Raw genomic sequence first — 56,444 nt, forward strand, 5'->3', positions numbered from 1 at the left:
CACCCCCCAGGTCATCCGTTCGACAGGGGGACACAGTCATGCCGGGCCCGGAGGCCAGCGGCCCTCTTGCAGGACCGCGAAAAACATAACGGGGGAGCGGCCGGTGCCGTGATCTTCATGGAGGTTCGGATCGGCACCGTGTGCCAGCAGTTCGCGCGCCGCCGCGATGTGTCCCCAGCACGCGGCCGCGCACAAGGGCGTGCCTTCCGAACCGGGTCCGCCGCTCTCGGTGTCCGGGGAGGCCCCGGACACCAGGAGCAGACGAACGATCTCGGCTTCTCCGTTCACGGATGCCAGATACAGAGGGGTGACGCCCCCGCTGTCCGCTCGCTCCGGGTCGGCCCCGGCCCGCAGCAGCGCCTGCACACGGGTGGTGTCGCCCATGAGGACTGCTGCGCCGAGGTACCAGGAGAGCTTCTTGCGCCGCCGCTGGTTCATGGGCGCCGGGATCGACGACCGAATGCGGGGCGGGACAGCCCCGCCCATTCGTCAACCCGGTCACGCGACCGGGAGGCCGAGCCCGGCGGCAATGGCGCTGACCCGCGTGAAGACGGAGAACGGGTACTGGTCGTCGCAGTACTTGTTGCCCGTGGAGACCACACCGATCGCCTTCCCGCCGGCGACCAGTGGGCCACCGGAGTCGCCGCGGCAGACGCTGTCGTGGGCCCCGGCGGCCGGGATCCCGCACACCTTGAGTGCGGCGGACTCTCCCGGGTCGGTGAAGGGCGCACAACCCTTGAGCGGTGCCAGGGTCAGTGTGGCCGATTTCAGCCGCTTTCCGAGGGTGTCGGTGGCGGTCTTGCCCCAGCCCACGGTCTTCGCGGTCTTTCCGGGGGCGTAGAGAGCCGAGTCCTTGGGGCCCGCCAACTTGAGCGGTGCGTAGGGCATCGGCTTGGAGAGGGTGATCACCGCCGCGTCGTAGGTGAGCGTGGTCTCGGCGAACCTCGGGTGGATCTTGACCGATGCGACGTGCCGGACCGTCCCCTTGGTGCTGCTCAGGTCGGTGCGCCCGCCGATGACCAGCAGGTCGCGGGGCGCGGCTGCGTCCTTGATGCAGTGTGCGGCGGTGAGCACCTTGGTGGGAGCCACCAGGGTGCCGCCGCAGAACTGCTCGCCGTCCGGAGTCTCGATGAGCATGGCGTACGGATGGTCCACCACGGTGGTGTTCCGACCGCCGTGGATGGCGGCGGCCGGTGTCGCGGTGGCCGCGAGCCCGGCCGCGGTGAGTACGGAGGCGGCCAGCGCGGCAGCGGCGGTACGCCTGTTGAACGTGAACATGTGATCCCCCCGGGGCACACTGCACGGCCGGTGACCGCGCGTCGTGTGGAGGAGGATGGGGACATCAGGCAGTGGGTTCCATGATCGGCTGATCCGGTCGGAGTGGTTTCTGCGCCCGGAAGCCGATGAGGCCTGCCGGGGCAGTTCCCGTGCCGTAGCGAGCACCCCTCGGCAAGTGCGATGCCGCGGCCTTGCGTTGAGCACGGGTCCGGTCGCGGGGCTCACCCGACGCGCAGGGCTGCCGCGCAGTTGCGTGAACTGCGCGGCAGCCCTGTGGTCGGGGCGGCGGGGCCTATTCGGCTGCGGCCGTCGTGGTCCCGGCCTCGGCCGCTGCCCCGGCGGAGGTCTCCGGGCGGCCGATCGAGCAGACCAGAGCGTTGTCCTCGACGTCGGCGACGATGGTGTCGCCCGGTTCCGCTTCGCCGCTCAGCAGCAGCGAGGCGATGCGGTTGTCGAGTTCGGTCTGGATCGTGCGGCGCAGCGGGCGGGCCCCGAACTCCGGCTGGTGGCCGTGCGCGACAAGGAGCTTCTTCGCCGCCTCGGTGACTTCCAGCTCCATGCCCTGGGCCCGTACGCGGCGTTTGCTGCCGTCCAGCATGAGGTCGACGATGCGGCCGAGGTCGTCCTTGTCGAGGCCGTGAAAGATGATCGTCTCGTCGACACGGTTGAGGAACTCGGGCGGGAAGTGGCCCCGCAGATCGCCCATGAGGTCGTCGCGGATCTCGGAGACATCGCCCTTGTGGGCGAGGATGCGCTGGGCGCCGATGTTGGACGTCATGATGACGACGGTGTGGCGGAAGTCCACCGTTCGCCCCTGTGCGTCGGTCAGGCGTCCGTCGTCGAGGACTTGCAGCAGCGTGTTGAAGACGTCGGGGTGGGCCTTTTCCACCTCGTCGAACAGGAGCACGCTGTACGGCTGGCGGCGTACCTTCTCCGTCAGCTGGCCGGCCTCCTCGTGGCCGACGTATCCGGGCGGTGCGCCGACGAGCCGCGAGACGGTGTGCTTCTCCTGGAACTCGCTCATGTCGAAGCGGGTCATGCGTTTCTCGTCGCCGAACAGCAACTCAGCCAGCACCTTGGCGAGTTCGGTCTTCCCGACACCGGTTGGTCCGAGGAAGAGGAAGGAGCCGACGGGGCGGTCGGGGTCACCCATTCCGGCCCGGTTGCGGCGCACCGCCTGCGCGATCGCGGTGACCGCCTCGTCCTGGCCGACCACGCGGGAGTGCAGTGCGTCCTCCAGCTTGAGGAGCTTCTCCTTCTCGCTGGCGGTGAGCTGCGTGACCGGGATGCCGGTGCGGCGGGAGACGACATCGGCGATGTCGGCGGTGGTGACGTCCATGACGCCCTCACGGCGTTCCTCGATGCCTGCGAGTTCGGCCTCGGTCTCCGCGATCTGCCCTTTCAGCCCGGAGGCCTTCTCGAAGTTCTCGGACGCGACCGCTTCGTCCTTCTCCCGCTTCAGCTTGGCGAGCTTGTCCTCGCGGGAGACGACTTCGGTGGACCTGCCGAGCGAGCGCAGCCGTACCCTGGCCCCTGCCTGGTCCATGAGGTCGATGGCCTTGTCCGGCAGGAAGCGGTCGCTGATGTAGCGGTCGGACAGCTCGGCGGCCGCCACCAGGGCGTCGTCGGCGAAGCGGACCTGGTGGTGGGCCTCGTAGGAGTCGCGCAGGCCCTCCAGGATCTGGATGGTCTCCTCGACCGTCGGTTCGGGCACCATGACGGGCTGGAAGCGGCGTTCCAGGGCGGCGTCCTTCTCGATGTGCTTGCGGTACTCGTCGATGGTCGTCGCTCCGACGACATGCAGCTCACCGCGCGCCAGTGCGGGTTTGAGCATATTGCCCGCGTCCATCGCGCCCTCGCCCGATGCCCCGGCGCCGACCACGGTGTGCAGCTCGTCGATGAACAGGATCGTCGAGTCCGCGGCGGCACTGACCTCGTCGATGACGTTCTTGAGCCGTTCCTCGAACTGGCCGCGGTACTGGGAACCCGCCACCAGACCGGAGAGGTCCAGCGCGATCACCCGTTTGTCCTTGAGAGTGCGGGGGACGTCTCCGGCCACGATGCGCTGGGCGATTCCCTCCACGATCGCGGTCTTGCCGACACCGGGCTCACCGATCAGTACGGGATTGTTCTTGGAACGCCGTGAGAGGACCTCCACGGTCTGCTCGATCTCCTCGGCCCGGCCGACCACGGGATCGAGTTTCCCGGCCTTCGCCTCTTCGGTCAGATCGCGTCCGTACTGATCGAGGGTGGGGGTGTCGCTCGTGCCGGCCGTCGGGGTGCCGTCGGCCCGTGCCGCGCTCTCCGCCTCACGGCGCAGCTTGCCGGTGTCCGTGCCGTATGCGGCGAGCAGTTTGGCCGCACCGGAATCCTGGGTGTCCAGCAGCGCACCGAGGATGTGCTCCGGCCCGATGTAGGAGACTCCGGCTGCCTGGGAACGCTCGTAGGCCTGGAGCAGTACGCGTTTGGCGGCGGGCGTCAGGCTCGGCTCCGCGGACGGAGTGACGCTCTCCCCCGGCAGGATTTCGGCGATCCGTTTGCCCAGCTCGTCGGGGTCCGCCCCGGCCTGTTGGAGCAGGGTGCGGGCCGGGTCCACCTGGGTGGCGGCCCACAACAGGTGCTCGGTGTCCAGGTCCCGGCTGCCGTCATCGGTCGCACGCGTGGTCGCCCGGCCTATCAGCTCGCGGGCCGATTCGGTCAGCAGCCGCCCGATGGGGACCCGCTGCACCTGTGGCGGTGAGGACGCCGGGGACATCCCGAAGAACCGGTTGAGCATTTCCGAGAACGGGTCCGGGCCGCCGAGGGAGCCGAAGGAGGACATGGTCATGGTCACCGTCCAGTGAGTGCGGGTGGGGAGCGCGCGAGGGATGGCCGGCCGGGATCGCCCTGCGCCGGACCCGGACGTGGGGGCCCGGGGCTCACGGCTCGTCGAGCTCGCCCGGTGGCCCCCATGGGCAGGCGATTTCACTAGACCAACGCATACCCCGTCACGCAACGGCGCGGACGCTCGCCCATCGCCCGCGGCCAGCGCGCACCACGGCGTCACGGACTTCCCGGCCCGGTGACGAACCGGCCGGGAATACGCCGATCGGGTGACACCCGGACCGACCGCCCGGTCGGCCTGGACACTGGGTGGCGGAGGCGAGGCGAGTGAGGCGCTCGTCGCCATGGAGCCGTCCAACTGGCCCGACGTCCTGATCGGCATGCTCCTCAACAACGCGCTGCTCGCCTCGGTGCTCGCCGTCGTGGTCACGCGCACTTCGTACGCGTACTTCGCCGCCAAGGGCGGCGCCCGGGTCCACGCGGACACCCCCACATCTCACATGCTGGTGCAGGCCGCCGTCGTCCCGGTCACCTTCGCGCTGGTGGTCGGCGCCTTCCACGGGTTGTGGTGGGGGGCGCGGTGGCCCTCGTCTCGTACGCACTGCGTCTCGGCGTGATCGTCGAGTACCGCACCGGGCACCGCGAGCACGGTAGCGGCAGGCGCACCCGCACCTCGCCCTCCGGCCGCTCGACTGCTCCAGCGACTGTTGTGCGGCGGTGGTCTTCGGCCTGCGTGTCGGGTCTGCCGCGGCCTCAGTGGGTCACGGCTGCCAGCAGTTCGGGCAGTTCACGCATGTCGTCGAACACGGTGGTGCCTGGTCCTTCGAGCCGCGAGGCCGGTGTGAGACCGCCGCAGTAGCCGAAGGCCCGCATCCCGGCGGCGCGAGCTGCCTGAACTCCGTACGCACTGTCCTCGATCACCGCGCAGCGCCCGGGGTCCACGCCCATGGAACGGGCAGCATGAAGGAAGAGATCGGGAGCGGGCTTGCCGGTTGCGACGTCGTGGGCGCTGAAGATGTTCCCCGCGAAGTGATCGCTCAGGGCGACGATCTCCAGGTTTCGTCTGATGCCGTCGTGGTCGCCGTTCGATGCGACGCAGGCAGGTGTGGTGAGCGCGTTCAGAACCTCTGCGATGCCGTCGACAGCGGTCAGTTCGGCTTCGAAGGCCGTCCGGTACAGATGCTCGTACTTCCGCTGCCAGTCCTTCTCCAGCCGTCGTCCGAGCCGTTCCTCCACGGCTGCCGTGTAGACCTCGTCGGACGAGCCCACGAACCGCTCGATGATCTCGGCTTCGGTGAACGGGCATCCCAGGTCAGCCGTGATCACCGCGTCCACTTTGACGCATATCCGCTCGCTGTCCACGAGGACACCGTCGCAGTCGAAGATCACCAGTTCGACAGGGCTCTGAGTCATGGGCGGTAGCCTAAGGGCTGTCCCCGCGATGGTTCGACCCATGACTCTCGGACGGCGGCGAACACAGCACTCAGCTCGCGGAGTCGGCCAGGAAGGCGAGGCCCGCCAGGACCCCGGCGTAGGCCAGTACCAGCAGCAGGCTGCAGAGGATCAGCAGCCACCCGGTGACGATGCCGAGCAGTGCCAGGCCCCGGTCCCGGCCTCCCAGACGCTTGCCGCGCCGACGTCCGAGGTGACCGGCCGGGATGGCGACGACGGCGGAGACGAACATGAAGAACGTGTAGTAACCGCCGTACATGAGCCAGAACATGGGCGTCGCGAAGACGGCCACGATCAGGCACACGCCCAGAGCGGCCGCCCACATGCTGATCCGGGCAGGCGTGTTGCATATCTCGGCTGCCTGCTGCGTACTGCTGGTCACGATGGATCTCCCCCATCTGGTTCGGCGACCCACTCCACGAGGGGGCGAAACGCCCGGTGAGCGGCTTCGGTCGGGTTCAGTTTCGGACATGCGGAGGATGGCTTCGTGCCTTTCCGAGAGCGGCGTGTTCTCGGATCCGCGCCTGTCGATCGCTTCGCATCCGTGGTGTGTACGCCGTCCTGGCGATCTTTCTCCCTGACGCACCGTCACAAATGGGCCGGCTGCAGCCGTCAGCTCGGGCACGTTCTATTTCCGGATTTCTACCTGCTTGTCAGTGCCATACGCCACGCTGGACACATACCGCCCAACACCGGCTTGGAGGCCAGTAGTGGACGCCCAGGACCTCGCGCAGCTCGACGACAAAGAGTTCGAGCAGTTGCTCACCTCGAACATTCACCCGCCCACCCGTGACGCCAGAACGTGGGCGGCGATCATCCACCCCGACAATCTGCCGCGAGCCCGGAAGATCCTCACGCATGTCCACGAACGGACCGCGAGTGTCCTGCGCCGCCGTAAGACCGAGCGCGAGGAGTTCCGCATCGAGTGCTTTGCCCGGGGCGAGGCCGGCAAGCGCGAATGGTTCGCCACACGGGCCGATTTCGAGTCACTGCGCCGCCGTACCGCGAATTTCCACCAGCGTGTCCAGCGGGCCATCACCGAACTGGGCCAGGAGCAGCGGAATGTGAACCGCGCACAGAGCCACAGCGCCGGACAGCAGAGCCGGGAGACGCTCCGCGAACTCGCTGTTGCCGTCCAACGCCATCAAGCGGTCCATGCCCGCAACGGCGGCGGCGCCGAGCAGGTGGACCACGAGCTGTGGCAGCATCTCGACCGGCTGACCGTGCCCACCGGCCCCGGCCAGCATCCGACGACACTCCGCACGATGCTCAGCATCTATTGGACCGACACGCAGCCGCTCGATGACGATCCGGGGCTACGGACCCGCACCGGGCACGTCACCAGCGGCGCTCCCGCGACCCCTTCCGCGACCCTCTCCGGTGTTCCGCAGGCCCGGCACGTCCATGACCGGGAAGGCCGCACGGCGTAGACGCACCCGGCTGCGTCGCACCGGGGCGTTCGCAACGGCATGGAGCGGGACGGCATGGAGCAGGACGGCACCGGGCGGGACGGCAGTCGTCCGCTCCGCCCGATGCCGAGGAAGGTCAAGAAGCCTTGTACAGCCCCAGCTTCGCCACGTGCGGGTTGGCGCGGGCGCCGAGGACGCGCAGACGGACCTTGGACGCGGTGGCGGGCGCGCTCAGGTACTCGATGCGCTTGTACCCGATGGTGCCCGCCTGCACAACGGTCTTCCACGTGGTGCCGTCCCAGATGTCCACGGCGAAGGACTCGACACGTTGCCCGCGGGTGATGTCCTCCTGGAGCACGACCCGGTCGAACGTGACCGGTTGCGGGGACTCCAGGACCGTCTCCCCCGAGTGCGCGTCGCCGGCCGGGCTCCACGCGGAGGTCAGCTGTTCGTCCGTCAGCGGGAAGCCACCGGGCGGAACCAGCAGGTTGGTGCCGTAGGTGGCACGTACGGTCTGCCCGAAGGACGCCAGCGCGGCGGTGTCCGGATCGCTGATCCGGCCGGCCCTGTTGGGCGGCACGTTCAGCAGCAGTACGGAGTTGCGGCCGACCGATGTGCGGTAGAGGTCGAGCAGCTTGGCGGGCGTCTTCACCTGGCTGTCCTGGGAGGCGTGCCAGAACCAGCCGGGCCGGATGGAGACGTCCGACTCCGCCGGGTACCGGGCGAGGTAGTCCGGGTGGTGGGCGGTGAGGACGTCCCGGGAGGCGAGGGCGCCGCCCTCGTAGGTGTACGTGGTGGCCGGGGTGCGGTCGTCGCCGCTGACGAAGGTAGGGATGGTGACCGTCTTCTTGGCGCTGTTGTTGCCGAAGCGGCCCTTGCCCCGGTGTCCCGCGGCCGGGATCTCCGCACCGTCGGCGGGCGAGAGATAGACGCCTACGCCGAGCCCGGCGGAACGGGCGGCCTTGACGAAGGGTCGCTGCGGATCCAGCCGCTGAGTTCGTACACGGTGGCGGGTTCGAGTCCGGTGACGGTCTGCTCGGCGGTGGCGAAGTTCCCCGCGGGGGCGTTCAGCCGGAGCGCGCCGGATCCGGTGCGGGCGTCGGTGGACGCCGTCGCGTTGCGGGTGGACCAGTCGGCGAGCCCCTTCTCGAAGCCTCCGTCGACCAGGCCCGCCGGGGCGGCCTCGACCGGATCGGGGACGGCGCCGGCCACGCCGGGGCCCTGGTACGCGCCGGTGTTCGGCGGGTCGGCGACCGGATTGCCGTACAGGTCCTTGCCCACGTCGCCGGCCACGGCCGTGCCGGCGCCGAGTGCAGGTGATCCGGTGTGCAGCCGCAGACCGTCGGGCAGCGCGCCGGTGCGGTCGGTGAACCGGGGGTCGGCGGTGGATCCGCCCGGGTTGGCGGGGGCGCTGCGGACGTTGACGAGGGTGTTGTGCGACAGGGTGACGCCGTCGCTCCTCAGGTCGAAGGAGGCCGTTCCCGCGCCCTCCTTGACGACGATGTTGTCGGTCAGGGTCAGGTCGTGCTTCTTGGTCGTGTTCTCGTTGACCACGGTCTGGCTGACTCCGTCGCCCACGTAGACCGTGTTGTTGTGCGCGCGTACGCCGTCGAAGGAACCCGAGCAGGTCTCGATGCCGCGGTAGTGGTCGTTGCGGCTGATGTTGTAGCGGATGACCGCGTCGCCGAGCTTGCCGGTGGCGGTGCAGACGAGGAAGAAACCGCCCGCGTTGTCATGGCTCACGTTGTACTGGAAGACGGTGCCGAAGGTGCCCTCGTCGACGTCGTACGCCATGCCGTCGCGGGTGGTCTCGCCGCCGGACACCTCGTTGTACTGGAAGACGGTGTTGTCCGCGTTCCACGGCCACATTCCCGCGTTGTAGCCGGCCGAGCGGCGCTGGAAGCCGTCGAGCCGGTTGTGCTCGACGAGGGCTCCGTCGGTGGCGGTCATGACGATGCCGTCACCGCCGAGGTCCTTGAGGGTGTTGCCGCGGACCACGACCCGGGTGGACGGCAGGTACGCGGGGCCTTCGGGGTCGTAATCGCCGTGCACGGGACGGTTGTTCCAGGTGGATCCGAAGTAGATGCCCTCGCGGTCCACGCTGGTGACGGTGTTCCCGGCGACCTCTACGTCGTCGAACCTGGTCGGCTTCCCGGAGCCCGTGACGGAGAAGAGAATACCCGCCGAGCCCGTGGTGCCCTTGGTGTCGTCGCCGCGGATGTCATGGATGTCGAGGCCGGTCAGACGGTAGTGGGTGCCGGTGCCGAAGTCGTCCAACTGGACACGTACACCCCGCTTGTTCCGTCCCGGAGCACCCGAGTTGGTGATTTCCAGGTCGCTCGCCTCGACCCACTGGGTGTTCTTCAGCAGAAGCGTCTCGGCGTTGCCGCCGCCGTCGATCACGGGCTTGGCGCCGGTCCCGTACGCTCCGATCACCATGGGCTTGCCCTGCCGGCCCGATCCGTTCGGGGCGAGGGTGCCGGTGCAGCGGGTGCCGCGCTTGAGCAGGATCCGTGAACCGGTCTTGAGGGCGAGGCGGTTGACCTGGTCCAGGCTCTGCCAGGGGAAGGCTGACGATCCGGTCCGGGTGGACGCGTCCGCCGAGCAGTCGACGTACTGGGTCTCGCGGTTGCTCGTCCGGGCACCGTCGGCGGCGGCTGCCGACGGTGCGGCGGTCGCGAGCAGGGACAGGACGGTGGCGGCGACGGCCACGGGGATCGGACGGTTACGTATGCGCCATCGATGCATTCGCTTCGGCTCCCTCTGTGCACGCTCTGTGCAGTGCTGAGAGCACTATGGTGCGAAGAGAGGCCATCGCGAAAGACTTTGATCGGATGTCTTGCCCTTCTTGCAACACCGAGCAGACGGAAGCAGGAAGATTGGGCGGTGGAAGCACCGCAGTTGGTCACGGATCATCAGAAGGTCGGCATCAAGGGTCGGATGATTGCCTGGAGGGTGCGGATTCACCACCCCCTCGTCACGCGCGACAGATCACGGCTGCGATACGCCGGTGGCGGTGCGCCGAAGCCCGCACGAGCGGGTGAGGGCCCCGACGCACCGCCGGCCGGGCTCGCCGGTCAGCCGACGTTCACATCGATGCAGGCGTAGAAGGCGTTGGCGGTGTCCGCGATGTTCCACACCGCGAGGACCTTCTGCCGGCCCGTCAGGCCACCGAAGTCGACCTGGTGGGTGACTGTGGCGCCGGGCTGCGCACCATTGTCGTCGAACTCGGCGATCTTCCGCCCGCCCGCGAAGTACTGCCAGGTGCTCGTGGCGTGCCGGGCGGTCAGGACCCACTGGAAGGACGTGCTGCGGCCGACCGGGGTGACCGTCCATCCCTTGGAGTCGTCGTCGAGTTCGGCGAACCGGCTGTTGCCGCCGCTGCAACTGGTCAGCCCCTTGGGACCTTCCACGCTCTGCGGCTCGTACTTGATTTCTCCGCAGCTCACGGTCCCGGCGGCGCACTGGGCCTGGCGGCTCGGTGGCGACGAGATGTACCCGTGAGCACTGGCGGAACCGACCGGAAGGGTCAGGACCAGTACGGGTGCGAGTAAGGCACCGATGACTGCAGCGGTCTTCCTTTTCGCGTGCATGCTTCTCCTTCACATGAGGCGTCGCCGCACACGAGCGGGGCTATGGGGGCCCGGCAGTGGCAGACCGGCCTCTCCAGTGTGGGGGCCAAGAAGTGCGAAGGGCACGGCAGGAACCACTGCCGCGTACGCCCGGGACTTTCGGACGTCCGGCAGGGCACTGCACTTGGACTAGACCATACCCATCGACGCGTCCACGTCAAGATGTCGGCGTCGTACGGTGCCGCCGTTCACCGGGCGTACGGCGCCCCAGGCACGCTCGGCGGCAAGTGGTCGGCCCGCGCCGCAGCGGAGTGGTGGGGTGCCCCTCGCGGATGGCGCCGAGGAAGCCGTGCACCGCGGGGGCGAAGGCACGCAGACGCATCAGGCATGCCTGACGTCGCCGCCCTGCTCGCCTTGTCGCCCCCGTGCCGACGCACGGCATACGCTCTGACCGCGCGGTGCCGGATTCACGGTGCAGGCCGGCACGACCCGGCCGGACTCCGTGGTGCGGCGCCGACCGTGCCCGCCCCCGACGAGCAGGAATGCCATGGCCTCCCGCCCCGCTCCTCCACCCGGCCCGTCCGGCTCCGCGGGCCGCGACGCCTTCCACCCCGATCTTCCCGGCCACGACGACGGGGACGGCGACACCGACGGCCGAGGACTCCCGCTGCACGCCCGGCTCCACCACATCCGTGCCGACGCGCTCGACGGCGACACCGCGCAGACGGGCGGCATGCGGCGGTTCGCCGCGATCAGCGGCAGCAGGGTCGGCTCGCGGCGTATCTGGATGGGCCAGACCCATGTGGCGGCACGGACGGCTTCGTCCAACCATCACCACGGCGACTCCGAGACGGCGATCCATGTGATCAAGGGGCACCCGGAGTTCGTGTTCCTCGACGATTCGAGCGGTGCGGCCGAGGAGGTCCGGATCCGTACCTCCCCCGGCGACTACATCTTCGTTCCGCCGTTCGTGCCGCATCGCGAGGAGAATCCCAGCGCCGACGAAGAGGCTGTCGTGGTGATCGCCCGCAGCACGCAGGAGGCGATCGTCGTCAATCTGCCCGAGCTGTACGTGCTGGGGGACGGGACCGACGCCGGATGACGAACCGCCGGGCCCGACTCGGCCGGGTCCGTCCTTCCGGCGCACTCGGCCGCGCCGAGCCCGGCTCAGCGGCGCGTCACCACCCCGTCTCACCGTCGACGCCCTCGCGCACCAGGTCGGCGTGGCCGGTGTGGCGCGCGTACTCCCCGATCATGTGCAAGTGGATCAGCCGCAGCGAGTACTCCTCGCCGCCATGGACGAAGGTGGCGTCCAGCGAGGCCTCGGCGACGATCTCGTCCGCGAGTCGGCATTCCTCGACGAGGCGGGCATAGTCCTCGGCCGCGCGGGCCGGGTCCAGGTCCTCGAAGTCCGCGTCCTTGCCCTTCTCCGGGTCGTACATGGGATCGAACGCCTGGCCGGCGAATCGTTCCCGGAACCAGACGCGTTCGACCTTCGCCATGTGGCGGATCAGTCCCAGAAGGGTGAGGTTCGACGGCGAAACGGTCTGTTCGGCGAGTTGCTCCCCGGTCAGGCCCGCGCACTTGTGCAGCAGGCAGCTGCGGAACCATGCGAGATAGCCCGTGAGCATCTCCCGCTCGCCGGCCACGAGTGAACCGGGTTTGCGCGTCACCTCGGGTGCAGTCCATGTCATGGCATGATCATGCCTCGTCCACGGTGGAACCGGACAGGGTTTTTCACATGCCGTCGGTGGGCTCGTTCGACCAGGTGGTCGTGGTGGATGTGGTGATGGAAGTGGCCACCCCGAGCACCAGGAACAGGATGAGCAGTCCCTTCCCCGCGCCGCTCATGACGAGGGGCCGCGTGGCGGAGCGTGCCTGCTGCTGCGGTACGGAGAGGTCGTCGTCGCCGAAGAAGCCCTTGGGGTAGGCCGGGGTGAGCATCAGGGCGTAGGCGCTGAAGCGCATTTCGTAGCGGAGCACGGCGGCCGTGGCCTCGAAGAGCGGGCGGGGCATGCGTCCCAGGATCAGGGTGATCAGCCACCAGACGATCGCCACCGCCCACCAGCCGGACAGGGCGAGACTCTGCACGACGGCCGCCGGAATCATCAGGATCAGGCGGAAGAAGACTGCCAGGCGGTTGAGGCCGGTCGGCCGGACTTCGATCCGGACCGGGTAGTCCGGCGGTGGGTCGAGGGCGAACGGCGGATAGCGGTCCACGAGCAGCATGCTGCTCGCGCCGACCCGCACCTGGTAGCCGAGGTATCCGGCGAGGAATCGGAAGACCGGTCCGGGCAACCGGCCCAGGAACAGCGCGGCGAACCAGCCCACGATGACGGTCACCACGGCCGCGATGTGCAGCAAGAACAGCACGATGAAGTGCGGGATCAGCAGGAGCAGCCGCACCAGCACGGTGAGACGGCGCTGTCGTGGCGGCTCGACGATGTCCAGCACGGGAAGCCACTCGCCGGCGATCCAGGCCCTCGGGCCCGGGCTCCACTGGGCGTCAGCCATGTCGCTCCTCGTCGGCGGTGATCCGTACGCCATCGGCGCGTACGACGTCACCCCACGCTGGGCCGGAAGGGAACGACCCGCAATCGGCCGCGGGCCGATCGGGTGCCCCGGCCCGCGGCGGGGGCACCCGGACTCACCCGGTGGGTTCGAGGAGGTTGCCGCGCAGGGCCTCCACCAATTCCTCCTCGGCACCGAGGAATTCGGTGGCGTAGGCGTGGACGGAGCCGTGTGCCGCGGCGAGGTCGGCCAGGAAGAACCGCATGACGTCGGCGGGCGCCCGGCCGTATCCGGGCCAGACCGGTTCCTGGCCGGGGCGGTCCGCCCGCCAGTCGGCCAGGAGCCGTTCGGTGGCGAGCCCGGTGAGCGCGAAGTCGGCGACGATGTCGTCCTCGGCCACGCCGAGCAGGGACAGGACCAGTGCGGCGAGCAGCCCGGTCCGGTCCTTGCCCGAGGCGCAGTGGAAGACGACGGGTCCGCTGTCCTCGGCGGCGATCACTTCCAGGGCGCGGCGGAGTTCGACGGCTCCGTCGTGGGCGACCTCGGCGTACCGGTCGGCCAGGAAGCGCCCGGTCTCCACCTCCGGTCCCAGTGCGGCCTGGTCGAAGGGCCGGTGCTCGATGCTGAGGTGGTGGTAACGCAGTCCCGGCGCCTCGGGCACTCGCCCCTTGGCGGCGATCTCCCAGTCGTACCGCAGGTCGATGACCGTGCCGATCCCCAGGGCCAAAAACCGGTCCCAGTCCTCGCCGCGCAGTTTGCCCAGCGAATCGGACCGGTAGAGCCGTCCCCGGCGAACCGGTCGGCCGCCCTCCCCCGAATAACCCCCGACGTCACGGAAGTTGTGCAGTCGCTCGAACGCCATATGCCTGTTCACGACGGAGGACTCTAGAGGGATGCGGCGGGGCGTGTCAGCGCCCTGCCGGTGCGGGACCGCCCCGGCCCGGCGCGCCGCGCGGGCCGCGAGTCGTGATCCCGGCGGCGCCCGAGCCGAGAATGCAGGCGTGTCCACTCCCATGCGCCCCTCCGCTCCCGCCGTCAGCGCCGGGCTCGATCCACGGGGCGAATGGTCCCTGCTGCTTCTGTCGGCCGCCTCCGGGGCGGCCGACGCGTTCGCCTTCATCTGCGTCGGCCAGGTCTTCGCCGGGGTGATGACCGGAAATCTGGTGCTGCTCGGCATCTCTGCCGCCGGTGCCGGAGAACACGGGGTGGCACTGCGGGTGATCACCGCGCTGGTCGCCTACGGCATCGGTGTCACCTGCGGCGCGTGGATGAACGAGCGATTGCGGTGGCCGCTGCCGGTGATGCTGCTGATCGAGGTGGTCCTGCTGACGGCGGGGGCCGTGCTGTGGGCGCTGGGCCCGGTCGCTTCCGACGGGGACCGGCTGGGGCTGCTGGTGCTCGTCGCAGTGGCCATGGGCATCCAGGGCCGTATCCGCGCGACGCCCACCAATTACTTCACCGGCACGCTCACGGCCCTCGTCGGCCGGGCGGCTCTGCAGTCGTGGGAGCACCGGGACCGCTGGGTGGCCGGCAGGCTGATCGCGGTCGTGGTGGGCGCGGCCATGACCGCGCTGGCCGTACGCCTGTGGCCGGGCGCGGCAGCAGTGCCGGCCGCGCTGTCGGCGGCGGGCGCGCTGCTCGTCGAGATGTTGCGCCGAAGGCCGTCCGGGGGCTGATCACGACGGAGCTCGGGCGCAGAGGAAAGCCCCGGCCGGATCGGGGGAATCCAGCCGGGGCGGCTTGCGAGTGGGCGCGGTGCGCGACATCCACATATAGATGAACAATAAACCATCGCTTCCCGTTCCCGGAAATGCGGACCCCGCACTGTGATCCACAGCACGGAATGAGGCCTTCCGGCAGATCCGCGGTCAGCGCTCCTCGCGGAAGAGCACATGCTGCCCCACCACGGGATCGAACTTGCGCAGCACCAGACGGTCGGGGTTGTTCCGACGGCTCTTGCGCGTCACATAACTCTGCCCGGTTCCGACTGTCGACCGGAGCGTCACGACGGGGCGGGACTCACTGCGGGCCATGGGCACCTCCAGACTCTTGCACCAACCCCACTCCCTCTGGCGGGAATGGGTTTCGTTTTCGTTCTGGTGCTGTAACGCGGCCGACCCGAACCGCATTCCCGCGCGGCACCTGCGACGCCGCGCATATGCCCCCGATCGGGCCGGGCGCGTGACACGAGAACGACGCGCGCGGGCGCACAACCGTCCGCACACGCCGGATGACTTGCGTCAACGTCCGCCGGAAGCAAGGCTGTTCGACGGATCGGCACCCCGTGCAGCCTGCGGCATATGCCAGAAGCAAGAACGCATCGAGTGTTGCCAAATCCCTTACGGGCCCCCGCAGGCTGTGCCACAGTCGTCTTCGGTCCACCTTTCAGACTTGGTCGTGCCGCGCCAGTATCGGAGTACGAGATGCCGCCCCATCTGTCCGCGGACCGCCCCGCCCCACAGCCACCCGAGCGCGACGCCGTCGATGCGCTGATCAACCGGACCCTTCGGCTCCGTGGTGACGTGGATGCCGTGCGGCGGGACACGGTGCTGATCGACGAGGAAGACCCGCAGCTGCGCTGGCAACGGGCGCTCTGCGATCTCGCGGTCCATCATCTCGACGATCTCGGCACGCACCTGGGACAGCTCCGGGAGGGCCTGCCGTCCCCGACCTCCGGGCACCTCGCGGAGGCCTCGGCGCAGGAGGCGGCGCAGGACTCGGCGGAAGAAGGCGCACCGGAGCGTTACGACGATCCGCAACCGGGATCGCTGATCGGCCGCGTGGGCAGCGCGGAGTGGAATCTGCTCACCGACGAAGTCAGTTGGTCCGAGGAGCTGTTCCAGATCTTCGGCAGGTCCCCCGAAGCCGGGCCGCTTTCGCTGGACGAGCTCCCGTCCATGCTCCTTCCCGAGGACCAGCCCCTGCTCACCTCCCTGGTGACGGACTGCCTGGTGGACGGAAAGCCGATAGACGGTGAGTTCCGCATCCTGCGGACGGACGGCCGGATGCGCACACTCCACATGATGGGTGAGCCAGTCCTCGACTCGGACGGGTGCACCGCCTCCATGTGGGCCGTCCTGCGCGACGTCAGTGAGCTGCGGCGCAGCCAGCAGGCGCTACACCGGACCCATGACTCGCTGCGCCGCCGGGAGCACAGGGAACGGACCGAGCACCGTCTGGCGGTCGAGCTCCAGGAGGCCGTACTTCCCCCGTGGCGGGGATCGCTGCGGCTTCCCTCGCAGGGGCCCGGCGCGCTGGACATCGCGGCCCACTACCTTCCGTCGGAGTCGAGTTCACTCATCGGCGGCGACTGGTACGACGCACTTGAAATGCCGGACGGCAGGACCGTCCTCACGGTCGGTGATCTGACCGGCCACGGCATCCAGGCCACCTCGGCCATGGCGATGCTGCTGGGCGCGCTGCGCGGAATGGCCGTGGCCGGCATCGAGCCGGGTGCTCTGATGGGGCACCTCAATCAGTTACTGGAATCCTCCGTCCAATCCGCTCTCGGCAGCGCGGTGTGCTGCCGTGTCGATCCGGCCACCGGCACCCTTGCCTGGGCGCAGGCCGGGCACCCCGCACCGTTGCTGTTCCGCGACGGAGTGGGGCGGCCGCTGCCAGCGCCGGACGGGGTCCTGCTCGGCGCGGCCTCCGGGGTCGCGTACGAGCAGGACGAGGTGCGCCTGCTGCCCGGCGACGTGCTGGTACTGCACACCGACGGGCTCAACCGTCACAGCGACCGGGGTGCGGGCCCGGACGCGCTGCTTGCTCTGGCACCTCGGTTCGCGCAGGCCCGTTCGGCACAGGAGTGCCTGCGGACCGTCGTCGCGGAGTTCGGCGACACCGAGCGCCTGGACGACGCCTGCGTACTGATCGCCCGCATCGGGGAGTAGCAGGCGGCACGCGCACAGAATCACTCGGACACACGGAACACCGGACACGCCTCAATGACGCAGGAGGGCTGACCCGCCTACGGGTGCAGTGCTCGGACGGTCTGTGTTCGGCGCCCCTTCATCGTGACGCCCGCGTCTCAGATCTGCGAGGACCGCCTGGGCTGCTTGATGATGGAGCTCTGCGGCAGGGAGAGCTCGATCTCCTCACGCAGATCCTGGATCTTCGCGTAGCCCGCGAACTGGCCCGTGAGCCGGTACATTTCGCGCAGCCGGTCCCAGGTGCGGTGCGAGGAGGTCTCCCCCATCGTCACCAGGGCGAGTCGCGCGTACCGGTCGGCCTGCTCGGGATCGTCGGCGATGAAGCATGCCGAGGCGAGCGAGATGTAGTCGAAGATCTTGGACCGCTGGCGTCCGTTGGCCCGCAGCTCCAGCGCCTGTTTGGCATGGCGCTGAGCCACGATCGCCGCCGATGGATCGTGTTCGGCGAGCGTACGGAACGCCAGGGCCTGCATGCCGTGCAGATCCGCCTCGTCGAACATCTGCATCCAACTGGGCGGCGGCACATCGCTCTTGTCCGAGGTGAAGAGTTCCTCGGCCTTGCCGAGCGTGCGCCGCATCGCCTGGCCGCGGCCCATGGACGCCTGCGCCCACGCCTCGATGGTGTGCAGCATCGCCTGGGTGCGCGGCAGCACCATGTCCCCGGAGCCGGACTTGGCGAGCTTCATCAGGTCCAGGGCGTCGTCGGGACGGCCGAGGTGGATCATCTGACGGGCCGCCCTGGAGAGCGCCTCGCCCGCCCGGGGGCGGTCGCCGCCCTCGCGCGCCGCGTGCGCCGCGATGACGAAGTACTTCTGGGCGGTCGGTTCGAGGCCGATGTCGTGGGACATCCATCCCGCGAGTACCGCGAGGTTGGCCGCGACACCCCACAGTCGGCGCTGGAGATGGTCGGGGTGGCGGTAGGCGAGCATGCCGCCCACCTCGTTGAGCTGGCCCACCACGGCCTTGCGCTGGAGTCCGCCGCCCCGCGAGGCGTCCCAGGCGCGGAACACCTCGACGGAGCGTTCGAGCGCCTCGATCTCGTCCGACCCGATGGGTGCGGCCTCGTACCGGTCGAAACCGGCCGGGTCCGCGTACAACGGGTCGTCGATCCGTGGCGCGTCGGCCGCCAGTACGGGGTCGGAGTGCAGCCAGTCGTGCATGGGGCCGGTGATGGTCGATCCTGCGGCGAGCGCGGCGCCCGCGCTCACCAAGCCGCGTCGGTTGAGCATGAGGTCCATTCCCGTGAATTCGGTGAGGACCGCTGCCGTCCGCTCGGGCGCCCACGGCAGTCCGTCGGGATTGTCCTGCGTCCCGGCCTCTTGCCGCTTCCCCACACGCCCGCGTCGGCCGAACCCGAGGTCCTCGATGGTCACGACACGACCGAGTCGCTCGGTGAACAGGGCAGCCAGCACCTTGGGCACGGGATCGCGGGGGGACTCCCCCATGTCGATCCAACGCCTCACCCGCGAGGTGTCGGTGGCCAGTTGCGGGTGGCCCGTGGCCGCCGCCTGCCTGTTCACCATTCTCGCGAGTTCGCCCTTGGACCAGCCGGCAAGGCCGAACAGGTCGGACAGGCGGGTGTTGGGTTCTCCGGTCACGTCAAGCCCCCAGGTTCTCGGCTGTGTTGACAGTAACCCCCTGTCAGATGCCTTGCGACTATTCGCCAGGGTTCGCCAGGGTGCGCCACATGGTCTGCCACCCGTCGGCCGGTGTCAGGTAGGAAAGCGCCACCCCGCCCGGCAGCCCTAGGTACTCCCCAGGGTGCCGAACGGCCGCCGGCCGGGGCGGCGCACGCAACTTGTCGGCGCGCGAAGGGATCTGTCTCGCCCATGTACACAGCATCGTCCTCCGTGACCGCCCCGCCCCGGCCGCTTCGTCCCCTGGGGGCCGGCGGCGGACCGTACCTCGCTCCGCATGCCGCTCCATCGGCGCCCGGCGCGGTCCGGCCGCGGCGGCCGGCGGGTCTGGTGGGCCCCCCGCTCAGCGGCCGGCTGGACCTGTCCGGCGCGCAGGGCGCGCAGCTGAGAATGGCGATCGCCTCGGTGCACCGGATCTGCCCCGAGTTCAACCCGGTCCAGGTGCTGCGCCGCAGTGGCCGTTCGGTGCTGCTCGTCGGCTCCACCGGCCGTGCGACCGCGGTCGCCAAGTGTTTACTGGACCACTCCCCCGCGTGGTCGGAACGGTTCCGTCACGAAATAGCTGCATATCGTGCGTTCGTCCGGCACCGTCCGCCGGTGCGCGTGCCGCGGCTCATCGCGGCCGATCCGGAGAACTGCACCCTGGTGATCGAACGGATGCCCGGCCGGGTGGCCGCGTTGACCAGACATCCGTCGGAGGCTCCGCCCCGGGCCGATATTCGGGCGGCGCTGGGCGCGATCAGCCGGGTCAACGCCTGGCGGCCGGCGCCGGGGCTCTTCGACGCCCCGCTCGACTACGCCTCGCGGATCGCCCGCTATCACGAGCTGGGGCTGTTCACCGACCGGGATCTGGGCGATCTCCAGAAGCTGCTGCACGGCCTGGCGCACGCGGGCGGCCGCCAGGGCATGGGGCAGTTCTGTCACGGTGACGCGCTGCTCTCCAACATCCTGCTGTCGCCCACGGGCCCGGTACTGGTGGACTGGGAGCACGCGGGCTGGTATCTGCCCGGCTACGACCTGGCGACGCTCTGGACGGTGCTCGGTGACGCACCGGTGGCGCGGCGTCAGATCAGCCAGCTGGCGCAGGCCGCCGGGCCCGCGGCAAGGGATGCGTTCCTGGTGAACCTGATGCTGGTGCTGACCCGCGAGATCCGTACGTACGAGACGGCCGTGCAGCGGGCCATGCGCGACTCGGCGACCTCGGGCGCCGGGCAGGACCGCCCGGGTGCGCTGTCGTCGAGCGAGGAGCAGCGGCTGTTGCTGCGCCGGCTGCACGACGACTGCGCGATGGCCCGCAGGGCCGTGCGTGCCGCGGTCGGCACTCGCTGACTCTGCCAGGGGGACGCGCGCTGCGGGACCGGTGCCGACAACACCGGGCCCGCAGCGCGCCGATGTGCTGTCAGGGACTCCTGAAGTCGACCGCGTCCACGTCGAAGGAATTGTCCTGCGGGGACGTGAAGACGAGGTACAGCTTGTGGGTTCCCTTCAGTTCCTGGACGGGCACGGGCGAAGTCGCCCGGTAGTTGTCCCAGCCGTCAGTATTGGGCACCGGGGTGGTGGCGAGCAGCGGGCCGTCGGCGGCGTCCGCGCGCAGTTCGATCGCGCCGACCCCGTTGGGTGAGGACAGCCGGTAGCTGACCGTGCCGATGCCTTCGACGCTCATCGGGTCGAAGGCGACCCAGTCGCCGTCGGAGACGTCTCCGATCCGCTTGCCGTTCTCGGCTCCTTCCTGGGCGACGATCCGGGTGCCGGACTGCGCGTCGTAGTACTCCGCCTGCTTGTGCTTCGGCTGGAGCACGGCGCGACCGTAACCGGTCAGGGCGGAGACGCCGTCGCCGCCCTTGTCGGTGTACTTGGCGTTGAGTACGTAGGTGAGGTCCGCGCCTTCGGGGTGGCCTCCCAGGTCACCGGTGTCCACGGTCCCTTCGCAGCCGGGGATGTCGGTGGTGGGGTGCTCGTGGTCGTCGTGGCCCAGGGCCGGATTGACGGTGACCTTGGAGCAGTCGACGGGGCCGTCCTCGGGATCGGTGACCGTGACCTTGTACGGGATCTTGTCGCCGAACTCGATGAGTTTGCCGCTGACCGGGAAGTCGATCGTCACCTTCGGGGCCGTATTACCCGCCGTGACGGGGATGTTGGCGTAGCCGGACCTACCGGTGGAGTCGGTCACCTTCAGCTGGGCGGCGAAGTCGCCCTTGGCCGTGTAGGTGTGGCTGGGGTCCGCCTCGGTGGAGTCGTAGGTGCCGTCGCCGTCGAAGTCCCAGGCGTAGCTGAGCGTGTCGCCGTCCGGTTCCTCGCTGCCCCGGCTGGAGAAGTCGACCTTCAGCGGGACGGGGCCGTCGGTGGCGGAGGCGGCGGCCTTGGCGACCGGTGCGCGCTGCCCCTGCGCGTAGTCGATGCGGTAGAGCCCGGAGTCGTTGTTGCCGCCGCCGAAGGAGCTGCCCCATTCGAGGACGTAGAGCGAACCGTCGGGTCCGAACGTCATGTCCATGGGCTTGTTGAACTTCTGGGTGGAGAGGAAGTCATTGATCTTCAGGACCTTCTGGTCCTTGTCGAAGCGGACTTCCTTGACGAAGTCGCGCGACCACTCGTAGAAGAAGCTCGCACCCTCGAAGTAGGCGGGGAACTTCGTGGTGGACGGGTTCTTCCGGTCGTAGTGGTAGACGGGACCGCTCATCGGGGCCGAGCCGCCGCTGCCGACCTCGGGAAACTCCTTCGACTCCCCGTAGCCGTACCAGATCTCCGGCTGCTGGATCGGCGGGAGTTCGGTCAGGCCGGTGTTGTTGGGCGAGGGGTTGACCGGGTTGGCGCAGTCGAACTTCGGGCCGATTTCCTTGGTGTCCGGGTTGTAGGGGGCGTATGCCTGGTTGTTGCCATGGCAGAACGGCCAGCCGAAGTTGCCTGCCTTCTTGATGACGTTGTACTCGACGAGGCCCTCGGGTCCCCGGTCGGTGGTGGGCAGTCCGCGGTCGGGGCCGTAGTCGGAGGCGTGGACATAGCCGGTCTTCGGGTCGACGGTGAAGCGGAAGGGGTTGCGGAAGCCCATGGCGTAGATCTCGGGGCGGGTCTTCGCCGTGCCGGGGGCGAAGAGGTTGCCCTTGGGAATGGTGTAACCGCCGGAGTTCTTGGGCTTGATGCGAAGGATCTTGCCGCGCAGGTCGTCGGTGTTGCCCGCGGTGCGGGCGGCGTCCAGCATCTGCTTGCCCTCACGCCAGTCGAGCGGGGCGTACCCCTGCCAGTTCGGGTCGAGGTTGGGCGGGGTGTCGTCGCCGACGCCGAGGTAGAGCGTGCGGTCGGGACCGAACTCGACGGCCCCTCCGGTGTGTCCGGGCTCGGGGAAGGTGCGGTCGCGGTAGGCGGGGACGTCGAGGAGCTTCTTCTCGCTCGCGCGGTCGAGGGTGTTGCTCTCGACCGTGAAGCGGGAGAGCCGGTTGACGTCCTCTGGGGCGCCCGCGGGGGCGTAGTAGAGGTAGATCCAGTGGTTCTTCATGAAGTCCGGGTCGAGTTCCATGCCGACCAGGCCGTCCTCGCCGCCGGTGTAGACGTCGAGCTTCCCGGCGGTGGTGATGGCGTGGGTCGCCGGGTCGTAGATGTTGACCTCGCCGCTGCGCTGGACGTAGAAGACCCGTCCGTCCTTGGCCACGTCGAGTTCCATCGGGTCGGCGGTGTTGTCGTCGAGTGCGACCTTCTCGTAGCCGCTCCAGACGGTGCCGCCGCAGTCGCCGGGCTTGTTGCCCGCGGCCCACCTGACGCCGCCCATGACATGGGTACGGAAGGCGGCTTCGCTGTACGAGGCGGTGTCGTGACCCATGGCGGTCGCCCAGACCCTGCCGCCCTCGGTGTTGCGGCACCAGGAGATCGGGTGGTCGGCGCCCATGGCGGAGCCGCCGGGGTTGTACGTGGTTTCGTCGGCGGTGACCAGGACGTGGACGTCACCGCGGGGGTTCCGGTCGAAGTTGTACCACTCCTCGGGGCGCTCCCAGCGTTCGGGGAGTCCCGCGGTGGAGGGGTGGACGCGGTCGGCGACCTTGGCCGTGCCCTGGAGGACGCCGGGTGAGTGGGCGGGCATGTGGACGCCGCCGTTGATGGCCTCGTCCCACCAGGGGAAGGTCTCCTCGATGCCCATGTCGAGGGTGTTGTGGATGGCCACGACGCCGCCACCGCCGCGTACATAGGCCTGCATCGCTTCGCGCTGGGCGTCGGTGTCCCAGACCATGCCGGAGTTCTGCAGCATGACGACGACATCGAAGTCCTTGAGCTTCGTGGTGTCGAAGACCGCGGGGTCGGCGGTCTCGACGACCTCGAATCCGTCGGCGGCCGCTTCCTCCTTGAACATCTGGATGCCGGCCGGGATGGAGGCGTGCACGTAGCCGACTGCGCGGGTGAAGAGCAGGGCTCTGAAGGCGGGGGCCTTGCCGGTGGTGGCTGCGGTGGCGGGCAGTGCGGTGAGCGCGAGGAGCAGTGCGCCCACCAGCGCGATGAACGTACGCTGCATGTCACGTACATGACAGCGCAATCGGTGACGGCTCACGAGCGGGTCCTCTCTGCGGGTTGCGGACGAGCGGGGTCAGGGGGTGGTGCCGAGGGCTGTCCCGTAATCCCTGATGGATCAGCGTGCGGCGTCTGATGCGGTCCATCGCAAGGCGGAGGGATGCCCGAATACTGGATGTATTCGGGCGTTCCGACAACGCGGCGAGGTGCCATAGCTGTCGTCGCACGCCCGCCAGGGATTACGGGACAGCCCTCAGGGCCCGGCGCAGAAAGGCCAGGCCGTCGGTCGCGATGCTGTCCTGGGTACCGGCGAGCGGCCGCCAGACCGAGGCGGCGACCGCGATGGCGTCGTTGTGCGCGGTGAACGACTCGATGCAGAGCGGGCCCCAGTAGCCGCTCGTGGTGAGCGCGGTGAGGAAGCCGGGCCAGTCGAGACAGTCGGCGCCGGGCGTGCCCCGGTCGTTGGCGCACACCTGGACATGGACGATGCGGCCGGCCGCGCGGCGCACGGCGTCGGGCAGCGAGCGTTCCTCGATGTTCTGGTGGTAGACGTCGAGCGCGAGGCCGATGGTGGCCCCGGGGAGTCCGGTCAGCGCTTCGAGGGTCTGGTCGACGGTGTTGAGCAGGCTCGTCTCGTACCGGTTGAGGGGCTCCACGGCGAGGCGCACCCCAGCCGCGCGGGCGTGTTCGACGACCGGGGCGAGGTTCTCCCGCAACTCCTCGTACGCCGCGGCGCGTTCGTTGCGGTCCATCCGCCAGGTCCGGCCCACCGCCGCATACATGGGTCCGGCGACGGTGGGGGCGTCGAGGGCGCGGGCGGCGTCGACGCAGCGGTGCAGGTAGTCCTGGGTGACCCGGACGGTCTGCGGATCGGTGCGGACCAGGTCGCGGCCGGGCGGCATGACGGCGATCACCGCGGCGGGGGCGAGGCCGGAGGCGTCGAGGAGCTTGGCGACGGATGCGGGCGCCCAGTCCCGTTCGTTCTCCAGTGGGATCTCGACGCAGTCGAAGCCCCACCCGGACAGCCGCGGCAGGACGTCACCGAGCGTTTCGTACGTCACCGGCGAGTGCCAGATCCACGGATTGGCACCGAGCGGGAAGGCGACGGTCACTTCTTTCCTCCCCACTTCTCCGGGAATCCGGGCAGGTTCTCGCAGCCGCACATCGCGTAGTGCAGGGGCGGCATGCCGGGCTTGTAGTACTGGTCGAGGGTGTCCTGGGTGACGGTGGGCTGCGGAAGCTTCCACTCCTTCGGGACCTGCTCCCCCTTGAGGATTTTCAGCGCGGCGATGACCGGGGTGCGCCACTGGAAGGTGGGGTACGAGGGGGCGATGGCGGTGAGTTTCTTCTCCTTCCAGACCTGGAGGAAGTCCTGCTGGTCCTCGCCGGTGATGGGCGGTACGTCCTTTCCGGCGTCCTCGAATGCCTCGACGGCGGCGACGGAGGTCGCCCCGGAGTCCATCCAGACGCCGTCGATGTCGCCGTTGCGGGTGAGGGCGTCGGTGACGATCGCCTTGGTCTTCGCCGGGTCGCCGTCGGTGAACTTCACGTCCACGACGTGGAGTCCGCTCTTGTCGAACGCGAGCTTCGCCGCCGACCAGCGGGTCTCCAGCACATCGACTCCCGGGGAGATCCGCAGGGCGAGGATCTTCCCCTTGGGCTTCACCTTCCCGACGAGGAAGTCGGCGGCGACCGCCCCATATCCGTAACCACCGATCGGGTTGATGAAGGTGACGGCGCAGTCGGTCTCGACACCCCGGTCGAAGACGATCACGGGCACCTTTCCGCAGGCCTGCTCGACGGCGGGGGTGAGGGTGGCCGTGGTGTTCGGGGAGACGATCAGGGCGTCGCAGTCCTGGCCTGCGAGTTCCTGGATGTCGGAGATCTGCTTGTCGTCCTTGCCCTGTGCGTCGAGCACGGTGAAGCCGGTGATCTCCTTGTGGAGTGCGGCCTCGGCCCGCATGTTCTTCAGGCCGACCTGGCGCCAGGGGTTGAAGACTCCGGCGTTGGAGAAGCAGAGACGGATTCCCCCGGACCCCTTCTTCCGGTACTGGGTGGTGTCGACGAGCTTCGGGCCGAGCATCTGCTCCCACGGTTTTCCGGCGGGCCCCTGCGGGGTCACCTCGGCGAGGCCGAGCTGGCGCTCGTACTCGGCCCGGTCGAAGAACTTCGACTGCTCACCGGTACCCGGGTCGCCCGTGCTGCCGCTCGCTCGGGCGCCGGGCGCGTCGGGCGGTGCGTCGCTCGTGCAGCCGGCCAGCAGGGCCGCGCCCAGCATGGCGGCGACCGGCGCGAGGACATGTCCGATCTTTCGCGTGCTCATGAGGTTTTCGCTCCCGGGGGTTCGGTGCCGCGGCGGCGCAGCCGGGACCAGTCGGCTGCGCCGAGGGCGACGGCGGCGATGACGATGACGCCTTGCACGGTCGATTCCAGGGCTCCGGAGACGCCCTGGAGGTTGAGCAGGGTGAACAGTGCCTGGAGCGAGAACGCCCCGGCCATCGCCGCGACGACGGAGCCCCGGCCACCGCCGAGCACCACGCCGCCCAGGACGACGGCCGTGATCGCCTCGAACTCGTAGCCCCGGCCGGCCTGCGCCGAGACTCCCGAGAAGCCGCCGACGAGTACGGCCGCGAGCGCCGCCGCGACGCCGGAGAGCACGAAGGCGATGGTCCGGGCACGCGCGACCCGGACTCCGGCCAGCGCCGCGGCTCGTTCGCTGTCGCCGGTGGCGAGGAGCGTACGGCCGAAGTCGGAACGCATCAGGCGTACCGCCAGGAGTCCCGCGACGACGCAGGCGAGCACGGCCCACGGCAGCCAGCCGAACGCGGTGCCTCGCCCCAGCCTGCGGAATTCCCCGGGCAGCGCGCCGTGCGGGGAGCCTCCGGTCCAGAAGAAGACGGCACCTTCGAGGATCAGCATCATGCCGAGCGTGGTGATGAACGACGGCACGCGCAGCAGAGTGGTGATCAGTCCGCTGACGAGACCGGCGAGGGCTCCGGCGAGCAGCAGCACCGCGGTGACGAGCGGCCAGGGCGCGGCCGGGAACGAACCGTACAGCTCGGCGGCGACGACCACCCCCGCGGTGACGATCGCTCCGACGGAGAGGTCGAACTCGCCGCAGACGATGACCAGGTACTGGCCGGCGGCGAGGATCACCAGGGGTGCGGCGCGCTTGACGAAGGAGAGGAAGCGGTCGGGTTCGTAGAAGCCCGGGTCGGTGAGGGCGAGCGCGGCGAGGAGCACCGCGAGCAGGAGGTAGACGGGTGTGCCGGTGGTGAGAGCGCGCAGGACACGGCGGCCGGCGGGCGCCTGGGCGGCGGTGGTCATGCGGTCCTCTCCTGCGGGGTGCGGCGGCCCCGCGCGTAGAGGGCGACGGCCGCGATGATGACGACGCCGCGGACGACGTTCTTGAAGAACGGGTCCACGGACAGCTGGTTGAAGACGCTGTCGAGCACGGCGAGGACGAGAACTCCGCCGAGGGTGCCCGCCACTCCCCCGCGCCCTCCGGCGAGCGCGGTGCCGCCGAGGACGACGGCGGCGATGGACTCCAGGTCGTAGCGGGCCTCCGTGCCCGCCCAGGGAGCCCCGGCGCCGAGCCGGGCGGCGAGGAAGAGGGCCGCCGCGCCGACGCAGAGCGAGCACAGGAGGTGTGCGGCGATGACGGTGCGCCGGGTGCGGACGCCGGAGAGCCGGGCGGCGTGCTCGTCACCGCCGGTCGCGTACATGTGGTGGCCGAGCCGGGTGCGGTGGGTGATCAGCCAGAGGGCGGCGGCGACCGCGAGGAGGAGGAAGAGGGAGACGGGAACCGGCCCGATCCGGTCGTAGCCGAGGTGCTGGAAGGAGGCGGGGACCTTGCCCGCGGGGCCGGTGTAGTTGTCCTCGATCCAGCCGCGCAGGATGAAGGCCGTGCCGAGGGTGGCGATGAACGCGTTGACCTTGAGGCCGGTGACGATCAGCCCGTTGGCCAGGCCGACGGCTGCGCAGAGCGCGAGGACGGCGATGACGGCGACGAGCACGTTGCCGCTCTTCATCGTCTCCGCGGCGACGAGGGTGCCCAGGCTGATGAGGTAGGCGACGGACAGGTCGAGCGATCCGGTGAGGATGACGACGGACTGGCCGACGGCCACGAGCCCGAGGGCGACACAGTTCTGGAGGATCGTGACGACATTGGTCACGGTCAGGAAGTCCCCGCCGCGGGCCGCGACGGCGATCCAGCCGAGCACGGTGACGGCGAGGGCGGCGAGCCAGACCCCGGCCACGGGGCCGCTGAGGCGCGGCCGGGCCGTCCGTGGCGGGTTGGCACGGGGCCGGGTGCTCAAGTCGGGCCGTAGCGCGGTCATGCTGCTCCCTCCCATGCGCGGTCGCCGCCGGTGGCGACGCGCATGACGGCCTCTTCCGGGGCACCGGCGGGCAGTTCACCGGCGAGGCGGCCTTCGGCCATGACGAGGATGCGGTCGCTCATGCCGATCAGTTCGGGCAGTTCGGAGGAGATGATCAGTACCGCGAGGCCCTCGCGTGCCAGTTCCCTCACGAGGGTGTGGATGGCCGCCTTGGCGCCGACGTCGACGCCGCGGGTCGGCTCGTCGAAGAGGAGCACCCGGGGGCGGGCGGCGAGCCATTTGGCGATGACGACCTTCTGCTGGTTGCCGCCGGACAGGTACTGGACCTGCTGGTCGTCGCCGTGGGCGTGGAGGCGTACGCGTTCCAGCAGCGCGGTCACCTCGCGGCGCGCGGCCGGTCCGCCGCGCGCGGGGACGGCGCGGGTCACGAGCAGCGCGTTGTCGGCCACCGACTGGTGCAGCGCGAGGCCCTCCCCCTTGCGGTCCTCGGTGACCAGGGCGATTCCGGCCCGGACGGCTTCCCGGGGGCGTGCCGGGCGCAGCGGCTCCCCGCCGACGGTCATGGTGCCCGTGGTGAAGGGGTCGACGCCGAAGAGGGCGCGGGCGAGGGAGGTGCGGCCGGAGCCCTGGAGACCGGCGACGCCGACGACCTCGCCGGCCCGCAGGGTCAGATCGATGCCGGAGATCCGGGCGTTGCCGCCGCCGCTCACCGTGAGCCGCGCCTCGCCGGGCTCTCCCGGGCGGGCCCGGGGCGGGTAGTAGGCGCCGAGTTCCCGTCCGACCATGGCGCGCACCACCGTGTCGGCGTCGGTGTCGCAGGTGTCGAGGGTGGTGACGCGGCGGCCGTCCTTGAGAACGGTGATGCGCCGCGAGAGGTCGAAGACCTCGCGGAGCCGGTGCGAGACGTAGAGGATGCCGAGTCCGCGGGCGGTCAGGCGGCGGACCAGGGCGCAGAGCCGCTCGACCTCGTGGTCGGCGAGTGCGGCGGTGGGTTCGTCCATCACCAGGATGCGGACGTCGGATGCGAGGGCCTTGACGATCTCCACGGTCTGCCGGCGTGCGACGGACAGCTCGTGGACGGGGGTCCGGGGGGTGATGCCGGTCTCGTCGAGCTCGGCGAGGAGTTCGGCGGTGCGCCGCTCCATGGTGCGTCGGTCGACGAGTCCGTACCGGGTCGGTTCGCGGCCGAGGAAGACGTTCTCGGCGACCGTGCGGTGCTCCAGGAGCGCGAACTCCTGGTGGATGATGCCGATCCCGGCGGCCTGGGCCTGGGCCGGGTGACTGAAGGAGTGAGCGGTGCCGTCGATGGTGAGGGTTCCCGCGTCGGGTAAGTGCTCGCCCGCGAGGATCTTCATCAGTGTCGACTTTCCCGCACCGTTCTCCCCCACCAGGGCATGCACTTCTCCGGCTTCGAGGTCGAGCCCCACCCCTTCGAGCACACGCACCCCGAGAAAGCTCTTGGACACACCCTGCATCGTCAGCATCGAACTGCTCCTCGCTCAGTGGTCTGCAGAGCAGAGTCGTGACAGCCATTGGGAGTGTCAAGGTCTCAAGCACCTTTGTTTTACGGCGACTTGGCCCTCACTTATGCCGATGCCCGAACATTGGATGCCTTGTGAGCAGCGAAAGTCGTCCCTAGGGTGACTGCCATGTCTTCGCCGTCGGATCGCAATTCCGCTGCCGCATCGCACTCGCCGGGCGAGGTGCTCGCACTGATCGGTTCCGGGGCGGTGGCGACCCGTGCCGATATTGCCCGGGTCACCGGAATGGCCCGTTCGACGGTCTCCCAGCGAGTGGACGCGTTGATCGCGCACGGTCTCGTGGACGAGGACGCCGACGGCGGTTCCACCGGCGGCCGGCCGCCCCGGCGGCTGGCGCTGCGCACCCGTGAGCACGCGGTGGCCGGGGTGGATCTGGGGGCCTCGCACTGCCGGGTGGCGCTGATGGACATCGGTGGGACCACGCTCGCCACGCACGAGGAGCCGCTGTCGATCGGGGACGGCCCGGATTCCGTGCTGCGGCACGTGGAACGCACCGTGCGCGCCCTGCTGGAGGAGACGCACCGGGAGCCGAGGACGCTGCGGTCCATCGGCGTCGGGGTGCCGGGCCCGGTGGAGTTCTCCACCGGCCGTCCCGTCGATCCGCCGATCATGCCGGGCTGGCACCAATACCCGATCCCGGAGTTCTTCGCTTCCCGGTTCGGGGTGCGGGCGCTCGTCGACAACGATGTGAACGTGATGGCGCTGGGCGAGCAGCGGCGCGCTTTCCCGGACTGCCGCTATCTGCTGTACATCAAGGTCGGTACGGGGATCGGCTGCGGAATCGTCGCCGACGGCAGGCTGCACCGGGGGGCGCAGGGGTGCGCGGGCGACATCGGCCATATCCGGGTCGGGGATCTCGACGATCCGTGCCGGTGCGGCAATTCGGGCTGCCTGGAGGCGGTCGCGGGCGGTGCGTCACTGGCGGCGAAGCTGGTCGGACTGGGGCAGGACGCGGCATCGGGCAGCGATGTCGTGCGGCTGGTGCAGTCCGGTAACCGGGACGCCGTACGCATGGTGCGGGAGGCCGGGCGGGCGGTCGGCGAGGTCCTCGCCGGCCTGGTGAACTTCTTCAACCCGGACACTGTGGTGATGGGCGGCGCGCTGGCCGCCGTTCACGACCAGTTGCTCGCCGGGGTGCGGGAGGCGGTGTACCGGCGCTCGCATCCGCTGGCCACCCAGTTGCTGCGGATCGAGCCGAGCCGCACGGGTGAGAACGCGGCAGCGGTGGGGGCGGGGATCCTCGCCATCGAGCACGCCCTGTCTCCCGCGCAGGTGAACCGGCTGGTCGCGGGCTGAGCCCGAGTGCCCCTCCGCGCACGGATGATACGCGGAGGGGCACCGGTCACGCCGACACTTCGTCGTGCGGTTACGCGGGAGTCATCAGGTCCCACCGGGCCTCGAACAGCACGCACCGGTACTGCGCCCAGCTCCCGTCGGTGACGCCCGCGTCCCCGGCCGCGACGCACTCCTGCTGGGTGTCGAAGGAGCCGGAGACGTCCCAGCCCTGCGCCCCGGTCTCGGACGCGGCGGCGGCCGAGACCGTCGCGACGGTGACGACGGCTCCTGCGCCGGTGAGTGCGAGCGCCAGGGCGACGCCCGTGGCCGCGGTGGCGGCGGTCCGGATCGGCTTGTGCATGAAGGCCTCCTTCTGGTCGTACGGGTTGCCCGGCATTCCGTCGCAGCTGCGACGGCTTCGGCGCGGTCTCAGCGCGTGCGCACGATGTCCACGTCGGACGCCTTCACGAAGGCGATCCGGTGGCCGATCTGCACCGTCACGTACTTCTCCTTGCCACCGAAGTACGCGTGGTCGAGCGGGTACGAGGAGTCGATCGTCGGCGCGTAGAAGAAGCCCGTCGGCGCCTCGCCCCCACCGGGGTAGGACTGGCCGGCCTTGATCGTGTACTGGAGCGGCGAGCCCACCCGCTTGTCCGCGAAGTCCGCGGGGTACTCGGACGCCTCCGGGTACGCGACCCCGTACACCGGTACGTCCGTGCGGCCCGCCTTGGGCCTGACGACATAGCCGGAGGTCGGCGTGGTGTTCCGGCTGCGGGCCGGGGTCTCGAACCAGGCCTTCTGGCCGTACCACCAGATCGCCGTCCAGCCGGGGGCGTGGTCCGCGACGACGGCCTGCTGGGTGGCGCTGATCTTGCTGCCCCAGTCGGCCGCGCAGTTCGTGCCGGGCGAGCCGTCGGTGTGCAGGCCGGGGTCGGAGAAGAGGGGCGCGTCCGTGGACGGTGCGGTGTGCAGCGGGACGGCGCTGGAACCCTGGACCGGCAGGTCGACGCCCTTCTCGCAGTCGCGGAACGCCTGCTGGTTCTTCTTGAAGTCCGGGCTGACGGTGATCAGTTCGCTTCTCTTGGGGGCGCTCGGCACGGTGGGCTTGCCGAGCAGCGCCATGAAGCGGTTCCAGTCCCAGTACGTGCCCGGGTCCCAGTGCATGTTCTTGGTGCCGGACGCGCTGGTGGGCGGCACTCCGTCGTGACCGATGATGTGCTGGCGGTCGAGCGGTATGTCGTACTTGGCCGCGAGGTAGCGCACCAGCTTGGCGGTCGAGCGGTACATCTCGGGGGTGTACCACTTGGCGCCCTCGACGGCGACGCCCTCCTGCTCGATGCCGATGGAGTGGCTGTTGACGTACCAGTTGCCCGCCTGCCAGGCGACGTCCTTGCCCTTGACCATCTGGGTGACATGGCCGTCGGCCGAGCGCACCACGTAGTGGGCGGAGGTCTGCTTCAGCGGGTTCTGGAAGATCTTCAGGGTGGTGTCGAAGTCTTCCTCGGTGTCGTGCAGAACGATGAATCTGACCTTGCTGGTGTGCGGTCGGTCCGCGGTGTCGTAATTCCCGTACGTCTCCTTGTCGGCCGGGTCACCCGTCTGCTGGTAGGCCGCCGGTACCCAGTCGCATCCGAGGCTGCGGGGGCATTCCGGCCGCACTCCGGCCGCACCGGCCTGCACCGTGGGGCTGAGCAGCGCCATGCTCAGTGCGCCGACACCTGTCAACGCGAGTGCGAGTCCGGTCCTCTGCTTGGACGTCATGACAACCCTTCTTGGAGCCGTGCGTGATGGAGCCGTGCCTGATCCGATCCCACTGTTCCGCTGTGCGCGCACACTCTCCGACCTGAGATGACAGCACGTCAAGGGATCCATGGAGGTCGCGGGTCGAGCCAGTGGACCAGACCACTGGCAGGGCTACTGACCTGCGACGGAAAAATTCAACTGGTCTTCGGCGACGGCGCGTTGCCCGGGTCCCACGGAGGGGCGGGTCGGCCGCCGATCCGTGTCCGGCCGCCATCCACGAGCACGCCTTTTGTGTGACTAATGCCGGATGTGCGTGCCCCGAACGGCCGAAGGGTAGTGCTCGCGCCGACACGATCACGTCCGTGCGGCGTTCGCACGGCGATCCAGGAAAGGCCGGACGCACATGGCTCAGCCGTTCACCCTGCCGGATTTCTACGTTCCGTATCCGGCGCGGCTCAACGCCCACGTCGAGGAGGCCCGAGTACACACCAAGCAGTGGGCGCGCAGCATAGGGATGGTGGAGGGTTCGGGCATCTGGGAGGAGAAGGACATCGACTCCCACGACTACGCGCTGCTGTGCGCGTACACCCACCCCGACTGCTCGGCCGAGGCGCTTTCGCTGGTCACCGACTGGTACGTGTGGGTCTTCTTCTTCGACGACCACTTCCTGAAGCTCTTCAAGCGCAACCCCGACCGTGAGGGCGCCAAGCAGTATCTGGACCGGTTGCCGGCGTTCATGCCGATGGACCGCGGGGCCCCGATGCCGGAGCCGACGAATCCGGTCGAGGCGGGACTGGCCGATCTCTGGACGCGTACGGTGCCGAGCATGTCCGACGCCTGGCGGGCCAGGTTCGCCGTGGCGACGGAGAACCTGCTCAACGAGTCGCTGTGGGAGCTCGCCAACATCGACGAGGGGCGCATCGCGAACCCCGTCGAGTACATCGAGATGCGCCGCAAGGTGGGCGGCGCCCCCTGGTCGGCGGGTCTCGTGGAGTACGCGGCGGACGCCGAGGTCCCCGAGGCGGTGGCCGACGGGCGTGCGCTGCGGGTGCTGCGGGACGCCTTCTCCGACGGCGTGCACCTGCGCAACGACCTCTTCTCGTACCAGCGGGAGGTCGAGGACGAGGGCGAGAACAGCAACGGTGTGCTGGTCCTGGAGCACTTCCTCGGCTGTACCACGCAGGAGGCCGCCGACGCGGTGAACGATCTGCTGACGTCCCGGCTGCAGCAGTTCGAGAACACCGCGCTCACCGAACTCGGGCCGCTCTGCGCGGAGAAGGGGCTCGATCCCCCCGAGGCCGCGGCCGTTCTCGCGTACGTCAAGGGCTTGCAGGACTGGCAGTCCGGCGGTCATGAGTGGCACATGCGCTCCAGCCGCTACATGAACGACGGCGCGGTCGAAGCGGCCACGACCGGCTTCGGCATGGCCGCGGCGTCGATCCGGTTCACGTCACGCTCGGAGGCGGCCCGGCTGCGCAGCCACACCCATGTGCCGTACCAGCGCGTCGGCCCGTCGCTGCTGCCGGACTTCGAGCTGCCCTTCGGCACGACGCTCAGTCCGCATCTGGACGGGGCGCGGGTACGGATCGTGGACTGGGCGGGCCGGATGGGCATCCTGGAGGCGCAGCCGGGGGTGCCCGGTTCGCACATCTGGGACGAGGAGCGCCTCGTCGCGACCGATCTGCCGCTGTGCGCGGCGGGACTGCACCCGGACGCGACGCCGGAGGAGCTGGACCTCTCCTCGCAGTGGCTGACCTGGGGGACGTACGGCGACGACTGGTTCCCGGTGGTGCACGGACGGGCCCGCGACCTGGCGGGGGCCAAGCTCGCCAATGAGCGTCTGTCGCTGTTCATGCCCCTGGACGGATCCGGGACGCCCGAACCGGTCAACGCCCTGGAGCGGGGGCTCGCCGATCTCTGGGCGAGGACCTCGGCCCCGATGGACGCGGACGGGCGCCGCGCGTTCCGGAAGGCGGTCGAGGACATGACCGCGAGCTGGGTGTGGGAGCTGGCGAACCAGGTGCAGAACCGCATCCCCGACCCGGTGGACTACGTCGAGATGCGGCGCATGACCTTCGGCTCCGACCTCACGATGAGCCTGTGCCGGCTGGGGCACGGCAGGAAGGTCCCGCCGGAGATCTACCACAGCGGGCCGCTGCGCTCCCTGGAGAACGCGGCGGCGGACTACGCGTGTCTGCTCAACGACCTGTTCTCGTACCAGAAGGAGATCGAGTTCGAGGGCGAGGTGCACAACGGCGTCCTGGTCGTGCAGAACTTCTTCGGGGTGGACTATCCGACCGGGGTGGCGATCGTGTACGACCTGATGAAGTCGCGACTGAGGCAGTTCCTGCATGTCGCCGAGCAGGAACTCCCGGTGCTCTACGACGACTTCGGGCTGGACGCGGAGGCGAGGGAGGTCCTCGCCGGGTACGTGCAGGAGCTCAAGCACTGGATCGCGGGCATCCTGATCTGGCACCGGGACTGCCGGCGCTACCGCGAGCAGGACCTGCTGCGCGGCACCGGAACCCCGTGGCACATCAGCGGTCCCACGGGGCTCGGTGTCTCGGCGGCGCGGGTGACCGCGCTGTTCGCTCAGCCCTCGGCGACCAGCGTGTAGCGACCGCCTGCACGTGCCTTGAAGACCTTCTCGCCGCTCGCGAACAGCGAGCTGCGGACGGTCACTTCACGGCTGCGGCTCGCCGTGATCACCACACGGCGGGCCTGCCCCGCGGCCCATTCGATGTCGACCGTGAAGCCTCCCCGGGCGCGCAGCCCGCGCACCGATCCGTCCGGCCAGCCCGACGGGAGGGCGGGGAGGATGTCGACGGTGTCGTGCTGGCTCTGCAGCAGCATTTCGGCGATGCCCGAGGTGGCGCCGAAGTTGCCGTCGATCTGGAAGGGCGGGTGGGTGTCCCAGAGGTTGGGCAGGGTGGAGTTCTTCAGCTGTTCGGCGAGCATCCTGTGGGCGTGGTCGCCGTCGCGCAGCCGCGCCCAGAAGTTGATCTTCCATGCCTTGGACCAGCCGGTGCCGCCGTCGCCGCGTGCGCCGAGGGAGACCTCGGCCGCCTCGGCCCACTTGCTGCCGGGTTCGATCTGCCGCCCGGGGTGCAGGGCGAAGAGGTGCGAGACATGGCGGTGGTCGTCGGCCGGGTCGTCGCGGTCGCTCTTCCACTCCTGGAGCTGGCCCCAGGAGCCGATCCGCAGCCCGGGGTCGAGCCGGACGAGGGCGGTCTCCAGGCGGCTGCGGAAGGCAGGTGAGTCACCGAGGGTGCGGGCGGCCTCCAGGGTGTTGGTGAGGAGGTCGTGCACGATCTGCTGGGACATCGCGGCACCGGCGGTGAAGTCGCCGTGCTCGGGCGAGTAGCTGGGGGTGACGACGAGCAGTCCGTCGCGCGGGTCGGTGCGCAGATTGGCCAGCCAGAATTCGGCCGCCTCCTTCATCGCCGGGTAGGCGGTGGAGCGCAGGTAGTCGGTGGATCCGCCGAACCGGTAGTGCTCGTACATCTGTTGGGTGAGCCAGGCGGCGGCCTCCGGGAACCAGAAGGCGGTGGACCAGTCGTGGACGCCGGTGAAGCCGTACGGGTTGGTCTCGTTGTGCACCACCCAGCCGGCGGTCCCGAACATCTCCTTCGCGGTCTTCCGGCCGGGGGCGCGCATCGCTTCGATGTAGCGGTCGTAGGGTGCGGTGGTCTCGGCGAGGTTGGTGACCTCGGCGAGCCAGTAGTTCATCTGCAGATTGATGTTGCTGTGGTAGTCGGCCGACCAGGGCGGGGTGGTGGAGTTGTTCCAGACGCCCTGGAGGTTGGCGGGCAGCGAGCCGGCCCGCGAGGAGGCGATCAGCAGGTAGCGGCCGTACTGGAAGAACAGCGCTTCCAGCGCCCGGTCGGCGGGACTCGCACCGCCCGTGTAGCGGGCGAGCAACTGGTCGGTGGGCAGGTCGGGCAGTTGCTGGCCGATGTCGAGGGCGACCCGGTCGAAGAGGGTGCGGTGGTCGCGTACGTGGGTGTCGCGGACCTTCTCGTAGGAGGTCCGGGCGGCGGAGTCCACGGCGGCGGTGACCGCCGGGTGCGGGTCGTCGCCCCGGTAGGAGGGGTAGTCGTCGGCGTAGTCGGTGCCCGCGGCGAGGACGAACCAGGCGCTGTCGGCGCCGGTGACGGTGAGGGTGCCGTCCGTGCCCGCGGTGACGGTGCCGCCGCTGGTCAGGACGCGGATCTGGGCCTCGAAGCGCAGACCGTTGTCCTCCAGCGCGCCGCGTACGGTGAGCCGGTCGCGGTCGGCGGTGACGGTGCAGTCGCTGCGGGGTGAGGTGTAGCGCAGGGTGAAGGACACCTGCCCCGGACGGTCGGCGCGGAGGCGCCCCGCGATGACCCTGCCCGGGTGGGAGGCGAAGAACTCCCGTGTGTGGCCCACCTCTTGATGGGTGTAGGTCACTGAGGCGAGGGCGCTGCGCAGATCGAGGGTGCGGCGGTAGGAGGCGTCGGGGGCGGCCGGTGCGTTCGGCAGATCCAGCCGCAGGTCGCCGAAGACCTGGTAGGCGCCGTAGCCGCGCCGCGCCTGTCCGAGTTCGGCGGCGACGGCGTCCGGGCCGAGTGCGCCCTGACTGTCGAGGCGTTGCTGTACGCCGGTGAGGGCACCGGGCCTGGGGGCGGTCCAGTTCCCGAAGTCGTAGCCCTGGACGGAGCCGGGACCGCCGGTCCACAGCGTCTTTTCGTTGAAGGTGAGCCGTTCGGAGGCAAGCGTCCCGTACACGCTCGCGCCGAGGGCACCGCCGCCGATGGGGAGCGACTCGCGTTCCCAGTTCGCGGCCGGGGCGTCGTACCGGAGAGTCGGTTCCGCCTGTTTCTTCGAGTAGGCGACACTCTGCGATTCATCGGAGGTACCGACGGCGGTCGCCGCTCCGGAGAGGGTGGGAATTCCCAGTGCCAGAGCACTGGTTGCGCCGATCGCTGTCTTGACTGTGGTGCGTCGCGTGATCCCGGATGTCATGCGGCCGACGGTAAAGGTCCGACGACTGACCCGACAAGAAGCACGACAAAGCGGCCTCTTGGACGGAGGCCGCGAGCACTTGGACAGATGTTGGGGTATGTGCCCCGCCGCCGCCCGGGACAGGCGGACGGCCGACGGGAGGACCGTTTCAGCCCTGCTGGAACAGCTCGGCGGGCAGGGGCTTCAGCAGGGTGTACAGATCGTCGGTGATCGGTCGGTCCCAGCTGGCGATGGTGACGAGCACACCGTCGCTGCGGTCGAACTGGACGCAGGAGATCCGGCTCTCGGAGAGCTTGACCCGGCGGACGATCAGCAGGTTGTCGCCCTGCATCACGGGCATGTCCTCCGTGCCGGTGACCTCGACCGGCTCGTCGTTCTCCAGCGCGAGCAGCAGCTGGGCGACCTCGAACGGGACCTGGCCCTCCTCGGTCTCGCGGGCGGGCGAGCCCTCCGGGAGATTGCCGATGATCATCGCGGGGCCGCGTCCGCCGAACAGGTCGTAACGCAGAAAGACGCCCTGACAGCTTCCGTCGGGCGCGGGCAGCAGACCGGCTCCGAGGTTTCCGGGCCAGTCCCCCGGGTCCATGGCCAGGACGTCGAAGTCGGGGCCCGCGGGTGTGGCGGCGCTACGGCGGCGGAGGAAGGACATGCAGCCATGTTACGTGTCCGGGCTCACGTTGCGGAGCCGGGTCCGCGCAGGCCGGGGCGCCGACGGGCGCGCGGGCCGGACCCGGCCGGGTCCGCGCCCCGGGCTCAGGCGGATCCGCGCCCCGGCTCCCGGGAGGATTCCGCGGCCAGCGCCTCCAGCACGCCGACGGCCTCCTCGCCCCGGTCGTACGGGACGAACAAGTGGTCGTGATGGAAACCGGCCACCACATTGCAGCTCAGCCCCACGTCGGTGAGCGCCAGGGCCACGGCGGCGGTGAGTCCGACCGCGTCCAGCGCGGAGTGGACACGGAGGGTGATCCAGGCCGCGGCGTAGTCGTGGCCCAGCCCGGCCGAGACGGCCTGCGCCTCCGAAAGGACCAGCGTCAGCCCTTCGGCCTCGGTGACCGTGACGACGGGCGTGACATCGCGGGGGACGACGCCGTCGGGCACGCTCGTGAAGACGTAGCGACCGGGGTTCAGCTCCGGTCGCATTCCGCTCAGCAGGCTTCGGAGATCACGCTCACCGTTCACGGCGACCACGCTACCCACGGTGTGCGGTGACGCGACCCGAACGGGAACGCCGTCGTCCGGCCCTCAGGTGAGGTCGAACTCGCCGTCGCGGGCGTTCACCACGAAGGCGCGCCACTCGGCCGGGGTGAAGATGAGCGACGGGCCGCCGGGTTTGCCGGCGTTGCGCATCGCGATGAATCCCTCGACGAAGGCGATCTGTACATCTCCCACGCCCTGGCTGCCCGACCGCCAGTGCGCGTCGCTGAGATCGAGGTCCGGCTTGTCCCAGCCCGCGAAGGGCTGCTGGCCCGTGGTGCGCTCCGCCACGTCGGCTCCTCCCACTTGTCGTCCCGGGCCCAGAGCGTAGTCACACCCGGCGGTCCCGGACAGGGCGCGGAAGGGGCTCGCGCCGGTCCGGGACGACCTGGTGTCAGCGGGTGGGAGGCTCGGCTCCGACCAGCCACATGGAGAAGAACTGCGCCCCGCCGCCGTACGCGTGACCGAGCGCCTTCCGGGCCCCCGGCACCTGGTGTTCGCCCGCCTGTCCCCGGACCTGCAACGCGGCTTCGGCGAAGCGGATCATGCCGGAGGCGCCGATGGGGTTGGTGGAGAGCACTCCGCCCGAGGGATTCACGGGCAGGTCGCCGTCGAGTTCGGTGACGCCGGACTCGGTGAGCTTCCAGCCCTCGCCCTCGTCGGCGAAGCCGAGGTTCTCCAGCCACATCGGCTCGTACCAGGAGAACGGCACGTACATCTCCACCGCGTCGATCTCCCGTCGCGGGTCGCTGATTCCCGCCTGCCGGTACACGTCGGCGGCGCAGTCCCGGCCCGCCCGTGGCGAGACGAAGTCCTTGCCGGCGAAGAGGGTCGGCTCGCTGCGCATCGCGCCGCCGTGCACCCAGGCGGGCGGATGCGGCGAACGGGCCGCTCCGGCGCGGTCGGTGAGGATCATCGCGCAGGCCCCGTCGGAGGACGGGCAGGTCTCCGAGTAGCGGATCGGGTCCCAGAGCATCGGCGCCGACCGGACCTTCTCCAGGGTGATGTCCGGGTCGTGGATGTGCGCGTACGGATTCTTGAGCGCGTTGCGGCGGTCCTTGTACGCTACGAGGGAACCGACCGTGTCCGGCGCCCCGGTGCGGCGCATGTACGCCCGCACGTGCGGGGCGAAGAAGCCGCCCGCTCCGGCCAGCAGCGGCTGCTGGAACGGGATGGGCAGCGAGAGCCCCCACATGGCGTTGGACTCGGACTGTTTCTCGAAGGCGAGCGTGAGGACGGTGCGGTGCACCCGTGCGGAGACCAGATTGGCCGCGACGAGTGCGGTGGAGCCGCCGACTGAGCCCGCGGTGTGCACCCGGAGCATCGGTTTGCCGACCGCGCCGAGGGCGTCGGCGAGATAGAGCTCCGGCATCATCAGGCCCTCGAAGAAGTCGGGCGCCTTGCCGATGACGACGGCGTCGATGTCCGCCCAGGTCAGTGCCGCGTCCTCCAGTGCGCGGACGGCGGCCTCGCGGACGAGTCCGGCGATGGAGACGTCCCGGCGCGCGGACACGTGCTTCGTCTGGCCGATACCGACGACGGCCACGGGCTCCTCAGGCATGAGCGCTCTCCCCTTCGAGGACGGCGACCAGGTTCTGCTGCAGGCAGGGCCCGGAGGTGGCGTGGGCGAGCGCCCGGTCGGACTCGCCGCGGTGGATGCGGGCAGCGGCCTCGCCGAGGCGGATCAGCCCGGCGGCCATGACGGGATTGGCGGCCAGTGCGCCGCCGGACGGGTTGACGTTCACGTTGTCGCCGAGCCCGAGCGCCTTGCGCAGGACGACTTCCTGGGAGGTGAACGGGGCGTGCAACTCGGCGGTGTCCACCGGTCGTTCGAAGACTCCGGCGCGGGTGGCGGCGAGCCGGGTGGACGGTGATTCGGTCAGCTCCCGCAGCCCGAGGCCATGGGCCTCGATGCGGTGGTCGATGCCGCGGATCCAGGCGGGGCGGGGGCACAGGGCCCGTGCGGTGTCTCCGGCGGCGAGGATCACGGCGGCCGCGCCGTCACCGACCGGCGGGCAGTCGCCGGTGCGCAGTGGCTGCACGACGTAGTCGCCGGCCGGGACCGGTCCCTTGAACTGGGCGTGCGGGTTGTCCGCCGCGGCGGCGCGGCTGCGGTGGGCGATCGCGGCGAGGGCGGCCTCGTCCGTGTCGCCCGCGTCGATCAGCGCCTGGGCCTGGAGGGCGGCGAGTGCGACGGAGTCCGGCCAGAGCGGGCCGACGTAGTACGGGTCGAGCTGGCGGGTGAGGACATCGCGCACCTTGCCGGGCGAGGACTTTCCGTAGGAGTAGACGAGCGCGGTGTCCGCCTGGCCCGTCTGGATCTTCACCCAGGCCTCGTACAGCGCCCAGGCACCGTCCATCTCCACGTGGGACTCGGAGATCGGGGGGTACGCGCCGACGCCGTCGAGGGCCATGGTGAAGGAGAAGGCGCGGCCCGCGAGATAGTCGCTGGAGCCGGAACAGGTGAAACCGATGTCGCTGGCCCTGAGCCCGGTCGCGTCGAGGACCCGGTGGAGGACGGGCATCAGCATCTCGACCTCGGAGAGTTCGTCGGTCTGCCGCAGATGGTCCGTCTGCGCGAAGGCGACGATCGCCACGTCTCGCATCTAGAGCAGCTCCTTGTACACGTCGTAGTCGGCGTCGGGCTCGCCGGTCGGCCGGTAGTGGTCGGGGTGCCGCCCGCCCTCGGTCCAGACGGGTTCGACGCGCAGGCCCATGCGCACCTGGTCGTACGGAATGCCGCCGATCCGCGCGTGCAGGGCGAGGTCCGCGCCGTCGAGTGCGATGTGCGCGTAGACGTACGGGACTTCGATGTCGAGGTTCTTCGCCTTGATGTTGACGATGCAGAACGTGGTCACGGTGCCGCGCGGGCCGACCTCGACCTGTTCGGCGGTGGCGACTCCGCAGGTGGGGCAGGCGCCGCGGGGCGGTACGTACACCTTGTGGCAGGACGGGCAGCGCTCGCCGACGATGCGCTGCCGGGAGAGTGCGCCGAGGTACGCGCTCTGGGCGCGGCCCGGGGTGTACCGGTAGTCGAGCCTGGCGGGGGTGACGATGCCGGTGACGGGGTCGGTGAACTCGCCGTCGTGCGGGGCGTACTGCCCGGTGTCCTCGCCGTCGTACGGCTCGAAGCAGGCGATGTCCGTGATCGCGCCGGTCCGCTCGGGGGCCCAGCGAATCCGTACCCGCATGCCGGTGCGTACGGCTTCGGGGCCGGGTGCGGCGAGGGCGTGCAGCAGCGCGGTGTCGGCGCCGTCGAGCCGGACGAGGACCCAGGCGAAGGGGGTGTCCAGGGGCTGGCCGCGGCGCGGGGCGGGGTTCCAGGCCCAGGTGGTGACGGTGCCGGTGGCGGCGACCTCGGTCAGTTCGCGGATCTCCTCCGCGGTGACGGGGTCGTACTCGACGGGCGGGACCAGGACCTTTCCCTCGCCGGTGCGTACGCCGAGGACGGTGCGTTCGCGCAGTCCGGTGAGGAAGGCGCTCTGGACGGGTCCGAGGGAGCGGGTGAAGGGGAATTCGACCACCAGCGGTGCGCTGAGGGCTTCGGGCACGGTTGCCTCCTCGGCTCAGGCGCGCCGGTAGACGGGCGGGCGCTGCTCGGCGAAGGCGCGGGCGCCTTCCTTGGCGTCGTCGGTCGCGAAGATCGGCCAGCCGCGTTCCAGTTCGGCGGCCAGCCCCTCGGTCTCGGTCATCTCGGCGGTCTCGTACACGGAGGCCTTGACGGCCTCGACGGCGAGCGGTCCGCAGGCGTTGATCCGCTCGGCGACGGCGAGGGCCTCCTCCAGCGCGGTGCCGTCGGGGACGACCCGGCCGATCAGCCCGATGCCGGCCGCTTCCGCGGCGCTGTACGGGCGTCCGGTGAGGAGCATTTCGAGTGCGTGCGTCCGGGCGATCTGGCGTGGCAGCCGGACCGTCGACCCTCCGATGGGGAAGAGCCCGCGCCGCACCTCGAAGAGCCCGAAGGTGGCGCCCGCCCCGGCGATCCGGATGTCGGTACCCTGGAGGATCTCGGTGCCGCCCGCGACGCAGTGGCCCTCCACCGCGGCGATGACCGGTTTGCGGGGGCGGTGGTGGCGCAGCATCGCCTTCCAGTGCAGATCGGGGTCGGCGGTCATCCGGTCCCGGTACTGCTCGCCCGCCATTCCCTTGCCCGCCAGGGCCTTGAGGTCCATACCGGCGCAGAAGCAGCCGCCCGCGCCGGTCAGGACGACCGAGCGGATCGTGTCGTCCTCGTCCGCCGCGAGCCAGCCGTCGTACAGCCCGACCAGCATCGGCAGCGACAGGGCGTTCTTCGCCTCCGGCCTGTTCAGGGTGAGCACCAGCGTGGCGCCCTCGCGCCGCACGCCGAGGTGTTCCGTACCAGCCATTGTCCGCCTCCCATCCAAAGACCTAGAACAGGTTGCAGTAGGTGGTGGCCCAGTTCAATAGTTTTCTGACAGCTAGTCAGATTTCCTTGGCGGCACCTCTTCCCAGTTGCGCCTCCCGGCGCTCTAATGACCGCCGAGCCAGTCAGCTTCCGGGGTCAGGAGGAACGGTGGAGTACAACCTTGCCGACCTGTTCGAGTCGGTCGTCGACGCGGTCCCGGAACGCGAGGCGCTCGTCTACCTCGACCATCCCGGTACGGGTGCGGAGCGCCGGCTGACGTACGCGGAGCTGGACGCGGCGGCCAACCGCGTCGCCCACCATCTGATCGAGGCGGGCATCGCCCCCGGCGAGCATCTGGGGCTGCACCTCTACAACGGGGTCGAGTACCTCCAGACCGTGCTGGCCTGCCTCAAGGCCCGCATCGTCCCCGTCAATGTGAACTACCGCTATGTGGAAGAGGAGTTGGTCTACCTCTACCGCGACGCAGATCTGGCCGCGCTGGTCTTCGACGCCGAGTTCGACGAGCGGGTCGCGGCCGCCGCGCCGAAGGCCCCGGGCCTGCGTCATCTGGTGCGGGTGGGCGCACCGGAGGCGGGGGGCCGGAGCCCCGACGCCGTCGCGTTCACCGATGCCGAGGCGGCCGGGAGTCCGGAGCGCGGCTTCCCGCCGCGGTCGGCCGACGACCAGTTCATCATCTACACGGGCGGCACCACCGGAATGCCCAAGGGCGTGATGTGGCGCCAGGAGGACCTCTTCTTCTCCGGCCTGGGCGGCGGCGCACCGACCGGCGAGCCGGTGAAGACACCGCAGGAGCTGGCCGAGCGGGTCGCCGCCGGCGGTGACGGGATCACCTTCTTCCCCACTCCACCGCTGATGCACGGCACCTCGACACTCACCGCCTTCATCGGTTTCAACTTCGGGCAGCGGATCGTGGTGCACCGCAAGTTCGTGCCCCAGGAGGTGCTCCGTACGATCGAGAAGGAGAAGGTCACCAGTGTGTCGCTGGTGGGCGATGCGATGCTGCGGCCACTGATCGACGCGCTGAAGGGCCCGCTGAAGGGCACCGACTGCTCGTCGATGTTCTCCGTGTCCAGCTCGGGCGCGATCATGTCGGACTCAGTGCGCGCGGAGTTCCAGGCACTCGTGCCGACGGTGATGCTGCTGAACAACTTCGGCTCGTCGGAGTCCGGGTTCAATGGCACGGCCACGGCCGACTCGGGTCCGAAGAACGGCTTCCGGCTCCAGGTCAACTCCCGTACGGCGGTGGTCGATCCGGCCACGTACGAGCCGGTGGCCCCGGGTGAGCCGGGGCGGATCGCCCAGCGCGGACACGTGCCGCTCGGGTACTACAACGACCCGCAGAAGACCGCGGAGACCTTCTTCCGCAGGGGCGACGAGCGATGGGTCCTGCTCGGTGACATGGCGACGGTCGACGAGGACGGCATCGTCACGGTCCTCGGCCGCGGCTCGCAGTGCATAAACACCGGGGGCGAGAAGGTGTACCCCGAGGAGGTCGAGCAGGCGCTGAAGGCCCATCCGGACGTGTACGACGTACTGGTCGCCGCGGTGCCCGACGACCGGTGGGGCAACCGTGTCGCGGCGGTGGTGCAGCTGCGCGAGGGGGCGTCCGAGCCCTCGCTCGACGAGCTCCAGGCCCACTGCCGGACCCGTCTGGCGGGCTACAAGCTCCCCCGTCGGCTGGTGATCACCCGCCGGATCCAGCGCTCGCCGAGCGGCAAGGCCGACTACCGGTGGGCCCGCTCGGTCGTCGCACCCCGGCGCGAACCCGGGGAATGAGGGCGGGCCCGGCCGCGCGGGCGGACCGGGCCCGGCCGCCGGGCGGCGGGTCCCCAGTAAGCCATTCGGGCACGCTCCGAACCCATCCGCTCACCCTATGTGGCCGCCGGGAGGGATCGCCCATAACTTCGGCTCATGAGGAAACGAAACATCACGATCCTTGTCCCCGTCGCGGTCCTCTCGGCCGCGGGATGCGGGATGTCCGTCCCCTCCGCCTCGGCCACGGACTCGCACGAGGTCCGTCCGGGCCAGTCGATCCAGAAGGCGGTGGACGCCGCCCGGCCGGGTGACACCGTCGTCGTGCTGCCCGGCACGTACCGGGAGAGCGTCCTGGTCACCAAGCCCGGCCTGACCCTGCGCGGCTCCGGCAGCGGGACCGTGCTGCGGCCGGCCGAGCCGGGTGCGAAGGCCGCCAACGCCTGCGCGAAGACCGGCAGCGGAGTCTGCGTCCTGGGCAGGGCGGGCGGGACCGTGGACGGTGTGCGCATCGACTCGCTGACCGTCTCCGGCTTCAAGAAGAACGGCGTCTGGGCCTCCTGGACCGACCGGCTGACCGTCCGGCGGGTGACCGCCGAACACAACGGCGTCTGGGGCATCGCCCAGGAGCGCTCCACCCGCGGCGCCTTCACGGGCAACACCGCCCGTGCCAACGGCGACGCGGGCATCTTCGTCGCGAACACCGTGGACAAGGAGGGCGGCGCCACCGACACCCGGGGCACCGAGCTCCGGGACAACACACTCACCGACAACCGGATCGGTTTCACCGCCAGGCGGGTGCGCAACCTGTCGGTCCACGGCAACAGCTTCACCGGCAACTGCACCGGTGTGTTCGTCGTGGGCGACGAGGGCAAGCCGCAGGCCGGAGCGATGAAGATCGAGTCCAACAAGGTCACCGGCAACAACAAGTTCTGCTCCGCGACCGAACGGCTGCCGGCCCTCCAGGGCTCCGGCATCGTGCTCACCGGCGCCGCGGACACCAAGGTGCGCTCGAACACGATCCGCGACAACTCGGGCGCCACCCCGATGTCCGGCGGTGTCGTCCTGTTCAAGAGCTTCGTGGGCACCAAGAACACCGGCAACGCCATCAGCGACAACGTCGTGCTCGGCAACAAGCCGGCCGACCTCGCCAATGGGGACACCGGTAAGGGCAACACGTTCACCGACAACGTCTGCGCCAAGTCCGCACCGGCCGGGATGTGCTGACCGGTGCACCCCCGCACGAGGAGAAGCGAAACAGCATGACCACTGTGAGCCCCACCCCCACACCCACCCCCGTACACGCCGCCCTCCCGCACCCCGTCACTCCCCCGCAGCCGGCCATGCAGCTGCGTGAGCTCGTCTTCGGCGCGGCCAGGGCCGCCGCCGTGCGCGCCGCCGCCCGGCTGGGCGTCGCCGACGCGCTGGGCGAGACGCCCGCGACGGCGCAGGAACTCGCGGCCCTGGTGAAGGCCGAGCCGGCGCCGCTGCGGCGGCTGCTGCGCGCCCTGTCCTGCTACGGGATCTTCACCGAGACCCCGGACGGGCAGTTCGCCCACACGGAGATGTCACGCCTGCTGCGCAAGGACGACCCCAACAGCCTGCGCGACATCTCACTGTGGTGCACCGAGCCCTGGACCTGGGACGTCTGGCCGCACCTCGACGACGCGGTACGCACCGGCAGGAGCGTCTTCGCGGACGTGCACGGCAAGGGGTTCTTCGACTACCTCCACCAGGAAGCCCACGAGTCCGCGCAGATCTTCAACCGCGCGATGACCACCTCCAGCATGCAGTCCGCGCTGGACGTCGCCGAACTCCTCGACCTCACCGGGGTGTCCTCGGTCGCCGACATCGGCGGCGGCCAGGGGCACGTGGTGGCGAGCCTGCTGGAGAAGTACCCGTCGCTCCACGGCACCCTGATGGACCTGCCGGGCGTGGTGGCGCGGGCGGACGCCCGGCTGCGGGACGAGGGCGCGCTCGTCGACCGGACCCGGATCGTCGCCGGGGACTGCCGTGAGGCCATCCCCGTCGAGGCCGACCTCTACATCATCAAGAACATCCTGGAGTGGGACGACGACAGCACCCGCCGGACGCTGCGCAACGTCGTCGCGGCGGCCCGCCCGGGAGCCAGGGTCGTCGTCATCGAGAACCTCGTCGACGACACCCCCTCGATGCGGTTCACCACCGCGATGGACCTGCTGCTGCTCCTCAACGTCGGCGGCGCGAAGCACACCAGGGAGAGCCTGGTCACCCGGATCTCCGACGCCGGGCTGTTGATCGGCGAGGTCGTCGCGGTCAACGCCTACCTCCACGCGTTCGAGTGCGTGGTCCCCGACTGACCGCCCCTCCCCCGGACGGAAATCGCCCCGGGTCCGGCCTTTCGGCCGGACCCGGGGCGATCGTCGGTCTCAGAGCCTGTCGGGGGTGCCGCGCTCCCACCGGTAGAACTCGTGGGCCATGGCGTCCTTGGGACCACGCCAGGTCAGCGGGTCGTACGCGCTGACGTAGGCGGTGAGCTTGTCGCTGATGTCCTTGAACTCCGGGTGCTCGGTCACCTTCGCGATCTCGGGGCCCGGCGGCTGCTCCGACTCGATCAGGTGCAGATACACGTCGCCGAACTGGAAGAGCTTGCGCCTCGTGACGCCGACGAGGTGCGGCAGTTCGCCGCTGTCGGAGGCCGCGAACAGTTCGGCGATGTCCGGCGCCGAACCAGGGGCCATCCGGGCGACGATCAGAGCGTGGTGCATCGGGAGATGCCTTTCTGGTTCCCGTCCCGGCACCCGGCCGGGTGGCCGGGTGGCGAGTCGTGGGCGGATGGCGGGTCAGTTGGCCCCGACCGAGGCGGTGCGGCGCTCCCGGTCGCGCTGCTCGATCTTGTCCCGGATCAGCTCCATCTGGACCTTGGAGTTGCGGTTGATGTTGTCGGTCATCCAGGCGTCGTCGACGGGTGCGTCGGGACGCATCGCGAAGTCCTGGGCCCAGTGCATCTTGGTGCCGCCGGGAACCTCCGAGTACTCCCAACGGATGTTCATGTGCTGGAACGGACCGGGCTCCACACGGCGGGCACGGACGGTGCGGTTGGCACGGTCCACGGTCCGCTCGGAGACCCAGCTCCACACCTTGTCGTTCTCATCGGGGTGCATCGTCAGACGGAAGGTCGTGCTGTCGCCGTCCCGCTCGATGACCTCGACCGCGGCGTACTCGCTGAACAGCCGCGGCCAGTTCTCCAGGTCGTTCGTCACGTCCCAGACCAGGTCCAGGGGGGCGGCGATGGTGATCTCGTTCTCGGTGTGTCCGGGCACGTCAGGCTCCTGTCATGAGGCTGTTGTTGACGAGGTCGAGGAATTCCTGGGGGGTCTTGCAACGGTCGGCATCGGCCGGCAGCGCCCGGCCGTGCCGGTTCTCCAGCACGCCCACGATGCCGAGCAGGCCCAGCGAGTCGAGGCCGTACTCGTCGAAGGCCGAACTGGGGCGCTGCTCCATGTCGCGCGGGTCGACGGTGACTCCGGCGCCCTTCTTCATCAGGACGGCGAGTTCCGTGTAGGTCAGTCGGTCGGTCATGAGGACTTCTCCTTCTCACGCTTGGGGGTCGGTGGAGCGCCGCAGCACCATCGCCGCGTTCGAGCCCATGAGCCCACGGCTGAGCACCAGCGCCGTCCGCAGTTCGGCGGGGCGGGCGCTGCCGGTGACCACGTCGAGGTCGTGGCACACCTCGAAGACGTTCGGGGTGGGCGGTATGAGCGCGTTCTCCATGGAGAGCACCGCGGCGGCCGCGTCCAGCACCGGGGCACCGCAATAGGCGCGCCCGATACCTGTCTTGGGCGCCGTCACCGGCACCCGCCTGCCGTGCGCGCCGAGGGCGTCGGCGATCGCCAGCGCCTCGGCGCGGTCGGCCACGGGCACACCGAGGGCGTCCGCGAAGACGACGTCGATCTCGTCCGGCGCGCAGTCGGCCTCCCGCAGGGCGCCGATGATCGCCTGGGCGAGGCCCTCCCGGGACTCCTCCCACCTCGACGCTCCGGTGAACGTGGCTGCGTGTCCGGCGAGTTCGGCCCGGACCTTGGCCCCGCGCCGGCGCGCCGACTGCTCCTCCTCGACCACCAGCATGGCGCCGCCCTCGGCCGGCACGAAGCCGCAGGCCTCCGAGGTGAACGGCCGGTAGGCGCGGGTGGGGTCCTCGACGGTACTCAGGTCCTCGTACCCGAGCTGGCAGACGACCGAGTAGGGCGCCAGGGGGGCCTCGGCCGCTCCGACCACCACCGCTTCGGCGCCGCCGCGGATCGAACGGGCGGCGTGCGCCAGTGCGTCCAGACCGCCGGCCTCGTCGCTGGCCACGACCGCGCACGGCCCCTTGAAGCCGCCGCGGATCGAGATCTGGCCGGTGCTGGCCGCGTAGAACCAGGCGATGGACTGGTACGGGCCCACGTAGCTGGACCCCTGTCCCCAGAGCCGCTGGAGTTCACGCTGGCCGAATTCGCCCCCGCCGGACCCGGCAGCGGTCACCACGCCGATGTCGAAGGGTGAATCCTCGTAGTCGGCGCGGCCGAGCCGGGCGTCGTCCAGCGCGATGTCCGCGGCGGCCATCGCGAAGTGCGTGAACTTGTCGGTCTGGACAAGGAATCGCTCCTCGATCAGCTCGACCGCCTCGAATCCCCGCACCTCGCCCGCGACGCGCAGGGGCAGGTGTTCGCAGCCCTCGCGGGTGACCCGGTCCAGGACGCTCATTCCTTCGTGCGTCCGCTTCCAGAAGGCCTCGGTGTTACTGCCGTTGGGGGCGACCACACCGATGCCGGTGACGACGGTGCGCCGGGCTTTGCGGGTTCTCATGGTGTCCTCCCACCTGTTCGGGTCAGGGCCACCGCCGACTGGAAGCCACCGAATCCGCTGCCCACCGAGAGGACGCTGCGCAGCTTCAGGGGACGCGCGGTGCGCGGCACGTAGTCGAGGTCGCATTCGGGGTCGGGATGCTCGTAGTTCGCCGTCGGCGGCACCGTCTGGTGGACCAGGGCGAGTACGCAGGCCGCGATTTCTATCGCGCCGATCGCCCCCAGCGAGTGGCCGACCATGGACTTGATCGAACTCATCGGGATATCGAAAGCGTGTGCGCCCAGTGCCCGCTTCACTGCGGCCGTCTCGTGCCGGTCGTTCTGCTTGGTGCCCGAGCCGTGCGCGTTGACGTAGTCGATCTGCGACCCGTCCATACGGGCGTGGCCCAGCGCCCGGTTGATCGCCTCGGCCATCTCCAGGCCCTCGGGGGTCAGCCCGGTCATGTGGTAGGCGTTGCCGAAGGTGGCGTAGCCTGCGATCTCGCAGTACACGGTGGCGCCGCGGGCACGGGCGTGTTCCAGCTCCTCCAGGACGAGGACCGCCCCGCCCTCGCCCATGACGAAGCCGTCGCGGCGTGCGTCGAACGGCCGGGAGGCGTGCTCGGCGTCGTCGTTGTTCGCCGACGTGGCCTTGATGGCGTCGAAGCACGCCACGGTGATCGGGGTGATCGGTGAGTCCGACGCACCGGCGATGCACACGTCGACGCGGCCCTCCTCGATGGACTGGAAGGCGTACCCGATCGCGTCCAGGCCGGAGGTGCAGCCCGTGGAGACGGTCTGCACCGGACCGTGCGCGCCGACCTGCTCGGCCACCGCCGAGGCGAGGGTGCTGGGTGAGAAGGCCCGCTCCAGGTGGGGGCCGGCCGACCGGTGGTCGACGTCCCAGCGGGCACCGCTCTCGCTGACGGCGACGTAGTCGTGCTCCAGCCGGGTGGTGCCGCCGACCGCGGTGCCCAGCGACACCCCCATCCGCCAGGGGTCCACCTTCTCCGGGTCGAGGCCCGCGTCGCCGAGGGCCTCCCTGGCGGCCACCATCGCGAACTGGATGTAGCGGTCCGACCGGTCGACGGTGGCGGCGTCCAGCCCGTGCGCCGCCGGGTCGAAGTCGCACTCGGCGGCGATCCGGGAGCGGAATCCGGCTGGGTCGAAGAGCGTGATGCCCCTGGTCGCGGTGCGTCCGTTCGCGAGGAGGTCCCAGAACGCCGGTGCGCCGATCCCGCCGGGGGCGACGACACCCACGCCGGTGACCGCCACCCGGCGGGTCACGAGGCGGCCTCCGTTCGTTCCGGAGGCGCGACGCGGTCGGCGGATTCGGTGTGCTCGGTGTCGACGTGGCCGAGCTCCGGACGCGGGGCGAGCGGGCCGAGGTGGAAGACCATGCGTGCCTCGACGTCGCCCACGTTGCGGAATCGGTGGCGTACATGGGGAGGAATCAGCAGGCCCTGGTCGGGCCGCATCCGGTGCGGTTCACCGTCCAGATCCACTTCCAGCAGACCGTTCACGACGTACACGAACTCCTCGGAGTACGGGTGGTAGTGCTCGCCGATGCGGTCGCCGGGCTGAACGATCGCCAGCCCCATGAAGCCACTGGTGGCTCCCACCGCTGTCGGCGTGAGCATGGCGCGAAGATCCCCTCCACGCCTGCGGTTGGGCTGCGTCTCACTGAGGTCCACGATGCGTGGCCGGTGCGTGGTCATGACTGCCTTCCTCCTGGCGCATTGCGCGTTGTGTTGACGGGTTGAGCGAGAACCCCCCAGGGTGCGGATGCGCGGTTCAGGACTCCACGGCCCGCCGATCCGTGATCAGGGTCATCTCGGACTGCTTGAGGAACTGCGAGATGCCCCGCTCGTCCGCGGGGACGGCGTTGCTGCCGCCGTCGAGGAGACGTCCGAGCCTGGCCACCTTGCCGGGGCCGTCGATGCCCACCGCCTGGGCAGGCTGCGCGTCGATCGGTTCGACCGCTTCGAGGAGGCGGACGACGACGTCGTCGCGCTGGAAGATGGTGCTGCTGTCGATGATGCTCGCCGGGTCGTCGGCCGCCTCCTCGTCGTGCTCGGCAAGGAGCCGGGCGAGGGCCATGCCGCAGCCCTCCTTGGCCTCGTAGAAGAGTGCGTGCCGGCGGATGTCCTCCGCCTTGTGCCGGCCGGCGGTCACGTGGTGGACGGTCGGCAGCGCCGCCCGGGTGAAGAACATCCGGGCGGAGTCCGGGTCGCTGAGGTCCCGGTCCTGCTCCAGGTACGGGTTGATCGCCTCTTCGACGGCCCTGACCTCGGGCTGCCGGGCGACGTGGCGCAGGGCGGCGAGCAGGTCGCCCTCGACCTCGACGGCCCGCACGACGCGGTTTCCGTGCATGAAGAGCGAGGTGCGGCGCAGCCGGGTGTCGTCGTCGACCCGTGCGTTCGGGGAGTCGTAGTCGGCCAGGATCTTCGCCACGACGTCCTCGGTGCCCGGCTTGACGGTGAAGGTGAGCGCGTGGCGCACCACCCCGTCGCCCAGGCGCGGGGACGCCTGGAGGCGGCCCTTGACCGTCTCGGGCGCCATCTCGAAGGCCTTCCCGGTCTCCCGCAGGACGCTGAAGCGCAGCGACCGGGTGTCGCGCACGCAGTTGTGCAGCGGCTGGACCGTCGCGACGTGCTCCTCGCTGTTCACCCAGGCGAGGAAGGGAGGTGCGCTGTCCCATTCGCTGGTGATCAGCCACTGGGAGGGGTTCTCGATGGACTGGCACAGCTGGTCGCTGATGTGTCCGGGGACGGACGCCACCTGATTGCGCAGGTGCTCGTACGCCTCGAGGAACTCCTTCTGGGCCCCGTCGTAGAGGTCCAGCAGCAGCACGACGCGCAGCCGGGAACCGTCGAAGGCGGACTGGGAGATCCGTTCCGAGAGGGTGGTGGTCATCTTTCGATCTCCTTCGAGACTGTTTCGTGGTCGAGCCGGGTGGCATGCCGTCAACCGTCGGTTGGCGAGTGGATTCGGAGCGGGGACTCTCCCGGCGGATGTGAATGGTCCGCCCCCGAGGCCGCGGGCGTCGTCTCCGTGACCGATCGTGAAACGCTGGTCCGGGTGGCGCGAGATTTATGAACCGTTCAGGTGAGCGAGCGTCCGAACCGCTCTCACCAGGGCATTGAACAATGCAACCGAACGGCGTCCGAGCTGGAGCAACTGATGAACGAGAACGTCGACATCCGCGTGCCGGTCCTCATCGTGGGCGGCTCCCTGGTGGGCTTGTCCGCCTCACTCTTCCTCGGCCGGCTCGGGGTCGAGCACCTGCTGGTCGAGAAGCACCGGTCCACCTCGACACACCCGCGCGGCCGCGGCAACAACGTCCGCACGATGGAGGTGTTCCGCACGGCCGGTGCCGAGGCGGACATCCGGCAGGCGGCCTCCGTCCTCGCCGACAACCACGGCATCCTGCAAGCCGGTTCGCTCACCGGGGACGATCAGGAGTGGCTGTTCAAGGAGATCGACCCGGGTGGCGGGATCGCCCGTTTTAGTCCGACCGGCTGGTGCCTGTGCAGCCAGAACGACCTGGAGCCGGTACTGGTGAAGCTGGCCCGGGAACAGGGCGGTGACCTGCGGTTCTCCACCGAGATGCAGAGCTTCGACCAGGACTCGTCAGGGGTGGACGCGGCGCTGAAGAACCGGGAGACCGGCGAGCACATCACTGTGCGCGCGGACTACCTGATCGCGGCCGACGGTCCGCGCAGCCCCATCCGTGACCAGCTGCGCATCGACCGGACGGGTCCCGGCGACCTCTTCCACAACGTCAGCATCACCTTCCGCTCCCGGCAGCTCGCCGACGTGCTGGGCGACCGGCGCTTCATCGTCTGCTATCTGACCAACCCGGCTGCGGACGGTGCCCTGTTGCCGGTCGACAACAAGAAGGAGTGGGTGTTCCACGCGCCGTGGCAGCCCCAACTCGGCGAAACCCTGGAGGACTTCACCGACGAGAGGTGCGCCGAGCACATCCGTACGGCGGTCGGTGCTCCGGACATCGACATCGAGATCACCGGCAAGGCGCCGTGGCACGCCGCGGAGCGGGTCGCCGAACGGTACTCCTCCGGCCGGGTCTTCCTCGCCGGTGACTCGGCCCACGAGATGTCCCCCACCGGGGCGTTCGGGTCCAACACCGGCATCCAGGACGCGCACAACCTCGCCTGGAAGCTCGCCACCGTGCTGAAGGGCGAGGCGGGTCCGGGCCTGCTGGACACGTACGAGGCGGAGCGGCTGCCGGTGGCACGGGCGACGAGCGCACGGGCTTCGGCGCGCTCCAGCGAGCACAGCCACCCGGGATACTCCGCGGCGCCGGGCGTGGGCGGCGGAAGGCAGGGCGGCATGCTGAGTGTGGCGCTGGGCTACCGCTATGTCCGCGGCGCGGTGCTGGGCACCGACCCCGAGCAGCCGGTGGTGCCGCAGGGGATGCAATTGAACGGTGAACCAGGCAGTCGTGCACCGCATCTGTGGGTCCATCAGGACGGTGAGCGCAAGTCCACACTCGATCTGTACGAGCACACGCTCGTGCTGCTCACCGACGGTGAGAACGTGGCGTGGCGCCGGGCGGCGGCGCGGGTCGCCGACCGGCTCTCGGTCCGGCTCCAGGCGTACGGCATCGGCCCGGGTGCCGATCTGGAGCCGGAGAACGGCGTCGACTGGGCCGAGATCCACGGGACGACGTCCGAAGGCGCCGTGCTGGTGCGTCCCGACGGTTTCGTGGCCTGGCGGTCGACGGGCCCCGCGGCGGATGCCGAGAGCACCCTCCACGAGGTCCTGACCTCCCTGCTGCACCGTTCCTGATCCCTCCGTCGACGCCCGTGACGGACTCAGGAAAGGCCGAACTTCCTTAATTCCGCGAGGAATTCATCCGGCCGCTCGGTGTGGACGAGATGTCCTGCGTCGATGGTGACGAACCGGCCGTCGGGTATCCGCCCCGCCATCCAGACCAGTCTCTCCTGGGCGATCTGGCTGGTGGGGCCGCCGCCTATGACGAGCGTCGGGGCAACGATCTCGCCGAGGCGTTCCCGTCCGGCGGGATCCGGTTCGTTCAGCTGGGCATCGGTCGACGGCACCACCGGCCAGTCGAAGTCCAGTTCCCCGTCGGGCCGTTCGGCGACACCGCGCGGCGGATCGAGCGGGAACGGCGGCGGCACCTCCTCCAGGACGAGCCGGCCGATCAGCCCGGGTTCCCGCTCGGCGAGCAGATAGGCGGCAGCAGCGCCCATGGAGTGCCCGATCACGGTGGCTCCCGCCAGGTTGCGGGCCTCCAGGAAGGCGTGCAGATCGTCCCGGAACAGCTCGAGGGAGTAGCGGCCGGGCCAGTCGCTGAGTCCGTGGCCGCGGAAGTCGAAGGCGTACACCCGGTGTTCGGCCGCGAGGCGTTCGGCGATCGTGGTCCAGGTCCTGCTGTCGTCGCAGCGGCCGTGGGCGAGCACGACGGGCGGTGCCGACGGATCCCCCCGCACCCGGTGGGCGAGCCGGGTGCCACCGGCGTGCACGCTGAGCACCTCCGGGTCGAGGAAGGCCTCCACCGTGCGGACGAAGGCGCCCGGGTCGTCCAGCCAGGGGAAGTGCGCGGCGCCGCGCTGCACGACGAACTCGGCGTTCGGGAAGAGTGCGACCAGTTCGGCGGCGCGGTCCGGAGTCGGCCCCGCGTCGTACTCCCCCGCGAGGACGAGAACCGGTGCGGTGACCGCTGTCAGCGCGGCGTTCGTGGTGGCCGGGTCGAAAACGCCGTCCTGGTAATAGAAGGGCGCGGCCGAGGAGTTGGTCTGTGCCGGCGCCGCCTCGGCATGGGTCCGGGCGGCCTCGTCCCAGCGTCCGTAGGCGAACGGCGCGACAACGGCACGGACCTGGCCGGAGGCGCGGCCCGCGAGGAAGTCGTCCAGGGCGGCCCGTGCGTCCGCGTACCACGGTTCGTCGCGCCGGAGTTCGCTCGCCTCGCGCCAGTCCTGGTCGGTGACGTCGATGCCGACCGCCCGGGTGCCGGGGGTGACGAGTGTGAGCGTACGCAGCCGCTCGGGGTGCCTGGCGGCGTAGAGCGCGGCCAGGTTGGCGGAGGCGGAGTGGGCGAGCAGGTCGATGCGTTCCTCGCCGAGATGTTCGCGCAGCGCCTCGACGTCGTCGACCAGGCGGTCGCAGCGGTACGTCGACGGGTCGTCCGGCACCGCGGAGTCCCCGGTCCCGCGCGGATCCGGCACCACGAGCCGGCGGCGGGCGGAGAGTCCGCCGAGGTCCCCCAGGTACGCACCGGCCCGCATCGGCCCGCCGGGCAGGCAGATCAGCGGTGTGCCCTTCCCCAGAAGGCGGTAGGCGAGTTCGGTCCCGTCGTATGCGTGGAAGATCGGCATGCCTGCCATCCAAACAGGGCCGCACGAGCGGCGCAGCCGTGTTCGGTGTGAGCGAATCCGCGACGCGGATGAGCTGCGTCACGCCTCTTGCCATGGGGCGGAACATCCTGAATTACTACTGTCGAAAGATCGACCGAATGATCGGTCGCCTGCTCGGAAGAGGGAGATCCGGATGACGGCTCTGCTGGACGAGGCGGAACGACTGGGCCGGGACGAGCTGGAAGCACTCCAGCTGGAGCGGCTCCGGGCCACGCTGCACCATGCGTACGAGAACGTCGGCCACTACCGGGCCGCGTTCGACAAGGCCGGACTGCGCCCGGACGACTGCCGTACCCTCGCCGATCTCGCCCGTTTCCCCTTCACGACCAAGGCCGACCTGCGGGACAACTACCCCTTCGGTATGTTCGCCGTCCCCGAGGAGCGCGTACGGAGGATCCATGCGTCCAGCGGGACGACGGGCCGCCCGACCGTCGTCGGCTACACCCAACGGGACCTGGACACCTGGGCCGACGTGGTCGCCCGCTCCATCCGGGCCGCCGGTGGACGTCCCGGGCAGAAGGTCCATGTCGCTTACGGATACGGGCTGTTCACCGGTGGACTCGGCGCGCACTACGGGGCGGAGCGGCTCGGCTGCACGGTCGTCCCCGCCTCCGGGGGCATGACGGCCCGGCAGGTCCAGCTGATCCAGGACTTCCGCCCCGAGATCATCATGGTGACGCCGTCGTACATGCTGACGCTCCTCGACGAGTTCGAACGGCAGGGCGTCGATCCGCGTTCGACCTCCCTGAAGGTCGGGATCTTCGGTGCGGAGCCGTGGACTGAGGAGATGCGGCGCGAGATCGAGGAGCGGTTCGCGATCGACGCGGTGGACATCTACGGCCTTTCGGAGGTGATGGGCCCCGGGGTGGCGCAGGAGTGCGTCGAGACGAAGGACGGGCTGCACATCTGGGAGGA

The 56,444-nt window shown here is 69.9% G+C and carries 50 protein-coding genes (1 of these 50 running past the window's edge); 13 read left to right on the forward strand and 37 right to left on the reverse strand.

Annotated features, from left to right (window positions below):
- Positions 1 to 36 precede the first annotated feature (36 nt).
- From ACFVX4_RS28505 to ACFVX4_RS28515, 3 genes are all read right to left on the reverse strand, one after another.
- A complete protein-coding gene (locus ACFVX4_RS28505) occupies positions 37 to 438 on the reverse strand; it encodes an ankyrin repeat domain-containing protein (RefSeq protein WP_389982244.1) in 402 nt (133 codons plus the stop codon).
- Positions 439 to 498: 60 nt separating this feature from the next.
- The gene (locus tag ACFVX4_RS28510; protein WP_389982247.1) at positions 499 to 1,278 is read right to left on the reverse strand and encodes a S1 family peptidase; all 780 of its coding nucleotides are present in this window, start codon (positions 1,276 to 1,278) and stop codon (positions 499 to 501) included.
- Between the two features lie 292 nt (positions 1,279 to 1,570).
- Positions 1,571 to 4,105 carry an ATP-dependent Clp protease ATP-binding subunit gene (locus ACFVX4_RS28515; RefSeq protein WP_389982250.1) on the reverse strand — a complete coding sequence of 845 codons (2,535 nt, stop codon included), beginning with the start codon at positions 4,103 to 4,105 and terminating at the stop codon, positions 1,571 to 1,573.
- Between the two features lie 265 nt (positions 4,106 to 4,370).
- On the opposite strand from ACFVX4_RS28515, the gene ACFVX4_RS28520 reads away from it, so the two are divergent.
- Complete coding sequence (locus tag ACFVX4_RS28520; protein ID WP_389982253.1) at positions 4,371 to 4,718, forward strand: hypothetical protein; 348 nt, start codon at positions 4,371 to 4,373, stop codon at positions 4,716 to 4,718.
- A gap of 136 nt (positions 4,719 to 4,854) precedes the next feature.
- On the opposite strand, the gene ACFVX4_RS28525 is transcribed toward ACFVX4_RS28520, so the two are convergent.
- Positions 4,855 to 5,514 (reverse strand): HAD family hydrolase, encoded by a 660-nt coding sequence (locus tag ACFVX4_RS28525; RefSeq protein ID WP_389982256.1) that lies wholly within the window; start codon positions 5,512 to 5,514, stop codon positions 4,855 to 4,857.
- 70 nt (positions 5,515 to 5,584) lie between these two features.
- Positions 5,585 to 5,935, reverse strand: a complete 351-nt coding sequence (locus ACFVX4_RS28530; RefSeq protein WP_389982259.1) for a DUF4190 domain-containing protein — start codon at positions 5,933 to 5,935, stop codon at positions 5,585 to 5,587.
- A gap of 328 nt (positions 5,936 to 6,263) precedes the next feature.
- Here ACFVX4_RS28530 and ACFVX4_RS28535 point away from each other — a divergent pair, with 328 nt between their 5' ends.
- Entirely contained in the window at positions 6,264 to 6,983 is a 720-nt protein-coding gene (locus ACFVX4_RS28535) for a hypothetical protein (RefSeq protein WP_389982262.1), read from the forward strand.
- A 115-nt stretch (positions 6,984 to 7,098) separates the two neighbouring features.
- Here the strand turns inward: ACFVX4_RS28535 and ACFVX4_RS28540 are convergent, their stop codons facing one another.
- From ACFVX4_RS28540 to ACFVX4_RS28550, 3 genes are all read right to left on the reverse strand, one after another.
- Positions 7,099 to 7,950, reverse strand: a complete 852-nt coding sequence (locus tag ACFVX4_RS28540; RefSeq protein ID WP_389982483.1) for an alpha-L-fucosidase — start codon at positions 7,948 to 7,950, stop codon at positions 7,099 to 7,101.
- Entirely contained in the window at positions 7,896 to 9,674 is a 1,779-nt protein-coding gene (locus ACFVX4_RS28545) for a right-handed parallel beta-helix repeat-containing protein (protein WP_389982265.1), read from the reverse strand. Before ACFVX4_RS28545 ends, ACFVX4_RS28540 begins: the two co-directional genes overlap by 55 nt.
- Positions 9,675 to 10,039: 365 nt before the next feature.
- The gene (locus ACFVX4_RS28550; protein ID WP_389982268.1) at positions 10,040 to 10,555 is read right to left on the reverse strand and encodes a lytic polysaccharide monooxygenase auxiliary activity family 9 protein; all 516 of its coding nucleotides are present in this window, start codon (positions 10,553 to 10,555) and stop codon (positions 10,040 to 10,042) included.
- A gap of 526 nt (positions 10,556 to 11,081) precedes the next feature.
- Here ACFVX4_RS28550 and ACFVX4_RS28555 point away from each other — a divergent pair.
- Complete coding sequence (locus tag ACFVX4_RS28555; protein WP_389982271.1) at positions 11,082 to 11,636, forward strand: cupin domain-containing protein; 555 nt, start codon at positions 11,082 to 11,084, stop codon at positions 11,634 to 11,636.
- Positions 11,637 to 11,712: 76 nt separating this feature from the next.
- On the opposite strand, the gene ACFVX4_RS28560 is transcribed toward ACFVX4_RS28555, so the two are convergent.
- From ACFVX4_RS28560 to ACFVX4_RS28570, 3 genes are all read right to left on the reverse strand, one after another.
- A complete protein-coding gene (locus tag ACFVX4_RS28560) occupies positions 11,713 to 12,228 on the reverse strand; it encodes a DinB family protein (protein ID WP_389982274.1) in 516 nt (171 codons plus the stop codon).
- Positions 12,229 to 12,271: 43 nt separating this feature from the next.
- Positions 12,272 to 13,048 (reverse strand): DUF4389 domain-containing protein, encoded by a 777-nt coding sequence (locus ACFVX4_RS28565; RefSeq protein ID WP_389982277.1) that lies wholly within the window; start codon positions 13,046 to 13,048, stop codon positions 12,272 to 12,274.
- A 133-nt stretch (positions 13,049 to 13,181) separates the two neighbouring features.
- Positions 13,182 to 13,919, reverse strand: a complete 738-nt coding sequence (locus ACFVX4_RS28570) for a tyrosine-protein phosphatase (protein ID WP_389982280.1) — start codon at positions 13,917 to 13,919, stop codon at positions 13,182 to 13,184.
- A 127-nt stretch (positions 13,920 to 14,046) separates the two neighbouring features.
- Here ACFVX4_RS28570 and ACFVX4_RS28575 point away from each other — a divergent pair, with 127 nt between their 5' ends.
- A complete protein-coding gene (locus ACFVX4_RS28575; RefSeq protein WP_389982283.1) occupies positions 14,047 to 14,721 on the forward strand; it encodes a YoaK family protein in 675 nt (224 codons plus the stop codon).
- A gap of 192 nt (positions 14,722 to 14,913) precedes the next feature.
- On the opposite strand, the gene rpmG is transcribed toward ACFVX4_RS28575, so the two are convergent.
- Positions 14,914 to 15,078 carry a 50S ribosomal protein L33 gene (gene rpmG / locus ACFVX4_RS28580; RefSeq protein WP_389982286.1) on the reverse strand — a complete coding sequence of 55 codons (165 nt, stop codon included), beginning with the start codon at positions 15,076 to 15,078 and terminating at the stop codon, positions 14,914 to 14,916.
- Between the two features lie 390 nt (positions 15,079 to 15,468).
- On the opposite strand from rpmG, the gene ACFVX4_RS28585 reads away from it, so the two are divergent.
- Complete coding sequence (locus tag ACFVX4_RS28585; RefSeq protein WP_389982289.1) at positions 15,469 to 16,938, forward strand: PP2C family protein-serine/threonine phosphatase; 1,470 nt, start codon at positions 15,469 to 15,471, stop codon at positions 16,936 to 16,938.
- A gap of 137 nt (positions 16,939 to 17,075) precedes the next feature.
- Here ACFVX4_RS28585 and ACFVX4_RS28590 read toward each other — a convergent pair whose 3' ends face one another.
- Entirely contained in the window at positions 17,076 to 18,575 is a 1,500-nt protein-coding gene (locus ACFVX4_RS28590; RefSeq protein WP_389982292.1) for a hypothetical protein, read from the reverse strand.
- Positions 18,576 to 18,806: 231 nt separating this feature from the next.
- On the opposite strand from ACFVX4_RS28590, the gene ACFVX4_RS28595 reads away from it, so the two are divergent.
- Complete coding sequence (locus tag ACFVX4_RS28595; RefSeq protein WP_389982295.1) at positions 18,807 to 19,943, forward strand: aminoglycoside phosphotransferase family protein; 1,137 nt, start codon at positions 18,807 to 18,809, stop codon at positions 19,941 to 19,943.
- A 70-nt stretch (positions 19,944 to 20,013) separates the two neighbouring features.
- On the opposite strand, the gene ACFVX4_RS28600 is transcribed toward ACFVX4_RS28595, so the two are convergent.
- The 6 genes from ACFVX4_RS28600 to ACFVX4_RS28625 all read right to left on the reverse strand — a co-directional run bounded on the left by ACFVX4_RS28600 (position 20,014) and on the right by ACFVX4_RS28625 (position 28,929).
- The gene (locus ACFVX4_RS28600) at positions 20,014 to 23,109 is read right to left on the reverse strand and encodes a ThuA domain-containing protein (RefSeq protein WP_389982298.1); all 3,096 of its coding nucleotides are present in this window, start codon (positions 23,107 to 23,109) and stop codon (positions 20,014 to 20,016) included.
- A 235-nt stretch (positions 23,110 to 23,344) separates the two neighbouring features.
- Positions 23,345 to 24,217: a sugar phosphate isomerase/epimerase family protein gene (locus ACFVX4_RS28605; RefSeq protein ID WP_389982301.1), complete on the reverse strand. Its 873-nt coding sequence runs from the start codon at positions 24,215 to 24,217 to the stop codon at positions 23,345 to 23,347.
- Positions 24,214 to 25,428 carry an ABC transporter substrate-binding protein gene (locus ACFVX4_RS28610; protein ID WP_389982304.1) on the reverse strand — a complete coding sequence of 405 codons (1,215 nt, stop codon included), beginning with the start codon at positions 25,426 to 25,428 and terminating at the stop codon, positions 24,214 to 24,216. The genes ACFVX4_RS28605 and ACFVX4_RS28610 overlap by 4 nt, the downstream gene beginning before the upstream one ends.
- Positions 25,425 to 26,432, reverse strand: coding sequence for an ABC transporter permease (locus tag ACFVX4_RS28615; RefSeq protein WP_389982307.1), 1,008 nt, complete (start codon positions 26,430 to 26,432; stop codon positions 25,425 to 25,427). The genes ACFVX4_RS28610 and ACFVX4_RS28615 overlap by 4 nt, the downstream gene beginning before the upstream one ends.
- Positions 26,429 to 27,460, reverse strand: coding sequence for an ABC transporter permease (locus ACFVX4_RS28620; protein WP_389982310.1), 1,032 nt, complete (start codon positions 27,458 to 27,460; stop codon positions 26,429 to 26,431). The genes ACFVX4_RS28615 and ACFVX4_RS28620 overlap by 4 nt, the downstream gene beginning before the upstream one ends.
- A complete protein-coding gene (locus tag ACFVX4_RS28625) occupies positions 27,442 to 28,929 on the reverse strand; it encodes a sugar ABC transporter ATP-binding protein (RefSeq protein ID WP_389982312.1) in 1,488 nt (495 codons plus the stop codon). Before ACFVX4_RS28625 ends, ACFVX4_RS28620 begins: the two co-directional genes overlap by 19 nt.
- Before the next feature lie 165 nt (positions 28,930 to 29,094).
- Between ACFVX4_RS28625 and ACFVX4_RS28630 the strand changes: the two genes are divergently transcribed.
- The gene (locus ACFVX4_RS28630; protein WP_389982315.1) at positions 29,095 to 30,282 is read left to right on the forward strand and encodes an ROK family protein; all 1,188 of its coding nucleotides are present in this window, start codon (positions 29,095 to 29,097) and stop codon (positions 30,280 to 30,282) included.
- Between the two features lie 70 nt (positions 30,283 to 30,352).
- Here ACFVX4_RS28630 and ACFVX4_RS28635 read toward each other — a convergent pair whose 3' ends face one another.
- Complete coding sequence (locus tag ACFVX4_RS28635; RefSeq protein WP_389982318.1) at positions 30,353 to 30,622, reverse strand: hypothetical protein; 270 nt, start codon at positions 30,620 to 30,622, stop codon at positions 30,353 to 30,355.
- 68 nt (positions 30,623 to 30,690) lie between these two features.
- On the reverse strand, positions 30,691 to 32,022 hold the full coding sequence (locus tag ACFVX4_RS28640) for an N-acetylmuramoyl-L-alanine amidase (protein ID WP_389982321.1): 1,332 nt from the start codon (positions 32,020 to 32,022) through the stop codon (positions 30,691 to 30,693).
- Between the two features lie 385 nt (positions 32,023 to 32,407).
- Between ACFVX4_RS28640 and ACFVX4_RS28645 the strand changes: the two genes are divergently transcribed.
- The gene (locus ACFVX4_RS28645; protein WP_389982324.1) at positions 32,408 to 34,621 is read left to right on the forward strand and encodes a germacradienol/geosmin synthase; all 2,214 of its coding nucleotides are present in this window, start codon (positions 32,408 to 32,410) and stop codon (positions 34,619 to 34,621) included.
- Here the strand turns inward: ACFVX4_RS28645 and ACFVX4_RS28650 are convergent.
- The 8 genes from ACFVX4_RS28650 to ACFVX4_RS28685 form a co-directional block, all read right to left on the reverse strand.
- Positions 34,597 to 36,990, reverse strand: coding sequence for a glycoside hydrolase N-terminal domain-containing protein (locus tag ACFVX4_RS28650; protein WP_389982327.1), 2,394 nt, complete (start codon positions 36,988 to 36,990; stop codon positions 34,597 to 34,599). The genes ACFVX4_RS28645 and ACFVX4_RS28650 overlap by 25 nt on opposite strands.
- A 148-nt stretch (positions 36,991 to 37,138) precedes the next feature.
- Positions 37,139 to 37,639, reverse strand: a complete 501-nt coding sequence (locus ACFVX4_RS28655) for a hypothetical protein (protein ID WP_018550733.1) — start codon at positions 37,637 to 37,639, stop codon at positions 37,139 to 37,141.
- Positions 37,640 to 37,743: 104 nt separating this feature from the next.
- On the reverse strand, positions 37,744 to 38,169 hold the full coding sequence (locus ACFVX4_RS28660; RefSeq protein WP_389982330.1) for an ACT domain-containing protein: 426 nt from the start codon (positions 38,167 to 38,169) through the stop codon (positions 37,744 to 37,746).
- Between the two features lie 63 nt (positions 38,170 to 38,232).
- Complete coding sequence (locus ACFVX4_RS28665; protein WP_389982333.1) at positions 38,233 to 38,475, reverse strand: DUF397 domain-containing protein; 243 nt, start codon at positions 38,473 to 38,475, stop codon at positions 38,233 to 38,235.
- A gap of 103 nt (positions 38,476 to 38,578) precedes the next feature.
- A complete protein-coding gene (locus tag ACFVX4_RS28670) occupies positions 38,579 to 39,745 on the reverse strand; it encodes a thiolase domain-containing protein (protein ID WP_389982336.1) in 1,167 nt (388 codons plus the stop codon).
- Positions 39,738 to 40,790, reverse strand: a complete 1,053-nt coding sequence (locus ACFVX4_RS28675; RefSeq protein WP_389982339.1) for a thiolase domain-containing protein — start codon at positions 40,788 to 40,790, stop codon at positions 39,738 to 39,740. Before ACFVX4_RS28675 ends, ACFVX4_RS28670 begins: the two co-directional genes overlap by 8 nt.
- Positions 40,791 to 41,735 carry a Zn-ribbon domain-containing OB-fold protein gene (locus ACFVX4_RS28680; RefSeq protein WP_389982342.1) on the reverse strand — a complete coding sequence of 315 codons (945 nt, stop codon included), beginning with the start codon at positions 41,733 to 41,735 and terminating at the stop codon, positions 40,791 to 40,793.
- 15 nt (positions 41,736 to 41,750) lie between these two features.
- Complete coding sequence (locus ACFVX4_RS28685; protein WP_389982345.1) at positions 41,751 to 42,551, reverse strand: crotonase/enoyl-CoA hydratase family protein; 801 nt, start codon at positions 42,549 to 42,551, stop codon at positions 41,751 to 41,753.
- Positions 42,552 to 42,718: 167 nt separating this feature from the next.
- Here ACFVX4_RS28685 and ACFVX4_RS28690 point away from each other — a divergent pair, with 167 nt between their 5' ends.
- The 3 genes from ACFVX4_RS28690 to ACFVX4_RS28700 all read left to right on the forward strand — a co-directional run bounded on the left by ACFVX4_RS28690 (position 42,719) and on the right by ACFVX4_RS28700 (position 46,662).
- Positions 42,719 to 44,347 (forward strand): acyl-CoA synthetase, encoded by a 1,629-nt coding sequence (locus ACFVX4_RS28690; protein ID WP_389982348.1) that lies wholly within the window; start codon positions 42,719 to 42,721, stop codon positions 44,345 to 44,347.
- 135 nt (positions 44,348 to 44,482) lie between these two features.
- The gene (locus ACFVX4_RS28695) at positions 44,483 to 45,550 is read left to right on the forward strand and encodes a nitrous oxide reductase family maturation protein NosD (protein WP_389982351.1); all 1,068 of its coding nucleotides are present in this window, start codon (positions 44,483 to 44,485) and stop codon (positions 45,548 to 45,550) included.
- A gap of 35 nt (positions 45,551 to 45,585) precedes the next feature.
- Positions 45,586 to 46,662 (forward strand): methyltransferase, encoded by a 1,077-nt coding sequence (locus ACFVX4_RS28700; protein WP_389982354.1) that lies wholly within the window; start codon positions 45,586 to 45,588, stop codon positions 46,660 to 46,662.
- A 69-nt stretch (positions 46,663 to 46,731) separates the two neighbouring features.
- On the opposite strand, the gene ACFVX4_RS28705 is transcribed toward ACFVX4_RS28700, so the two are convergent.
- The 7 genes from ACFVX4_RS28705 to ACFVX4_RS28735 all read right to left on the reverse strand — a co-directional run bounded on the left by ACFVX4_RS28705 (position 46,732) and on the right by ACFVX4_RS28735 (position 52,044).
- The gene (locus ACFVX4_RS28705; protein ID WP_389982357.1) at positions 46,732 to 47,070 is read right to left on the reverse strand and encodes a TcmI family type II polyketide cyclase; all 339 of its coding nucleotides are present in this window, start codon (positions 47,068 to 47,070) and stop codon (positions 46,732 to 46,734) included.
- Positions 47,071 to 47,145: 75 nt separating this feature from the next.
- Complete coding sequence (locus tag ACFVX4_RS28710) at positions 47,146 to 47,625, reverse strand: SRPBCC family protein (RefSeq protein ID WP_266424109.1); 480 nt, start codon at positions 47,623 to 47,625, stop codon at positions 47,146 to 47,148.
- Between the two features lies 1 nt (position 47,626).
- Entirely contained in the window at positions 47,627 to 47,884 is a 258-nt protein-coding gene (locus tag ACFVX4_RS28715) for an acyl carrier protein (RefSeq protein WP_389982360.1), read from the reverse strand.
- A 15-nt stretch (positions 47,885 to 47,899) separates the two neighbouring features.
- Positions 47,900 to 49,150, reverse strand: a complete 1,251-nt coding sequence (locus ACFVX4_RS28720) for a ketosynthase chain-length factor (RefSeq protein WP_389982363.1) — start codon at positions 49,148 to 49,150, stop codon at positions 47,900 to 47,902.
- Entirely contained in the window at positions 49,147 to 50,415 is a 1,269-nt protein-coding gene (locus tag ACFVX4_RS28725) for a beta-ketoacyl-[acyl-carrier-protein] synthase family protein (RefSeq protein ID WP_389982366.1), read from the reverse strand. The genes ACFVX4_RS28720 and ACFVX4_RS28725 overlap by 4 nt, the downstream gene beginning before the upstream one ends.
- On the reverse strand, positions 50,412 to 50,846 hold the full coding sequence (locus ACFVX4_RS28730) for a cupin domain-containing protein (RefSeq protein WP_389982369.1): 435 nt from the start codon (positions 50,844 to 50,846) through the stop codon (positions 50,412 to 50,414). The genes ACFVX4_RS28725 and ACFVX4_RS28730 overlap by 4 nt, the downstream gene beginning before the upstream one ends.
- A gap of 76 nt (positions 50,847 to 50,922) precedes the next feature.
- Positions 50,923 to 52,044: a SchA/CurD-like domain-containing protein gene (locus ACFVX4_RS28735; protein ID WP_389982372.1), complete on the reverse strand. Its 1,122-nt coding sequence runs from the start codon at positions 52,042 to 52,044 to the stop codon at positions 50,923 to 50,925.
- 267 nt (positions 52,045 to 52,311) lie between these two features.
- Here ACFVX4_RS28735 and ACFVX4_RS28740 point away from each other — a divergent pair, with 267 nt between their 5' ends.
- On the forward strand, positions 52,312 to 53,940 hold the full coding sequence (locus ACFVX4_RS28740; RefSeq protein WP_389982375.1) for an FAD-dependent oxidoreductase: 1,629 nt from the start codon (positions 52,312 to 52,314) through the stop codon (positions 53,938 to 53,940).
- A 26-nt stretch (positions 53,941 to 53,966) separates the two neighbouring features.
- Here the strand turns inward: ACFVX4_RS28740 and ACFVX4_RS28745 are convergent, their stop codons facing one another.
- Positions 53,967 to 55,490 (reverse strand): alpha/beta fold hydrolase, encoded by a 1,524-nt coding sequence (locus ACFVX4_RS28745; protein WP_389982378.1) that lies wholly within the window; start codon positions 55,488 to 55,490, stop codon positions 53,967 to 53,969.
- Positions 55,491 to 55,662: 172 nt separating this feature from the next.
- Here ACFVX4_RS28745 and paaK point away from each other — a divergent pair, with 172 nt between their 5' ends.
- Positions 55,663 to 56,444 carry the 5' portion of a phenylacetate--CoA ligase PaaK gene (gene paaK / locus ACFVX4_RS28750; protein ID WP_389982381.1) on the forward strand. The gene runs 508 nt beyond the window's last position, so only the first 782 of its 1,290 coding nucleotides appear in the window; it begins with the start codon at positions 55,663 to 55,665; its stop codon lies off the right edge, out of view.

The organism is Streptomyces sp. NPDC058240, from assembly GCF_042882135.1.
Classification (GTDB): Bacteria; Actinomycetota; Actinomycetes; order Streptomycetales; family Streptomycetaceae; genus Streptomyces.

Coding starts and splice junctions, on each gene's coding strand:
- ACFVX4_RS28645 (WP_389982324.1), top strand. CDS start 32,408: ATGGCTCAGCCGTTCACCCTGCCGGATTTCTACGTTCCGTATCCGGCG.
- ACFVX4_RS28635 (WP_389982318.1), bottom strand. CDS start 30,622: ATGCACAAGCCGATCCGGACCGCCGCCACCGCGGCCACGGGCGTCGCC.
- ACFVX4_RS28565 (WP_389982277.1), bottom strand. CDS start 13,048: ATGGCTGACGCCCAGTGGAGCCCGGGCCCGAGGGCCTGGATCGCCGGC.
- ACFVX4_RS28655 (WP_018550733.1), bottom strand. CDS start 37,639: ATGTCCTTCCTCCGCCGCCGTAGCGCCGCCACACCCGCGGGCCCCGAC.
- ACFVX4_RS28560 (WP_389982274.1), bottom strand. CDS start 12,228: ATGACATGGACTGCACCCGAGGTGACGCGCAAACCCGGTTCACTCGTG.
- ACFVX4_RS28550 (WP_389982268.1), bottom strand. CDS start 10,555: ATGCACGCGAAAAGGAAGACCGCTGCAGTCATCGGTGCCTTACTCGCA.
- ACFVX4_RS28640 (WP_389982321.1), bottom strand. CDS start 32,022: ATGACGTCCAAGCAGAGGACCGGACTCGCACTCGCGTTGACAGGTGTC.
- ACFVX4_RS28515 (WP_389982250.1), bottom strand. CDS start 4,105: ATGACCATGTCCTCCTTCGGCTCCCTCGGCGGCCCGGACCCGTTCTCG.
- ACFVX4_RS28525 (WP_389982256.1), bottom strand. CDS start 5,514: ATGACTCAGAGCCCTGTCGAACTGGTGATCTTCGACTGCGACGGTGTC.
- ACFVX4_RS28585 (WP_389982289.1), top strand. CDS start 15,469: ATGCCGCCCCATCTGTCCGCGGACCGCCCCGCCCCACAGCCACCCGAG.
- ACFVX4_RS28720 (WP_389982363.1), bottom strand. CDS start 49,150: ATGAGAACCCGCAAAGCCCGGCGCACCGTCGTCACCGGCATCGGTGTG.
- ACFVX4_RS28670 (WP_389982336.1), bottom strand. CDS start 39,745: ATGCCTGAGGAGCCCGTGGCCGTCGTCGGTATCGGCCAGACGAAGCAC.
- ACFVX4_RS28705 (WP_389982357.1), bottom strand. CDS start 47,070: ATGCACCACGCTCTGATCGTCGCCCGGATGGCCCCTGGTTCGGCGCCG.
- ACFVX4_RS28505 (WP_389982244.1), bottom strand. CDS start 438: ATGAACCAGCGGCGGCGCAAGAAGCTCTCCTGGTACCTCGGCGCAGCA.
- ACFVX4_RS28740 (WP_389982375.1), top strand. CDS start 52,312: ATGAACGAGAACGTCGACATCCGCGTGCCGGTCCTCATCGTGGGCGGC.
- ACFVX4_RS28600 (WP_389982298.1), bottom strand. CDS start 23,109: ATGCAGCGTACGTTCATCGCGCTGGTGGGCGCACTGCTCCTCGCGCTC.
- ACFVX4_RS28595 (WP_389982295.1), top strand. CDS start 18,807: ATGTACACAGCATCGTCCTCCGTGACCGCCCCGCCCCGGCCGCTTCGT.
- ACFVX4_RS28650 (WP_389982327.1), bottom strand. CDS start 36,990: ATGACATCCGGGATCACGCGACGCACCACAGTCAAGACAGCGATCGGC.
- rpmG (WP_389982286.1), bottom strand. CDS start 15,078: ATGGCCCGCAGTGAGTCCCGCCCCGTCGTGACGCTCCGGTCGACAGTC.
- ACFVX4_RS28625 (WP_389982312.1), bottom strand. CDS start 28,929: ATGCTGACGATGCAGGGTGTGTCCAAGAGCTTTCTCGGGGTGCGTGTG.
- ACFVX4_RS28685 (WP_389982345.1), bottom strand. CDS start 42,551: ATGGCTGGTACGGAACACCTCGGCGTGCGGCGCGAGGGCGCCACGCTG.
- ACFVX4_RS28730 (WP_389982369.1), bottom strand. CDS start 50,846: ATGACCACGCACCGGCCACGCATCGTGGACCTCAGTGAGACGCAGCCC.
- ACFVX4_RS28510 (WP_389982247.1), bottom strand. CDS start 1,278: ATGTTCACGTTCAACAGGCGTACCGCCGCTGCCGCGCTGGCCGCCTCC.
- ACFVX4_RS28610 (WP_389982304.1), bottom strand. CDS start 25,428: ATGAGCACGCGAAAGATCGGACATGTCCTCGCGCCGGTCGCCGCCATG.
- ACFVX4_RS28700 (WP_389982354.1), top strand. CDS start 45,586: ATGACCACTGTGAGCCCCACCCCCACACCCACCCCCGTACACGCCGCC.
- ACFVX4_RS28675 (WP_389982339.1), bottom strand. CDS start 40,790: ATGCGAGACGTGGCGATCGTCGCCTTCGCGCAGACGGACCATCTGCGG.
- ACFVX4_RS28615 (WP_389982307.1), bottom strand. CDS start 26,432: ATGACCACCGCCGCCCAGGCGCCCGCCGGCCGCCGTGTCCTGCGCGCT.
- ACFVX4_RS28555 (WP_389982271.1), top strand. CDS start 11,082: ATGGCCTCCCGCCCCGCTCCTCCACCCGGCCCGTCCGGCTCCGCGGGC.
- ACFVX4_RS28620 (WP_389982310.1), bottom strand. CDS start 27,460: ATGGGAGGGAGCAGCATGACCGCGCTACGGCCCGACTTGAGCACCCGG.
- ACFVX4_RS28695 (WP_389982351.1), top strand. CDS start 44,483: ATGAGGAAACGAAACATCACGATCCTTGTCCCCGTCGCGGTCCTCTCG.
- ACFVX4_RS28630 (WP_389982315.1), top strand. CDS start 29,095: ATGTCTTCGCCGTCGGATCGCAATTCCGCTGCCGCATCGCACTCGCCG.
- ACFVX4_RS28745 (WP_389982378.1), bottom strand. CDS start 55,490: ATGCCGATCTTCCACGCATACGACGGGACCGAACTCGCCTACCGCCTT.
- ACFVX4_RS28715 (WP_389982360.1), bottom strand. CDS start 47,884: ATGACCGACCGACTGACCTACACGGAACTCGCCGTCCTGATGAAGAAG.
- ACFVX4_RS28735 (WP_389982372.1), bottom strand. CDS start 52,044: ATGACCACCACCCTCTCGGAACGGATCTCCCAGTCCGCCTTCGACGGT.